Origin of the sequence: Photorhabdus sp. RM96S (assembly GCF_042879335.1) — a bacterium.
GTDB lineage: Bacteria > Pseudomonadota > Gammaproteobacteria > Enterobacterales > Enterobacteriaceae > Photorhabdus > Photorhabdus kayaii.
Window position 1 is genome coordinate 1 of the sequence record NZ_JBHFKT010000040.1, and the last position, 44,543, is coordinate 44,543.

General features: G+C 40.9%; 41 protein-coding genes, 5 pseudogenes and 1 riboswitch. Of the genes and pseudogenes, 19 read left to right on the forward strand and 27 right to left on the reverse strand.

Annotated elements, in window-relative coordinates; genetic code table 11:
- Positions 1-178: 178 nt before the first annotated feature.
- A pseudogene (locus ACGF49_RS19600) lies at positions 179-367 on the forward strand (hypothetical protein); the annotation flags it as partial.
- Positions 368-395: 28 nt separating this feature from the next.
- Positions 396-668 (forward strand): PAAR domain-containing protein, encoded by a 273-nt coding sequence (locus tag ACGF49_RS19605; RefSeq protein ID WP_113042152.1) that lies wholly within the window; start codon positions 396-398, stop codon positions 666-668.
- Positions 669-1,466: 798 nt separating this feature from the next.
- Here the strand turns inward: ACGF49_RS19605 and ACGF49_RS19610 are convergent.
- Both ACGF49_RS19610 and yvcK read right to left on the reverse strand, forming a co-directional pair.
- Positions 1,467-1,688: a hypothetical protein gene (locus ACGF49_RS19610; RefSeq protein ID WP_146748087.1), complete on the reverse strand. Its 222-nt coding sequence runs from the start codon at positions 1,686-1,688 to the stop codon at positions 1,467-1,469.
- A gap of 933 nt (positions 1,689-2,621) precedes the next feature.
- On the reverse strand, positions 2,622-3,530 hold the full coding sequence (yvcK, locus tag ACGF49_RS19615; protein ID WP_112876155.1) for a uridine diphosphate-N-acetylglucosamine-binding protein YvcK: 909 nt from the start codon (positions 3,528-3,530) through the stop codon (positions 2,622-2,624).
- 265 nt (positions 3,531-3,795) lie between these two features.
- A riboswitch (molybdenum cofactor riboswitch) is annotated at positions 3,796-3,940 on the forward strand.
- Here yvcK and moaA point away from each other — a divergent pair.
- From moaA to ACGF49_RS19640, 5 genes are all read left to right on the forward strand, one after another.
- Positions 3,930-4,910: a GTP 3',8-cyclase MoaA gene (moaA, locus tag ACGF49_RS19620; RefSeq protein ID WP_113042155.1), complete on the forward strand. Its 981-nt coding sequence runs from the start codon at positions 3,930-3,932 to the stop codon at positions 4,908-4,910. (Overlaps the previous riboswitch by 11 nt.)
- A 39-nt stretch (positions 4,911-4,949) precedes the next feature.
- The gene (gene moaC, locus ACGF49_RS19625) at positions 4,950-5,429 is read left to right on the forward strand and encodes a cyclic pyranopterin monophosphate synthase MoaC (RefSeq protein ID WP_113042156.1); all 480 of its coding nucleotides are present in this window, start codon (positions 4,950-4,952) and stop codon (positions 5,427-5,429) included.
- Complete coding sequence (gene moaD / locus ACGF49_RS19630) at positions 5,426-5,671, forward strand: molybdopterin synthase sulfur carrier subunit (RefSeq protein WP_112894872.1); 246 nt, start codon at positions 5,426-5,428, stop codon at positions 5,669-5,671. Before moaC ends, moaD begins: the two co-directional genes overlap by 4 nt.
- Before the next feature lie 3 nt (positions 5,672-5,674).
- Positions 5,675-6,127 (forward strand): molybdopterin synthase catalytic subunit MoaE, encoded by a 453-nt coding sequence (gene moaE / locus ACGF49_RS19635; RefSeq protein ID WP_113042157.1) that lies wholly within the window; start codon positions 5,675-5,677, stop codon positions 6,125-6,127.
- A 182-nt stretch (positions 6,128-6,309) separates the two neighbouring features.
- Positions 6,310-7,020 (forward strand): Bax inhibitor-1/YccA family protein, encoded by a 711-nt coding sequence (locus ACGF49_RS19640; protein WP_113042158.1) that lies wholly within the window; start codon positions 6,310-6,312, stop codon positions 7,018-7,020.
- Positions 7,021-7,088: 68 nt separating this feature from the next.
- On the opposite strand, the gene ACGF49_RS19645 is transcribed toward ACGF49_RS19640, so the two are convergent.
- The 5 genes from ACGF49_RS19645 to cecR are packed head-to-tail and all read right to left on the reverse strand — an operon-like array spanning position 7,089 to position 12,809.
- Positions 7,089-8,195: an ABC transporter permease gene (locus ACGF49_RS19645; RefSeq protein WP_262978487.1), complete on the reverse strand. Its 1,107-nt coding sequence runs from the start codon at positions 8,193-8,195 to the stop codon at positions 7,089-7,091.
- A gap of 12 nt (positions 8,196-8,207) precedes the next feature.
- The gene (locus ACGF49_RS19650) at positions 8,208-9,368 is read right to left on the reverse strand and encodes an ABC transporter permease (RefSeq protein ID WP_113042160.1); all 1,161 of its coding nucleotides are present in this window, start codon (positions 9,366-9,368) and stop codon (positions 8,208-8,210) included.
- Positions 9,368-11,104 carry an ATP-binding cassette domain-containing protein gene (locus tag ACGF49_RS19655; RefSeq protein WP_262978488.1) on the reverse strand — a complete coding sequence of 579 codons (1,737 nt, stop codon included), beginning with the start codon at positions 11,102-11,104 and terminating at the stop codon, positions 9,368-9,370. Before ACGF49_RS19655 ends, ACGF49_RS19650 begins: the two co-directional genes overlap by 1 nt.
- Positions 11,105-11,113: 9 nt before the next feature.
- Positions 11,114-12,106 (reverse strand): secretion protein HlyD, encoded by a 993-nt coding sequence (hlyD, locus tag ACGF49_RS19660; RefSeq protein ID WP_011145810.1) that lies wholly within the window; start codon positions 12,104-12,106, stop codon positions 11,114-11,116.
- 16 nt (positions 12,107-12,122) lie between these two features.
- Positions 12,123-12,809, reverse strand: a complete 687-nt coding sequence (gene cecR, locus ACGF49_RS19665; RefSeq protein ID WP_041380007.1) for a transcriptional regulator CecR — start codon at positions 12,807-12,809, stop codon at positions 12,123-12,125.
- 301 nt (positions 12,810-13,110) lie between these two features.
- On the opposite strand from cecR, the gene rhlE reads away from it, so the two are divergent.
- Positions 13,111-14,397: an ATP-dependent RNA helicase RhlE gene (gene rhlE / locus ACGF49_RS19670; protein ID WP_262978489.1), complete on the forward strand. Its 1,287-nt coding sequence runs from the start codon at positions 13,111-13,113 to the stop codon at positions 14,395-14,397.
- Positions 14,398-14,400: 3 nt separating this feature from the next.
- Positions 14,401-15,333 (forward strand): tRNA dihydrouridine(16) synthase DusC, encoded by a 933-nt coding sequence (gene dusC, locus ACGF49_RS19675; protein WP_262978490.1) that lies wholly within the window; start codon positions 14,401-14,403, stop codon positions 15,331-15,333.
- Between the two features lie 127 nt (positions 15,334-15,460).
- Here dusC and ACGF49_RS19680 read toward each other — a convergent pair.
- The 4 genes and pseudogenes from ACGF49_RS19680 to ACGF49_RS19695 all read right to left on the reverse strand — a co-directional run bounded on the left by ACGF49_RS19680 (position 15,461) and on the right by ACGF49_RS19695 (position 20,746).
- Positions 15,461-16,015: pseudogene (locus ACGF49_RS19680) on the reverse strand (GNAT family N-acetyltransferase).
- A gap of 235 nt (positions 16,016-16,250) precedes the next feature.
- Positions 16,251-17,357, reverse strand: a complete 1,107-nt coding sequence (locus ACGF49_RS19685; RefSeq protein WP_262978491.1) for a lipase family protein — start codon at positions 17,355-17,357, stop codon at positions 16,251-16,253.
- Between the two features lie 551 nt (positions 17,358-17,908).
- Positions 17,909-19,027, reverse strand: a complete 1,119-nt coding sequence (locus ACGF49_RS19690) for a lipase family protein (RefSeq protein WP_113042168.1) — start codon at positions 19,025-19,027, stop codon at positions 17,909-17,911.
- 594 nt (positions 19,028-19,621) lie between these two features.
- Positions 19,622-20,746, reverse strand: coding sequence for a lipase family protein (locus tag ACGF49_RS19695; protein ID WP_262978492.1), 1,125 nt, complete (start codon positions 20,744-20,746; stop codon positions 19,622-19,624).
- Positions 20,747-20,975: 229 nt separating this feature from the next.
- Between ACGF49_RS19695 and ACGF49_RS19700 the strand changes: the two genes are divergently transcribed.
- Positions 20,976-21,131: a hypothetical protein gene (locus ACGF49_RS19700; RefSeq protein WP_158536549.1), complete on the forward strand. Its 156-nt coding sequence runs from the start codon at positions 20,976-20,978 to the stop codon at positions 21,129-21,131.
- A 153-nt stretch (positions 21,132-21,284) separates the two neighbouring features.
- On the forward strand, positions 21,285-21,446 hold the full coding sequence (locus ACGF49_RS19705; RefSeq protein WP_158536550.1) for a hypothetical protein: 162 nt from the start codon (positions 21,285-21,287) through the stop codon (positions 21,444-21,446).
- 42 nt (positions 21,447-21,488) lie between these two features.
- Here the strand turns inward: ACGF49_RS19705 and sseA are convergent, their stop codons facing one another.
- The gene (gene sseA / locus ACGF49_RS19710; protein ID WP_113042171.1) at positions 21,489-22,325 is read right to left on the reverse strand and encodes a 3-mercaptopyruvate sulfurtransferase; all 837 of its coding nucleotides are present in this window, start codon (positions 22,323-22,325) and stop codon (positions 21,489-21,491) included.
- A 66-nt stretch (positions 22,326-22,391) separates the two neighbouring features.
- On the reverse strand, positions 22,392-22,553 hold the full coding sequence (locus tag ACGF49_RS19715) for a hypothetical protein (protein WP_191214833.1): 162 nt from the start codon (positions 22,551-22,553) through the stop codon (positions 22,392-22,394).
- Positions 22,554-22,717: 164 nt separating this feature from the next.
- Here ACGF49_RS19715 and dinG point away from each other — a divergent pair, with 164 nt between their 5' ends.
- Together dinG and ACGF49_RS19725 are read left to right on the forward strand one after the other, a co-directional pair.
- The gene (dinG, locus tag ACGF49_RS19720; RefSeq protein WP_113042172.1) at positions 22,718-24,865 is read left to right on the forward strand and encodes an ATP-dependent DNA helicase DinG; all 2,148 of its coding nucleotides are present in this window, start codon (positions 22,718-22,720) and stop codon (positions 24,863-24,865) included.
- A pseudogene (locus ACGF49_RS19725) lies at positions 24,865-25,155 on the forward strand (LysR family transcriptional regulator); the annotation flags it as partial. The gene dinG and the pseudogene ACGF49_RS19725, both read left to right, overlap by 1 nt.
- Here the strand turns inward: ACGF49_RS19725 and ACGF49_RS19730 are convergent.
- The 5 genes and pseudogenes from ACGF49_RS19730 to rhtA form a co-directional block, all read right to left on the reverse strand.
- Positions 25,137-25,385, reverse strand: a pseudogene (locus tag ACGF49_RS19730) (aldo/keto reductase); the annotation flags it as partial. The pseudogenes ACGF49_RS19725 and ACGF49_RS19730 overlap by 19 nt on opposite strands.
- On the reverse strand, positions 25,339-25,554 hold the full coding sequence (locus ACGF49_RS19735; protein ID WP_158536551.1) for a hypothetical protein: 216 nt from the start codon (positions 25,552-25,554) through the stop codon (positions 25,339-25,341). The gene ACGF49_RS19735 and the pseudogene ACGF49_RS19730, both read right to left, overlap by 47 nt.
- Before the next feature lie 276 nt (positions 25,555-25,830).
- Entirely contained in the window at positions 25,831-26,052 is a 222-nt protein-coding gene (locus ACGF49_RS19740; protein ID WP_112876135.1) for an alkylphosphonate utilization protein, read from the reverse strand.
- 136 nt (positions 26,053-26,188) lie between these two features.
- Positions 26,189-26,341 (reverse strand): annotated as a pseudogene (locus ACGF49_RS19745) (DNA starvation/stationary phase protection protein Dps); the annotation flags it as partial.
- Between the two features lie 404 nt (positions 26,342-26,745).
- The gene (gene rhtA, locus ACGF49_RS19750; RefSeq protein ID WP_113042173.1) at positions 26,746-27,639 is read right to left on the reverse strand and encodes a threonine/homoserine exporter RhtA; all 894 of its coding nucleotides are present in this window, start codon (positions 27,637-27,639) and stop codon (positions 26,746-26,748) included.
- Positions 27,640-28,071: 432 nt separating this feature from the next.
- Here rhtA and ACGF49_RS19755 point away from each other — a divergent pair, with 432 nt between their 5' ends.
- Entirely contained in the window at positions 28,072-28,635 is a 564-nt protein-coding gene (locus tag ACGF49_RS19755) for a TIGR00730 family Rossman fold protein (protein ID WP_112894853.1), read from the forward strand.
- Positions 28,636-28,869: 234 nt separating this feature from the next.
- On the opposite strand, the gene ACGF49_RS19760 is transcribed toward ACGF49_RS19755, so the two are convergent.
- Positions 28,870-29,280 (reverse strand): toxin, encoded by a 411-nt coding sequence (locus tag ACGF49_RS19760; RefSeq protein ID WP_113042174.1) that lies wholly within the window; start codon positions 29,278-29,280, stop codon positions 28,870-28,872.
- Positions 29,281-30,622: 1,342 nt separating this feature from the next.
- Between ACGF49_RS19760 and ACGF49_RS19765 the strand changes: the two genes are divergently transcribed.
- Complete coding sequence (locus ACGF49_RS19765; protein ID WP_113042175.1) at positions 30,623-32,218, forward strand: ABC-F family ATPase; 1,596 nt, start codon at positions 30,623-30,625, stop codon at positions 32,216-32,218.
- A 98-nt stretch (positions 32,219-32,316) separates the two neighbouring features.
- On the opposite strand, the gene moeB is transcribed toward ACGF49_RS19765, so the two are convergent.
- From moeB to ACGF49_RS19780, 3 genes are all read right to left on the reverse strand, one after another.
- A complete protein-coding gene (gene moeB, locus ACGF49_RS19770) occupies positions 32,317-33,069 on the reverse strand; it encodes a molybdopterin-synthase adenylyltransferase MoeB (protein ID WP_113042176.1) in 753 nt (250 codons plus the stop codon).
- Positions 33,069-34,310: a molybdopterin molybdotransferase MoeA gene (gene moeA, locus ACGF49_RS19775; RefSeq protein ID WP_228901354.1), complete on the reverse strand. Its 1,242-nt coding sequence runs from the start codon at positions 34,308-34,310 to the stop codon at positions 33,069-33,071. Before moeA ends, moeB begins: the two co-directional genes overlap by 1 nt.
- A 225-nt stretch (positions 34,311-34,535) precedes the next feature.
- Positions 34,536-35,282 carry an SDR family NAD(P)-dependent oxidoreductase gene (locus ACGF49_RS19780; protein ID WP_113042178.1) on the reverse strand — a complete coding sequence of 249 codons (747 nt, stop codon included), beginning with the start codon at positions 35,280-35,282 and terminating at the stop codon, positions 34,536-34,538.
- A gap of 366 nt (positions 35,283-35,648) precedes the next feature.
- Between ACGF49_RS19780 and ACGF49_RS19785 the strand changes: the two genes are divergently transcribed.
- From ACGF49_RS19785 to yeiB, 3 genes are all read left to right on the forward strand, one after another.
- A complete protein-coding gene (locus ACGF49_RS19785) occupies positions 35,649-36,836 on the forward strand; it encodes a YbfB/YjiJ family MFS transporter (RefSeq protein ID WP_387492409.1) in 1,188 nt (395 codons plus the stop codon).
- Positions 36,837-37,005: 169 nt separating this feature from the next.
- Positions 37,006-37,665 carry a GTP cyclohydrolase I FolE gene (gene folE / locus ACGF49_RS19790; RefSeq protein ID WP_387492398.1) on the forward strand — a complete coding sequence of 220 codons (660 nt, stop codon included), beginning with the start codon at positions 37,006-37,008 and terminating at the stop codon, positions 37,663-37,665.
- 21 nt (positions 37,666-37,686) lie between these two features.
- Positions 37,687-38,835, forward strand: coding sequence for a DUF418 domain-containing protein YeiB (gene yeiB / locus ACGF49_RS19795; protein ID WP_387492400.1), 1,149 nt, complete (start codon positions 37,687-37,689; stop codon positions 38,833-38,835).
- Here yeiB and sanA read toward each other — a convergent pair.
- The 5 genes from sanA to ACGF49_RS19820 form a co-directional block, all read right to left on the reverse strand.
- Positions 38,807-39,547, reverse strand: a complete 741-nt coding sequence (sanA, locus tag ACGF49_RS19800) for an outer membrane permeability protein SanA (protein ID WP_271867064.1) — start codon at positions 39,545-39,547, stop codon at positions 38,807-38,809. The genes yeiB and sanA overlap by 29 nt on opposite strands.
- Before the next feature lie 141 nt (positions 39,548-39,688).
- Positions 39,689-41,386: an NAD-dependent malic enzyme gene (locus ACGF49_RS19805; protein WP_228901341.1), complete on the reverse strand. Its 1,698-nt coding sequence runs from the start codon at positions 41,384-41,386 to the stop codon at positions 39,689-39,691.
- A gap of 212 nt (positions 41,387-41,598) precedes the next feature.
- Complete coding sequence (gene cdd / locus ACGF49_RS19810; RefSeq protein ID WP_113042184.1) at positions 41,599-42,483, reverse strand: cytidine deaminase; 885 nt, start codon at positions 42,481-42,483, stop codon at positions 41,599-41,601.
- 141 nt (positions 42,484-42,624) lie between these two features.
- Positions 42,625-43,320 carry a CidB/LrgB family autolysis modulator gene (locus ACGF49_RS19815; RefSeq protein ID WP_112894842.1) on the reverse strand — a complete coding sequence of 232 codons (696 nt, stop codon included), beginning with the start codon at positions 43,318-43,320 and terminating at the stop codon, positions 42,625-42,627.
- Between the two features lie 2 nt (positions 43,321-43,322).
- Positions 43,323-43,760, reverse strand: coding sequence for a CidA/LrgA family protein (locus ACGF49_RS19820; protein WP_228901339.1), 438 nt, complete (start codon positions 43,758-43,760; stop codon positions 43,323-43,325).
- Positions 43,761-44,055: 295 nt separating this feature from the next.
- Here ACGF49_RS19820 and ACGF49_RS19825 point away from each other — a divergent pair, with 295 nt between their 5' ends.
- Entirely contained in the window at positions 44,056-44,448 is a 393-nt protein-coding gene (locus ACGF49_RS19825) for a DUF2778 domain-containing protein (protein ID WP_387492406.1), read from the forward strand.
- The last annotated feature ends 95 nt before the right edge of the window (positions 44,449-44,543 follow it).

Genomic DNA, 44,543 nt, shown 5'->3' on the forward strand with positions numbered 1-44,543 from the left:
AGCGGGATCTGGCGAACCGATAGCCTGCCTGACAAACAGTACTTCTTTGCTCAGGGGGCGATGTCTTTTGATGTTCCAGGTACAAAACCGGGCACAACCCTCTGGCATCTGGTACGGGAAGCGGCAAGTATGTGGGAATAACAGATTATCCACCGACTCATAACTTACGGAGAAAATGATGGAAACTGTAGATTACTTTGCCCAACTGAGATCGCAACTGACCTCTTTTCTTTTTCTCAATGGCGATGGGCTGACCGTTTCTCGTCTTGGGATTTCTATCACCTTGTTTTTTAAACAAGGCTATACCCCGGAGAAAAAACAGCGCATTCTGGCCTGCTACCGGCGCTTTCGCGAAGAGTTTAATACGAGAAACGGAAAATATAGCGGAGTAAATAATGCGCAGTGTAGTGGAAAGTAAAAAAATTATCCTTAAAGGTGATACCACAACAACCGGAGGCGAGGTTTTAAAGGGTTCCGATTTGGTAAACCAACAACTATCGGTTGCCTGTCAAGGTGATCCGGTGTTTTGTCCCGCCTGTAAACAAACCGGCGCGATTGCGGAAGGTTCTAACTTGTTTAATATACAAGGAATACCTGTCGCGCTGGAGGGACACCTTGTTAATTGTGGTTGCCCGCCCGGCGCTTGTCGATTAAAGGTACGGTCATAAATATCAAATTCTAAAACTCTTAATTAAAATATCTATAAAACCAGAGTAGGTTTTAAACCGGGATTAAAAGTTATTTTTTTAACGTATGATTTTAATCGGTATCTGGTTTTAACCGTTTTTTATCTTTTGGCTATATGCTTTTTGCGAAATTTAAACATTATAATATATCGTGGTTTTACGTTTAAACGAACGTTAATCATATCCGATTTATTTTGACTGACATTGTTTTATAGATATTGTTTTGTCAATACTGTTTTACCAACATTGCTTTACTGGAAATTCTGCGAGTTTTTATAAATCAATCACCTTTTATCTTTCCTTTATAAATCACTAATCAATAGCTTGATAGTATAAAAACACCGTTAATGTTTTTTAGGATAACGCCTTTTTTAGCATTTAAATCCTGCTAAATTAATCGTTTTATCTCTTCTTTATCGCATTTTTTATTGATTTTTTCGTAAAACGATGGTGAGAAAACATTTGAGCGTTAATCTATTCTATTAATGTTATTTTACGTGATTATGTCTTTTCAACTCTCGGTTGATGGTTAGTGAATTTCGACTAAATGTCATTAATCATGCTCCTGAAAACTTTAATTTTCTTGATGAAATCAGTCTGTTGAATGAAGTATTTAACCTCTCCCTGTTTGTCTTTTTAAATAGTCATAGCTGGTTAGGCAAATGTAAAATAAGTGGAGTGTAGTATTACCGATTTACCGATAAGTGGATTAAACATAGCAGGGAATAGGTTGTTTTTAGTCACTCTATACCTTTTAAAAAGCTGACATTAATAGGCTACCTATTTTTTAATCCTTAGTTGATTAATAACCGGTAAAATGGAAATATACCCGTCATCTTTCAAGCTGCCTCTTTGTTGGCTGCACTCACTCACCCCGGTCACATAGTTATCTATGCTCCCGGGGATTCGTTCCCTTGCCGTCGCGATGCAACTTGAAATCCATAGGGTATATAAGTAAAAAATAATATTAAAAATATGATAAACTTGAGCTGTGGTTTTCACTCTTAGAGGCTGTTTTTTAATTGGAAATCTGCTTGATAAGTGATTTTTATTGATTAATTGTAGTAGGTTTAATGGTTTAATGGTTTAATGGTTTAATGGTTTAATGGTTTAATGGTTTAATGGTTTAATGGTTTAATGGTTTAATGGTTTAATGGTTTAATGGTTTTTACATTTACTGAACCGTATTTAACGTTCTTATTTTCATTAAACTGATATTTAGGCTTTCTGTTTTCTGTTTTCTGTTTTCTGTTTTCTGTTTTCTGTTTTCTGTTTTCTCCTTTTTCTGTATTTTATCTTTTAGGTTTAAAACCAATGAGGGTGGCAGAACTGCTAACGGTATTAAGATTAACGCCCATCTCTTTAATCATTTTTAATGTTGCTAAACATTCTTGCTTTTCTGGGGTTAATCTAAAAGCCGCTCGGTTTTCTACAATTATAGTCTCTGATTTTTCGTAAACTTGTTGCAGTCAGGCAAAATCTTTTATTTAAGAAGATTGGTTTAATGCGGTTAATACTGTTAAATGTTTTGATAAGATATATTCTTGTTATTGGGTTAACACTATCATTTTTTCCACCTTGTTTAATCAATTTAAAACCTGTTTTTTCTGATGTTTTCTCTTCCAATGTCAGCATGACATCGGACTTTTTACCCGCTTTTAAAAATCCTTAATCAATTCTTTTTACTTTTGATGATTAAAGTTTTTACCTGTTTTTTCGTGGTTAGCTTGGTCTCTTTTCCCACTTTTAAAACCACTACATTCTCCGCATGATAAATAAACCGCAATTTTGGGTAGATTTTTCTGACACCCGGTGTGAATGGAAGGCATCAGTTGTCGTAGAAATGTCGTCATGAAGGAACCGCGTTTGGAATGGGAACCTCAATCTTAGCTGATAAAGGAGAGCTTTTGCGGTACCTTCTTTACGGAGGGAACGTCACCCAAGGTTTTGCAGGGTATTCTCTAACGCCTGATGCAGTAATTCACGGTCGTGGCGATAGGGAACATCCTGTGCTTCGAGTATTTGCTGAGTAATAATCCGGTCGTTAAGCTCGCTGATATTTGTGCACGGGCCAACGATTACCGCATCAATTATCCGGCTGCCAATTTTGTTTTCCATTATTTCCAGCTTATCTTTCAGTGTCAGTTCGGCGGCCGCGGCACTGAGTTCTTTGCCAAGGTTACCGATATAAATCATATTGGCGTTGCTACGACGCAGGGCTTGGGTTAAATCTTCAAGCAGAAGCAATGGCATCAGACTGGTGAAGAAGCTGCCAGGGCCGATAATAATCAGATCTGCTTGAGTGATAGCATCCAATGCCTCTTTTGTTGCGGTCGCAGGCGGATAAAGCATCAACTCCTGAGGAATACAATTCAATTGATCAACATTAACTTCGCCATAAATGGTGTTGCCTTGATCATCTATCGCCATCAGGTCAACGGGCTGCTCAGACATTGGAATAAGATGAGCATTAACTTTCAACAAACTGCGGATTAAATTAATTGCCTCAAGGGGTCTGACACTTAAATGATCTAACGCCTTAAGCATCAGATTCCCCAAGTTATGCCCCGCCAGTTCGCCATTGCCACTGAAACGGTATTCGAACATTGCTGACGCGACGCTGGGTTCGGTAATAAGCTGATTTAAACAATTGCGGGTATCACCCCAGGCAATACCGCCTTCTGAACGCCGGATCCTGCCGGTTGAGCCGCCATTATCTGTCGTGGTGACAATGCCTGTTAGGCGAGAGCCTAGTGATGAAAGAGAGGACATAACGCGGCCAAGGCCATGACCTCCGCCTAAGGCAACTACCCGATCTAAATCGGCTAATGTGCGGTTTCGCATAGAATTCCTATTACTGACTGAGCATATATTCGCTGAATAATTTTAGCGTAATTTATTATAAAACACGATTAACTGAATAAACGTTATGATTGGGTGCAATGTCTTAACTGATCACAAATAGAAATTGTCTGTTATTTATTCTGAACAATGTGGTAATTCATTGTATATTCAATTATATAACGAAAGTGGGGATTCGCATTTTTCTTTGTTAAGCGCTAAAATCTATATCAATCAGAGAAGGTCGTTTTACATTAAATCATATACCCTATGGAATTAACCCCTAGCCTCTGTATCTAAGTCCCTTTTTACACAGCGATATGATGCTTTGGCCGTGACCACTGAGTTACCAGGATGTGAGGCAGAAATGCCCGCATCTCCCATGTTTGGAAAGGTGTTATAGTGGAACAACTCATAGATGCTTTTGCCCGCAAATTTTACTATTTGCGGCTATCAATCACCGATGTATGTAATTTTCGGTGCACTTATTGTTTGCCGGATGGTTATAAACCCCGTGGACATCACTCCTTTTTGACATTATCCGAAATTCGTCTTGTTGGCCGGGCGTTTGCCGATCTGGGTACAGAGAAAATCCGTTTGACGGGGGGCGAACCGACCATGCGCCGTGATTTCACCGATATTATTTCCGTCATACGTGAAAATAAGTTGATTAAAACCCTCGCAGTAACCACTAACGGTTATCGAATGGAACGAGATATTGCTAAGTGGAAAGAGGCGGGTTTAACCGCAGTGAATGTCAGTATGGATTCGCTTGATCCCCGCCAATTTCATGCGATTACCGGGCAGGACAAATTTTTTCAGGTGATGCGTGGTATTGATGCAGCATTCGCGGCGGGTTTTAGTAAAGTGAAAGTCAACGTGGTGCTGATGAAAAATGTTAACGATATCAGCCTGTCTGCTTTCCTGTACTGGATAAAAGATCGTCCGATTCAATTAAGATTCATCGAGTTGATGGAAACCGGTGACGGTGGTGACATGTTTCGTCAATACCATATTTCGGGGGAAATTATCCGGGAACGCCTGTTGCTCGATGGCTGGCATTTGCTTCAACGTTCACGCAGTGATGGCCCTGCACAGGTTTTTAACCATCCTGATTATCAGGGAGAAATTGGCCTAATTATGCCTTATGAGAAAGATTTTTGTCGGAGTTGTAATCGGTTACGTGTTTCTTCAATCGGTCATCTTCATTTATGCCTGTTTGGTGAACAAGGGATACCTTTGCGTGACTTATTGGCGAGTGAAAAACAACTCGATGATCTGAAATTGCGTATTCAGGATGGATTGCGGCATAAACGGGAAACCCATTTTCTTCATCAAGGTGACAGTGGTATCACCCCAAATCTTTCCGTTATCGGCGGTTAATTTACCGTCTGGATCTTGTTGTTTTTTCAGGAGCTGAGAATGTCTCAATTAACTCACATCAATTCTATCGGTGAAGCGCATATGGTTGATGTTTCTGCTAAAGCTGACACATCACGCGAGGCAAGGGCAGAAGCGTTTGTTGGAATGAGGCCGGAAACACTGGCAATGATTATTGAAGGTCGCCATCACAAAGGTGATGTATTTGCCACCGCGAGGATTGCGGGTATCCAAGCAGCCAAGCGCACATGGGAATTAATTCCGCTGTGTCATCCATTACTGCTAACTAAAGTAGAAGTCCAGTTGGAAGCTCAGACAAAATATAACCGGGTCAGAATTGAATCCTGTTGTCGTCTGACTGGGAAAACCGGTGTTGAAATGGAGGCCCTGACAGCGGCATCAGTTGCGGCTTTGACAATTTACGATATGTGTAAAGCGGTACAGAAAGATATGGTCATTGGGCCAGTTCGTTTACTGGAGAAGATAGGTGGTAAATTAGGTCATTTTAAGGTGGAGCAATGATTAAAGTACTGTTTTTTGCTCAGGTACGTGAGCTGGTAGGTACTGATTCACTGGATCTCGATAATCGTTACACAACCGTTGACGGTTTGAGGACGGCGCTAATATCAAAGGGAGAACGTTGGGCCTTGGCGTTGGAAGATGGAAAATTGTTGTCAGCGGTAAACCAATCTCTTGTTCATGGCGGGCACCGATTACAGGATGGCGATGAAGTGGCCTTTTTCCCGCCGGTGACTGGGGGATAATAAATGGAAAACACCCGCATTTTCGTTGGGCCGGAGAATTTCAAGGTAGGAGATGAATATCAATGGCTTGCTCAATGTGAGGAAGATGGTGCTATCGTCACTTTCACTGGCAAAGTCCGCAATCATAATTTGGGAGATAATGTTGGCGCGCTGAGATTGGAACATTATCCGGGAATGACGGAAAAAACGTTACAGCGTATTGTCACTGAAGCACGCAGTCGCTGGCCGTTGCAGCGAATCAGTGTTGTCCATCGGGTTGGTACACTGTATCCGGGTGATGAGATTGTGTTTGTGGGTGTGACCGGTGCTCATCGTCATATGGTTTTTGAAGCGGCTGAATTTATTATGGATTATTTGAAAACTCAAGCGCCTTTCTGGAAAAAAGAGTTTTTGCCTGATGGTGAACGTTGGGTTGAATCCCGTGAGAGCGATCAGGAAGCCGCGAAACGTTGGTGATGAAAATATTGGCTAAATTCTGTGAAACGCTTCGAAAAAGGATTGAATAAAAAGATTGCTATATGAGTAATTATTGAATAGTTAATTGTTTTGTTTATATTCTATGATAATGTATAAAACTTGAGTGGGTTGTTGGTACTGAACAACCTAGGTCTTTAATATCGTTATAAAAGGTAAGCTTCATGGATCGATATCCTCGCTCTAATGGCTCGATAATCCAGCAAGCTGGAACCGGCCTACAAACTTATATGGCCCAGGTTTATGGTTGGATGACTTGTGGTCTGTTATTAACTGCATTTGTGGCTTGGTATGTGTCACAAAATCAGGATCTTGTTGTATATATTTTCTCAAATTCAATACTATTCTATGGGTTGATTATTGCTCAGTTTGGGTTGGTTTTCGTCCTCTCTGGCATGATTAACCGCATAGGAGCTTCGTTAGCCACAGGGTTGTTTATGCTCTATTCAGCGCTGACTGGCTTAACGCTTTCCAGTATTTTTGTTGTATATACTACCGGCTCCATTGCTAGCACTTTTGTCGTGACGGCGGGGATGTTTGGTGCGTTGAGTTTTTACGGCTATACCACCAAACGTAGCCTGAGTGGCCTTGGTAGCTTCTTGTTTATGGGGTTGATCGGCATCATTTTGGCTTCTCTGATTAACCTCTGGTTAAAGAGTGAAGCGTTGATGTGGGCGGTAACCTACATTGGTGTCGTTATCTTTGCGGGCTTAACCGCTTACGACACTCAGAAGCTGAAAGAGATGGGTGCAGATCTGGATGTGAATGACAAAGAGAATTTGCGTAAATTCTCGATTGTCGGCGCACTGACGCTGTATCTAGACTTTATCAACATGTTCTTGATGTTATTGCGTATTTTTGGCGATCGTCGCTAAATTTACTGATTGGCTTCTGAGAAAAGCCCTGCATCGTTAAGCATAGCTAAAATGCAGGGTCATTCTTGTTAAGCAATTTTCCGTCGAAATAACCAATAGGCAAGATTACCGGTTGTGGCAGTAATGACCAAAAGAGGCCACAAACTTCTCCAGATAACCGTGAAATCGGCATCTTTGAGATAAATTTGCTTAGTGATGTCGTTAAAGTGCCAGATAGGATTAATCCAGGTGATGTCTTGTAACCATCCGAACATATTTTCAACCGGAGAAATATAACCGGAGATTAAGATAGCGGGCATGATAAAGACAAATACGCCAATAAACGCCTGTTGCTGAGTGTAGCAAAGGGCAGAGATTAACAGGCCAAATCCCACCAGCGATAAACTGTAGATCAGCATAGCGCAGTAAAACAGCGCTAGTGAACCAGAAAAGGGAATTTGATAGCAGAATATGCCAATGGCAAGCACTAAAGTGGCCTGAAAGGTAGCGACAATCACCGCCGGAACGGCTTTGCCAATGAAAATCTGCCAGGTGGTCATGGGTGAAACGAGTAATTGATCCAGTGTTCCTTGTTCCCTTTCGCGCACAATTGACAGTGCCGTGACCGTCAATATTCCAACCGTAGTAATCAGTGCCACTAAAGAGGGCACGACAAACCATTTATAATCCAAGTTAGGGTTATACCAGTTGCGGATCACCAACTCGCTATTATTGGCTTTCGGCAGATTACCCATCAGTTCCTGTTGATAGTTAAGGACAATTTCTTGGATATAGCCCGCTGCAATTTGAGCGCTGTTAGAATTGCGTCCATCCAGTAATACTTGGAGGGAAACCGGTTCATGACTGGCAATTTTAGCACTGAAATCTTGTGGGAAACGTACCAGTAATAGGGCCTTTTGGTGATCGATTACCGGTTGTATTTCTTGTGAATGATTCAGCAATAGCACATCAGGAAATGCTTTTGATTTTGCCAGCCGTTGGGTGAGCTCAATAGAGGCTTTGCCTTTGTCTTCATCAAAAATAGCAATAGTTGCATTAGTCACATCAAGGGTTGCTGATAAAGGAAATAAGATCATCTGGAAGATAACCGGCATAACTAAGATAGCCCGTGTTTGCGGATCTCTGAGTAGAGATTGCAATTCTTTAATAATCAGGGTGTAAAGACGATAAAACATGCTAATTCCTTCTTAATCCAGACGCCGCTGGGTTTTCCATGCTGTCAGGCCAATAAACACAATAGCGGAGGCGATCAGTAATAATAGATTTATCACCAGTACCGTACTGATATTTCCAGCCAGAAAGAGAGTATGCAAACTACTGACAAAATAACGAGCCGGGATGAAATAGGTCACTACCTGAATAAAGGCAGGCATGCTATTTATTTCAAAGATGAAGCCGGAAAGCATAATCGCAGGCAGAAAAGCGACATTCAGCGCTATCATTGCGGCATTAAATTGGTTGCGTGTCACCGTAGAGATCAAAAGCCCGATACCAAGGGTCGTAGCCAGGTAGAGGCTAGTGATTACAGACAATATCCATAACGAGCCTCTGTAGGGGACATCCAGCACAAATACTGCCACCAGCATACAGAGCATCATAGAGAATGATCCAAGCACTTGATAAGGCAAGAGTTTAGAAAGCAGTAATTCGGTGCGGGTAATTTGAGTAGAAAGCAGAGCTTCCATCGTACCGCGTTCCCATTCACGGGCAACCACCAATGATGTCAGAATGGCGCCAACCACGGTGATGATAATGGTTATTGCGCCGGGAATGATGAAATGCTGGCTAATTGTTGCCGGATTGAACCAATAACGAACCTGAATATCAATTAACGGATTGACAGCGTTCCCCTGATCTTGTCCTCTTTGTTGTAGCCAAATCTGCCACACTCCTTTAGCATAACTTTGTACAAAACTTGCTGTATTGGGTTCACTGCCGTCAGTAATGACTTGAATTTGTGCTTTACCATCAGGACGGGCAAGTTGCGCATCGAAATTAACAGGAATGACAATCAGTCCACGTATTTCTCCTGATTGCATCATATTAATTAATTGCTGACGATTATCGCTGATTTTGGGTTCAATATAGGGAGAACCGGCAAAAGCCTGTATTAATTCACGAGCATCTTCACTTTGTTGTTCTACCAGAATACCAACACGGACTGTACTGGCGTCGAGATTAATACCGTAACCAAAGATAAACAGCAGAATCAATGGAATGGCAATAGAAATTAATCCGCTGGTGGGATCACGTAAGATCTGTTTTGTCTCTTTTACACAAAGTGCTTTCAATCGCCACCAAGAGAAGCGGACAGCTTGCTGTGGAGCATGTTGCTTTGGGCTACTCATTATTGTAGCTCCTCATCATAATTAACGACCAGATCAATAAATGCCTGTTCCATTGATGGGTCAGGGTTTTCATCAGTAGCAACCCATTGTTTCAAGTCATCAGGCGTTCCGGCGGCAATCAATTTACCTCGGAATACCAACCCTATTCGGTCACAATATTCTGCTTCATCCATAAAGTGGGTGGTCACCATAACGGTAACGCCTTTATCTACCATGCCGTTGATATGTAGCCAGAATTCCCGTCGTATCTGTGGATCAACCCCCGAAGTTGGCTCGTCCAGGAACAAAATATCTGGCTCATGCATCAGTGCGCAGGAAAGGGCAAGACGCTGCTTATATCCCAGAGGCAATTGGTCGGTGGTTTGATGTAAAACAGATTTGAGATTGAAAGCGTCGATCATGCCATCAATTTTTTCTTTTTGCTTGCGCCCTTGCAGGCCGTAAATGCCGGAAAAGAATTTCAGGTTCTGTTCAACTGTCAGGTTGCCATACAGAGAAAATTTCTGCGCCATATAACCTAAATGTTGGCGGGCTTTCCCGGAGCTGGTTTTCAGATCCATTCCCAATACCAGCGCCTTACCGCCAGTCGGCACCGTGAGCCCGCACATCATTTTAAACGTGGTGGATTTACCGGCACCGTTCGGGCCAAGCAGACCAAAGATTTCTCCACGTTTCACCTGAAAATCAACATGGTCAGTGGCAGCAAAATCGCCAAATTTTTTGGTTAAATCCTGCGCTTCAATGACTGTTTCTGTCGGGTTAGCAGCAATCCGTGGCATGATCTTTGCTAGTTCAGAATGGCGGGTGGAACCGCCACCGAGTAAATCGATAAAAGCATCTTCAAAGCGGGGAGCGGCTTTAACGATTTCAGCATCAGGTTGCTTAAGCTGGCTAAGTAATTCTTGCGGTGAGGCATCAGGTTTGAGAATAAGACGAACAGATTTCCCCTGAATCACACCATCTGTGACTTGTGGCAAGGTAAGAGCATGTTGCAACATTTTTCTACGGGAATCTTGTTTGGCACCAAGCAGAAAAGAACGCCCGGACATCTTTTGGGTCAGTTTTTGTGGTTGTCCACTGTAGAGCAGTTTTCCTTGATTAAGTAGCAGGACATCACGACACCGCTCAGCTTCATCCAGATAAGAAGTACTCCAGAGGATTAACATCCCATCATCTGCCAGTTCGTGAACCATCCGCCAGAGTTCGCGGCGGGCTATCGGGTCAACTCCAACGCCGGGTTCGTCCAGCAGCAGAACTTTGGGTTTGCCAAGCAGAGTACAGGCAAGCCCCAGCTTTTGCTTCATGCCGCCTGAAAGTTTGCCCGCCAGTCGCCCGGTAAAACGGGTCAGATCAGTAAACGTAAGTAGTTGTTCATAGATTTTTTTACGCTCGTCACCCAGCAAGCCACGCAGATCTGCATACAGATTCAGGTTTTCTAATACGGTTAAATCTTCATACAGGCCAAATTTCTGTGGCATATAGCCCAGTTCAAAGCGCACTTGTACGCCATCTTTTATCGGATCAAGCCCCATTATTTCAATAGAACCGCTATCGGGTTTCAGTAAACCCGCTAGCATGCGTATCAGTGTCGTTTTTCCTGCTCCATCCGGGCCTACAAGCCCAGTAATGGAGCCACCGTAGATCTCTGCGGTCAGGCTGGATACCGCAGGATTATTCAGGCCGGGAAAAGTTTTTTCGACTTTTTCTAACCTTATCGTATATGCGGAGCTGCTCATGACAGCCCCTTATTTATCTGAATCGGAAAAATGCAGAGTAACTGGCATACCTTGGCGCAGGGCATCATCCGGGTCGGTGACAATAATGCGCAACCGATAGACTAGATCAGTACGTAGATCGGGGGTCTCTACATTCTTTGGTGTAAATTCGGCGGTGGGTGAAACAAAGCCAATTTTGCCGTGATAAGGTTTATCTTTGCGGCTGTCGGTATAAAGTAAAATTTCACGCCCTGGCGTTGCCTGTCCGAGATGGCTTTCAGCGATATAGGCTCTTACCCAAACCGGATCAGTCAGAGAAAGGGTAAACACCGTATTGCCGGCTGACAGCATAGTGCCTGGTTCAATGGCGCGGGTCAGGATAGTACCGGATGAGGGGGAAGTCAGTTGAGTATCTTGTAAGTCCAATTCAGCCTGAGCAACAGCCGCTTCGGCTTGAGCAAGCTGGCCTTTAGCTTCTGCAATTTCTTCTTTACGATAACCGGTTTCGAACTGGTTCAGTTTATCTTTAGCGGCTTGTAAAGCCGCTAATGCTTGATTGTGATTCGTTTTAGCATCATCTAATTCGTTAGCCGAAATAACTTTGCTTTGCCACAAACCTTGCTGGCGTTTGAAGAAACTATTAGCGAAATGCCAGGCAGCCTCGCGTTGTGCCACTTCCGAACGGACTTGGGCAATTTCTTCCGTGCGATAACCCTCTTCCATCATGGCTAAACGTGCTTTAGTGCTATCACGAGTGGCTTTTGCTTTATTGAGGGCGTTAGTAAATGGCCCATTATCCAGTTGGCCGATGACTTGATTGGCCGCAATGGTGTCGCCTTCATCAACTTGTAGACTAGCGAGTTTACCACCAACCCGGAAACTAAGATTAACAGTACGTATATCTACATTGCCATAGAGGGTCAAAGTTTTATCACTTTTACCTTGATAATAGTAACTGCCTAAAATGGCACTAAGAATAATTGCGGTCACCAATATTGCCAGAGTGAGTTTTTTGTTGTACATGATATTCCCTGTTATTTTATTTATTCAGATTATGTTTTTTCAGCCCATTCAGTAATAAATCGATATGCTGGATAAGGATCTGATCAATCAATTTATATTCTTCGGGCCCGATATTATTCCAGCCTGTCTGACGTAATAACGTTTCCCTCGCCATGCGGAAAGTGAGAACTTCTCCCATTAAAGCATGAGTGTGTAGCATGGTAGAAAGCTGATGTTCATCGGCATCGATATAGCTGGCAATCAGTTTATTTAATCTGCTGTGAAGAGGTACAAGTGCTTGCTTATGGATTAGGGTATAAGCATCCGTTGGTGCAAGTTGTTCTCTGGCCATTATCCGGCTGATATTAATACTCTCTTTTTCAATCATCAGGCGGTTAATGCCAAGGAATCCTTCATGAATCATCCTCAATATATTTTCTGCTGAGTACGGGGCTGATGATGAAAAAAAATCATCAATTTCCTTAAAAAGATGCGTGAACTCAGTCTTAATTGTGTCAGTAATATGCTGGGCAACTGCCTGATAAAGCCCCTCTTTAGAGCCAAAATAATAAGCTATGGCGGCAATGTTTTGTTGAGCATGTAATGCAATTTCCCTCGTCGTTGCACCGGTCAGTCCTGATTTACCGAAAATTTCAAGGGCTGCTTCGAGTAGCTGTTGTTTGGCTTGTTCGCCTCTGGCGGTTTGGGTGTTGTTGACTGACATCGACATGAATCCTGTTGCAAATAATCAAAAGACTTAAACAAAATATCAATCATTAGTTAACTCTATACTTATAGTAAATCAATGTAAATTGCATAAAAATGTTATGGATCATGAAAATTACCGGGTAAATAGCTATTGTTTTAGTTGCATCATCAGAAAGTATATCTGGTATAATAGCTAAAATATGGAGCATTGCAGTTGTGTTTTTTCCTTTGTGGTATTTACCACGTCTGATTTTCTTCCCATAAAACTGCCCCTGAATAGCGTTCAGGAATGGTGAAGTCTGGAGCATTTCTTATTTATGAATTTCAAATCACTTGGCTTAAGTGCTGATATTTTGCGTGCCGTTGAAGAACAGGGTTATTCAGCGCCGACACCAATCCAACAACAGGCAATTCCTGTTGTATTAGCAGGTAAAGATTTATTAGCGAGTGCTCAAACAGGCACAGGTAAAACCGCAGGTTTTACCTTACCCATGCTGCACCGGTTAAATGATTCCCCTATTCAGATGAAAGGGCGCCGGCCAGTCAGAGCATTAATCCTGACTCCAACTCGTGAATTGGCTGCTCAAGTGGGTGAAAATGTCCGCGACTACAGTAAATACCTCAGACTGCGCTCTCTGGTTGTTTTTGGCGGTGTCAGTATTAACCCTCAGATGATGAAATTGCGTGGGGGTGTGGATATTTTAGTCGCAACACCGGGGCGGTTACTGGATCTTGAACATCAAAATGCGGTTGATTTATCCCGGGTAGAAATTTTGGTATTGGATGAAGCTGACCGGATGCTGGATATGGGGTTTATTCATGATATTCGTCGAGTGCTGAATAAATTACCACCGAAACGGCAAAATTTACTGTTTTCCGCGACTTTCTCTGACGATATCAAAAGCTTAGCCAGTAAGTTATTGCGTGATCCCGTCAGTGTTGAAGTTGCACGTCGTAACTCTGCTTCTGAACAGATTGAACAGCTTGTTCACTTTGTCGATAAAAAGCGTAAAGGTGAGCTGCTCTCTTTCTTGATCGGCAGCCGTAACTGGCAGCAAGTTCTGGTATTTACCCGAACCAAACATGGCGCGAACCGTTTGGCAGAACAGTTAAATAAAGATGGTGTAACGGCTTCGGCTATTCATGGTAATAAAAGTCAGGGGGCGAGAACCCGTGCACTGGCTGATTTTAAAGATGGCCGGATCAGAGTGCTGGTAGCGACAGATATTGCGGCCCGTGGTCTGGACATTGATCAACTGCCTTATGTGGTGAATTTTGAATTGCCTAATGTCGCTGAAGATTATGTCCACCGTATTGGTCGTACTGGCCGAGCAGATGCAACAGGGCAGGCACTTTCTCTAGTCTGTGTTGATGAGCATAAGCTGTTGAAAGATATTGAGCGTTTGTTAAAACGGGAGATTCCCCGTATGGCAATTCCCGGTTATGAGCCAGATCCAACGATCAAGGCTGAACCTATCCAAAACGGTCGTCAGGCACGTGGCGATAATCGGCAGAAAAATAGCCATCGCCGTTCTGGGGCGCCTTCGCGTCAGCGTAGCAGCAGTCATGATGTATCCCATAAATCGCCTAACGTCAGAGGTTAATCGATGCGGGTTTTACTGGCTCCGATGGAAGGTGTGCTGGACTCTTTGGTTAGGGAACTTCTGAGTGAAATCAATGAGTACGATTTGTGCATTACGGAATTTTTACGGGTTGTCGATAGCCTGTTGCCGGTAAAATCTTTTTATCGACTTTGTCCTGAATTACGTAACCAAAGCCGGACACCATCCGGCACATTGGTACGGATTCAGCTTTTGGGTCAATATCCACAGTGGCTGGCGGAAAATGCGGCACGAGCGATTGAATTAGGATCCTATGGGGTTGATTTAAATTGCGGTTGCCCGTCAAAAACGGTCAATGGTAGCGGTGGCGGAGCAACGTTGCTAAAAGATCCTGAACTGATTTATCAGGGAGCGAAAGCGATACGTGAAGCGGTACCTGCTCATTTGCCTGTGACGGTTAAGGTTCGCTTGGGTTGGGATAGCGGTGATCGGCAATTTGAAATTGCCGATGCGGTACAACAGGCGGGTGCGACGGAAATGACAGTTCATGGGCGAACCAAAGAGGATGGTTACCGAGCGGAGCGTATTAACTGGCAAGCGATTGGTGAAATTCGTCAACGTCTCTCTATTCCGGTTATCGCTAACGGTGAAATTTGGGATTGGCAAAGTGCGCAGAATTGCCAGAGTGTGACAGGCTGCGATGCGGTCATGATTGGGCGGGGTGCGCTTCACGTTCCTAATTTGAGCCGAGTGGTAAAATATAACGAACCAAAAATGTGCTGGCAGGACGTTGTTCAACTATTGCAAAAATATATCCGGTTGGAAAAGCAGGGTGATACCGGGCAATATCATGTTGCTCGGATTAAACAGTGGCTTGGTTATTTGCGTAAAGAATATGAAGAAGCGACAATGCTGTTTGAGGCGATAAGAAAGTTAAAGACATCTGCTGATATAACGCATGTAATTTCTTTGGTGTGACAGATGATTAAGAGCAACTTAAAACCTATTTCCATTAGGGCTATTATTTTATTTTGCTCTTCTTTGTTATGAAGAATGAACTTGGGAAGTGCTTAGACAAAAGCATGCCCATGAACATGTAAGACCGTTACTCTTTTTGAGAATTATTTTTATTCCACTCGTCGCGAGTTATTTCCCATGTTTCCGAGGGCATTTTTCCGCTAACAAAGTCTCTATTTTCTAATCTTATTAATCGCATACCACTTTTAATTGATATTTTCTTTGAGGCAATATTGTCGCTGGATTTAGGTGCTCTGAGTACGTTTCGATTTAGGGTATTAAACCAAAAATCGGTAACTACTTGGACCTCTTCGGTCATAAATCCGTTTCCATGCCATTGTGGATCTAGCCAGAAACCTCTATTATTATTTTCTTAATCATATAGTGATATCATTCCTATTATTATTGATGGCTCATCCTTCTTTCTTATAGTCCAAAACCATGCATTTCCTTTTGCCATTGATGGTAGGGCGATATTATTTATATATTTCATAGCACCATCATCTGGGTAGGGCCACGGGGTATTTGCTGTCAGATAGCGAACAATTTCCCACTGAGGAAAGATATTTTGAATTTGTATATAATCCTTACTTTCTAAAGGATGTAATATTAATCTTCTGGTTTCTAGCTTCTTGGGTTCCATTTTGGTTTCCTTTTGTGATGCTTTATTTTACAAAAAATCAGATGATAATGAATTTTACTACCACGACGTGATATCTTTGTCAAAATAATTTTAATTGATGTGATAATGGTTATTATGAATGATTTTGGCAGAGGGATGATTCATTAGTAATGTTGAAGATTATGAAGTTATAAAATGGAACCTTTAATCAAGGTTCCATTTGGTTTAAATTAAAGCAAGAGGTAATACGATAAAACTATCGGATATTATCTTCATCTTGAATAATAGATGAGAAAAGTTCTCTAATATTGCGAGATTGACCATCGTTAATGACAACAATATCATAACCAGTTGGTGGATTAGCACGATCATTAACTACAATAAAACTCATGCCGTACTCTTTTGGATAAGCATCAATATGCTGAAGTACGATTTTTTCAATTAAACCTGTAGAAGGTTTTAAATCAGGTGCGGTAAAAGGTAAATCTGGCGTAATTTGAGTGTAATTCTTATCCTTCACGACTGAAATAAAACCGTTAACGATTAAAGTTGATATTGGATAAAGAGCTTTAATCTCTTCTAATCCTTTTACACTCCAGGCTAGGGTAACGATATCTTTACGATTATGGACCCGGAGAAAATGACTTTCATAGCTAGATAGTAATGTTCCATTAAAAACAGATTCACTATAGGATACAAAAACGTCGTTACCGGCAGTTGGGGCAGCAAAGGAGGAAACATGAATACGAATATTATTATTTCCTTTATCAATATAACGTCTCTTTAAATACAGGCCAAGCGTCGAGGCCATCACACCGCCTAAACTGTGCCCTGTAAGAGTAATATTATGTACGCCTTCTTCCAGAGCAATTTTATCAATTACCTCAATCAATGATTTTCCATAACCAGCAGGGTTATTGCTTTTAATTTGATTGATAATATAGTTTAAAGTTATATGAGTTCCCTTTGAAATTTTAGCATCTTTGGGGGCTTTTGGATCCCAAATTGACCAGTCTACAGTTGTGCCTACATTGAAATTCTCATCAAACCAGTTAACAGCGGACCATGAACCACGAATAACGATTCGATAATCGTTTGGATTGTTGAGATCTTTGACAATGAATAAAACGTGATCATCTTTTTTATCGGTAACGCTTGTTTTATTATTAACACTCCCGACACGAAAAACAGCAGGTCCCCAAATGATAGAGAATCTATTTGCTGTCGCTTTACTACTTGCTAATGATTTTTGAATATTTTCTGAAACGATAGCCGGTTCTGGTTGATAGGTTATTATACTCCCTGAGTTAATAATAAAGCCTAACGCGAGATTTATTTTTTGATCTTCAAGAGAAATTGTCATTTTTGTTTCCAATTTTTAATATAATGAATGCTGATCTGATGTGTTAGCGTAAACATCAATACTTTGGGTTTTTATTTAAACAACAGAATCAAAGTTAATAATAATCTTTAAATCTGTTAAATGAGAGTATATAATTTTTTGAAGTTATTTTATTTAACAAAATAAATTATCTATTATGAACTTTAAAATAAGCGATAAAAATTACACCATGCTTTTATAAGGTTAGATTAGCTATTTAGAGTGATAATTGTGATATCTATTATCTATGGAAAATAATTTATACCCTATGGATTTCAAGATGCATCGCGACGGCAAGGGAGTGAATCCCCGGGAGCATAGCAAACTATGCGACCGGGGTGAGCGAGTGCAGCCAACAAAGAGGCGACTTGAAAGATGACGGGTATATATTGGTATCTACAAAAATGAGTGATAGTAAATGGCTGTAATTAGTGATAGATAAGAAAAATAATTTATTTGCGCTATTTAATTATCATTTGTTGAAATGAATGGAACCTTTAATAAAGGCTCCACTTATATTATACATAATAAGATTATGTAATATTGATTTTATCTTTGGTTAGAAATTTGAAGAGATCGACAATACTTTCGGATAGGCTATCATTAACTACAACAATATCGTAATCAGTCGGTATATTTGAATTATCATCAATGGTGATAAAACTCATATCATACTCTTTGGCATAGGCATGAATATGTTGATTGCCAATATTAACCAGTAAATCATCAAACAACACTATTGGTGATATTGGAATCTGTGAATGAATAGGGAAATCTGGGAAAATTTGAGTATAATTCTTATTAAAGACAGAGAGGATAAGAGCATTAATTGTTACAGTTAACACTGGATAGATAGCTTTAACTTCCTCCAAACCTTTTATATGCCAGGCTAGGGGAACCACATCCATGCTATTATGAATTCTGAGAAAATTACTTTTATAACCGGCTACTGATATGTCATTGAAAATAGATTCAGAGTAGGATGCGAAAACATCGTTACCAGCAGTTGGTCCTGCAAAAGCACAAACATTAATCCGAATATTATTATTTCCTTTATCAAGATATCGTCTCTTTATATATAAGCCAATGGTAGAAGATAGTACACCTCCCAAACTGTGTCCTGTAATAGTAATGTTTTGTATTCCTTCTTTTAAGGCGATTTTATCAATCGCATCAGTGAGAGATTCTCCATAACCCGGAGAATTATTGCTTTTCATTTGATTAATAATATAGCCTAATGCCATGTCGGTTCCATAGGCTATCTTAGCATTTTCAGGTGATCTTGAATCCCATCGTGCCCAATCTTGAGTTTCACAGACAATAATATCTTCATTAAGCCAGTTAATATCGGACCATGATCCCCGAATAACAACGCGATAGTCATTTGGATCATGGCGATTTTGCACAATGAATAAAACATGATCGTCTTTTTTATCTATAACGCTTTTTTTCCTACCAACGTCACCAACACGAAACACCGCGGGTCCCCAAATGATAGTGAATTTATTTGCTGTTGCTTTACTGCTTTCCAATGATTTTTGGATATTTTCCGAAACAATGCCCGGTTCTGGTTTGCTAGTTTTTATACCTCCAGAGTTAATAATGAAGCTTAGAGCAAGATTTGTTTTTTGAACTTCACGAGAAATAGTCATTTTTACTCCCTATTTGTTCATGTAGTAAGTATTAATGCGAGCTATCTGTTTATACCCGTCATCTTTCAAGTTGCCTCTTTGTTGGCTGCACTCGCTCACCCCGGTCGCATAGTTTGCTATGCTCCCGGGGATTCACTCCCTTGCCGTCGCGATGCATCTTGAAATCAATAGGGTATAAATATCAAGATTTAATTCTTTTACTCTTCCTATATTGGATAAAACATAATTTAACTTAAAGTTAATAATAACTTTTAAATCTGTCAAATATATATGTGGATTTTTTATTTTATGCTAGAATATAAATTATTTATTTTTAAATTAAAAGTAAATGTTTTAAATTATATATTGAATAATTGCGGTTAAATATTATTGCTATCCTTTAGGATTATCTCCATTATTCAATGTTGGTAATAGGTAAATAACTTTTTAATTATCTCTGTGAATAGTATTATTTGGAATGATTGTAAATCATTGATATTTTAATCATATATGGCGGTTATTTTATTATTATATTTAAGTCAATTTTGTTTAATGGAGCTTTTATAATAAAAGCTCCATTGATTTTAGATAAAATAGAGAAAAAGTGTAATCGATTTATGCAATGTCAATGTTATCCTCAGGCAGAGGTATCGATAAGAAATAAGCGACAATATCTTGAGATAGATTACTATTAATAACCACAATATCATCAATAGGTGGTTGAGTGCCGTCATTAACTTCCACTAAATTCATGCCATATTGATTGGCATAGGATTTAATATGTTGGAAAACAACTTGTTTATTGAGGTCCAGTTCTGCAATAGGTGCTGTAAAAGGTAAATCTGGCGTGAGTTTAGTGTAACCCTTATCTTGTACGAGAAGAACAATCTTTTTAAATCTGTTAATTAATTTCTCATCTAATTTAATTAATGGTTCATAGATAGTTGGAATTTTTTCTAATCCATCCAGGTTCCAGATGAGGGAAATAACATCTTTACGATTATATATCCTTAAAAAGTGGCTTTTATAGTGGGTTGTTGAGGTGCCATTAAAAACAGATTTAATATAAGATGAAAAAATATCATTACCGGTATTTGGGTTGGCAAAAGAGCAAACATGAATACGAATATTATTATTCCCTTTATTAAGGTATAAGCGTTTTAAATACAATCCAAGGGTAGAGGCGAGAATACCACCCAAACTGTGCCCGGTGATGGTAATATTATGTATACCTTTTTCCGAAGCAATTTTATTAATTGCCTCAATGAGTGATTCTCCATAACCAGGAATATTGTTGCTTTTTACTTGATTAACAATATAGTTTAATGCTACATGGGTTCCATAAGAGATCTTAGCATCTTTAAATTCTTCAGGGATATTTTGATCCCAAAGTGACCAGTTTACTGTTTCATGTACAGCAAAATTTTCAACTTGCCAGTTAACATCAGACCATGATCCTCGGATAACGATGCGATAATCATGGGGAATATTGCGATTTTTTACAATGAATAAAACGTGGTCGTCCTTATTATCCTTGGTGTTTTTTCCGTTATCAACGCGAAAAATGGCAGGCCCCCAAATAATAGAAAATCTGTTGGCTGTCACTCTGCTCTTTTCCAATGATGTTTGAATATCTTCTGCAACCTTAGTCGGCTCTGGTTTTTCAGTTATTATACTTCCTGCACCACTGATAAAGCTGAGTGCGAGATTTATTCTTTGATCTTTAAGCGAAATAGTCATTTTTACTCTCCATTTTTATAATATAAATTTTGATATTATGCTCTGGTAAAAGTATCAATATTCAACTTTTTATAACCCATTGCATAGGGGTATTTTATTTTTATTTCTTTGTGGTAAAACGTGGAATAGGGTAATATTCCAGATAAAAATCAATGGGTTTTATACCCTATGGATTTCAAGATGCATCGCGACGGCAAGGGAGTGAATCCCCGGGAGCATAGCAAACTATGTGACCGGGGTGAGCGAGTGCAGCCAACAAAGAGGCAACTTGAAAGATGACGGGTATAAACCCATCTTAGTGCTGGTCTCCTTATGTATTTCCTCTAAAGATAATCCCTATTGGAATAATATCTTAATCTTATTTCTAAATAAAAAACAGAGTTGAATTTTAAGTTGATAATAATAATATTTAAATTTGAAAATATGTTGGTTTGATTATTTCATATAACTATGATTGATAAATAATAATCTTTATTGAGAAATGAATAGATAGGGTTATGAAATATAACGATATGGAACTTATTTGATTGGATGCTATTTGATTACTGAAAAATATATCTATACCCTATGGATTTCAAGATGGATCGCGACGGCAAGGGAGCGAATCCCTGGGAGCATAGATAACTATGTGACCGGGGTGAGTGAGTGCAGCCAACAAAGAGGCAATTTGAAAGATGACGGGTATATTTGTTTATATTAAATAATTAAAGGGCATAAAGTGAATATGCCCTATGGTATTTAATTATTTCTCAAGTGGCAGGGTATTGTCTGCTCCCCATTCAGCCCATGATCCATCATATAAATAAACATCTTTCTTGCCGATGATATCTAAACCCAATACTAAAACGGCAGCAGTCATACCCGATCCACAACTGGTGATAACCGGTTTGTTTAAATCGATGCCTTGCTGATGGAAAATATCGGTAATTTCAGTTCCTGATTTAAAGTGACCATTCTCTATCAACATCGTCCACGGAACGTTTTTACTGCCAGGAATATGGCCCATTCTTAATCCGGGGCGCGGTTCTGGCGCTTTAGCTTGAAAGCGGTCTGTTGCTCTGGCATCGACAATTTGGATTTGTTGATCATTTAGCGCATCCAGAATTTGTTCCAGTGATTTCACTTTGTCGGCATCAAAATCGGCACTAAAGATTTGAGGATTGCGTTTCACTTCACCTGATTCTGTTGGCAATCCTGCCTGTTGCCAGCCTTGTAAACCGCCATCAAGAATACGGACGTTGTGGCTACCGAATATTTTAAATGTCCACCATGCACGAGGGGCAGAGAACATATTGCCTTGGTCATAAATCACGACTAAATGATTTTTACTGATCCCCATTGCGCCAACAGCCTGACTAAAAGTTTGCGGATCGGGCAGCATGTGAGGTAATCCACTTTGATGATTGGCAATTTTGTCTAAATCAAAAAATTGGGCGCCGGGAATATGGGTATCCAGCCAAAGTTGATGGCAATCAATTTGTTGAGGTGGTGGTGGGGCGGTTGCATCAAGGATGACGAGATTCTTATCATCAAGATGATCTTTTAGCCATTGTGGAGTGACAAAGTATGCGTTATTCATGGGGTCCCTCACTTGATACGAAGATAAAATAGTCCTATTGGGATAGGCACTACGTGTTACAGCCCGTTATTGTTGTTGTACCGGCGCTGTGGTGGTTTCTGGTTGTTGACTGGTTAGTGATTCTACCGGTGTGGTTGAGCGGGTGTACATATTAAGGCCCGCCAAGAATACGCCGCCAATTGAACCAAATGCAAAGATAGCGATGAAAATGATAAGGAGCTTTTTCATTATTGTTCTCAGGTGTTGTAGAAAATAGGCAGTATATAGCGTTCTGAATAGCTGGCAAGGTGCTCACCAATTTAACAAACGAGTTGATTGTCGCCTCGACATAAAGCTGATTTCATTTTTGCTCTGTGGGACAATAGCGCTCCGGTTGTATGGCAGAGAATCCAATGGCACTTTCCAATTCAATAAAAAATCAGATAAGTCAGTGGTATAAGATATTACCTCAACATATTAATGGTTTTATTTCTCGTGTTCCGCAGCGGCAGATGATTGCCGAAGTTGCAAAAACGCTTGCGGATCAGGAAGGTCGTCATTTGGTTATTGAGGCGCCAACGGGAATCGGCAAAACCCTTTCTTATCTGCTACCTGGGATTGCTATCAGCAGAGCGGAAAGTAAGCCATTGGTCGTGAGTACGGCGAATGTCGCTTTGCAAGATCAGATTTACAGTAAAGACCTTCCTCTGTTGCGTAAAATTATTCCCGATCTGAAATTTACCGGGGCTTTTGGTCGTGGTCGTTATGTTTGCCCACGCAATCTTGACGCTATCTGTGCAACCGAGAGTGAGCAGATCGATCTTATGTTTTTGGTTGAGGACAAAACAGAGCTTGCCAGTAGTGAAGAGAGGGAATTGTGTGGTCGGTTGCGTAGTGATTACACAACTTTTGCCTGGGATGGGTTGCGTGATCACCATAAATTGGCTTTGTCCGATGCTTTGTGGGGGAAAGTGAGTACGGATAAAGTAAATTGTTTGGGACGTAACTGTCAGTATTATCATCGTTGCCCATTTTTTATTGCTCGCCGTGAGATAGAAAATGTCGATGTGGTGGTTGCTAACCATGCGTTAGTGATGGCGGCATTGGAGAGTGAATCGGTACTCCCTGATGCTAAAAATTTGTTATTGGTACTCGACGAAGGCCACCATATACCGGATGTTGCCAGGGATTCTCTGGAAGTGGAGGGGGAAATCACTCTGTTTCAACTTAATGGTCAATTAGATACTTTTGTTCGTCATGTTGAGCAATATCTGGTGCAATTCCATCCGGCAAAGCCACCACGCTTAGCTAATGCCAGTCGCCTTAATGAACACAGTGAAAAACTACGGGAATGCTTTAGAGAGCTCGCAATTATCACTCAGGCGTTTTTATCTGAAAAGAATGAACTAGATGAGTATCTGTTTGAGATGGGTAAATTACCGGATAACTTGCTACTTTGCTGCCAACAGCTATTTAAATTGACCGACGGTTTACGGGGTTTGGCAGAAGCGATACTGAATGATTTGACTGAGCGGACGGCTAAACAGGATATTGTCAGATTGCATCGGTCTATTTTGCATACTAGCCGTACGCTTGGATATTTTGAAAATATGACTAAGCTGTGGCGTTTAGCGGCGTTGGAAGAGTCATCCAGTGCGCCGGTATCAAAATGGCTTAGACGCCGTGATGAGAAAAATCAGTCACACCTCTATTTCCATTGTGCCGGTATCAGAGTCAGCGAACAGCTTAATCAACTGCTTTGGCGTAGCATTCCTCATGTGGTTGTGACATCGGCAACGCTTCGTTCTCTGAATAGTTTTTCCCGTATTCAGGAGTTGACTGGGTTGACTGAAAAAGCAGGCGACCGTTTTGTCGCATTGTCATCACCTTTTGATCATGTACGGCAGGGTAAACTGGTTATTCCCAAAATGTCATGGGAGCCGACACTGCACAATGAAACCGCTCATTTGCAAGAGATGGCGTGTTATTTCAGAGCTCAATTGCTGAGGCAGCAACATAAAGGCATGTTGGTTTTGTTCAGCAGTCAGAGGGCGATGGATATCTTTCTCTCTTATGTAACGGATTTACGTCTGATGTTACTTGTGCAAGGGGATCAGCCACGTTATCGGTTAGTGGAAACACATTGTCAGCGTATCAATGAAGGGCAGTGTAGTGTTTTGATTGGATTGCAATCTTTTGCGGAAGGGCTGGATTTAAAGGGGGATTATCTGTCCCAAGTTCACATTCAAAAAATCTCATTTCCGCCAGTGAATAATCCAGTCATTATTACTGAAGGCGAATGGTTGAAATCACTTAAACGTTATCCTTTTGAAGTGCAGAGTTTACCAAGTGCTTCTTTTAGCCTGATTCAGCAAGTAGGAAGACTTATTCGTAGCCATGAATGTTATGGTGATGTGGTGATTTATGACAGGCGCTTACTGAGCAAAAGGTATGGCCCAAGATTATTGCAAGCGCTGCCCATTTTCCCTATTGAGCAGCCGGAAGTTCTTTCAGAGACAGAAATTGGGGACATGAATACTCTTTTGCAAGGAAGGCAATAATGAAGGCAAATTCAGAAGAGTTAACAATTTTCGTGTCAGTAGTGGAAAGCGGGAGTTTCAGTCGTGCGGCGGAACATCTGCAATTAGCAAATTCCGCTGTGAGCCGTTCTATAAAAAAACTTGAAAAGAAACTGGGTGTGAGTCTGCTCAATCGCACAACACGTCAGCTTAGCTTAACCGAAGAAGGTAAGCGTTATTTCCGCCGAGTTTAGCATGTACTACAAGAAATAGCAGCCGCTGAAACTGAACTTATGGAATCTAAACATACGCCAAGTCTCTCTTTAAGACTTGGTATCAGTTTTTCTTTACTTAAATTTTCTGTCCAGATTTTTGTCGTGATATAGATATCTTCACGGGCTACACCGCTTTCTTCTATGGCTTGCCCTACCGCGGTTTCATTCTCATAAATCTGTGCTGTATCAAGCGCACGATATCTCAATTCAAGAGCATTTTTTACTGATGTAATAACAACATCATCTTTCAGACGAAAAGTACCTAATCCAAATGCAGGAACAGACATAATAAACCTCATGTAATATTTGATTGAGAAAGGTTTTATTATCATGAGATAAATTGCAATAAAAAAGAGCAATAAATGCAGAAGTCTTTTGCTGATATGGCAAAGATATAATATACCCGTCATCTTTCAAGTTGCCTCTTTGTTGGCTGCACTCGCTCACCCCGGTCACATAGTTATCTATGCTCCCGGGGATTCGCTCCCTTGCCGCCGCGATCCATCTTGAAATCCATAGGGTATATAAGTTAATTTAAATAAATTATTTAAGGGAATACGAACATGTTTACTTCCAGATTAACGATGTTGCACTTATTTATGTGAATCTACCACAGGCAATATCTCTGTGGGCTTATTTTCACTTAGCAAAAAATGCCGGCCTTTTGCGATACCCTCTTCATGGAGAGGGTTTTCGGCTAATTTAGTAAATAAAATCGATAGAAAAGGCGATTTATCCTACTTTTTTCAGAAAACAGGTTTTTAATACTAACCCTCTGATTTTATCTGCGTTACATTCGATTTCATCGTCACGATGGGTAAGACGGATATTTTTAATCAAAGTGCCGCGTTTTAACGTTGCTGATGTGCCTTTTACTTTTAGATCTTTGATGACCTGTACAGAATCGCCATCATTAAGTAAGGTGCCATTGCTGTCTTTTACTTCGGTGTCCATTTTGTTATTTCCTCAAGTTATTTCTGAAAATAAGTGTGGATTATAGACAATTTGTACTGATTTTTAAAGGATATGGCGAAATTTGTCTGTGTGGAGGACATCTTATGATGTATTTTACTGCTCAACGCTTGCTTCAATGTGCTTGTTTGGTAAGCAGCGAAAGATCAATAAATTGGATCACCATGTGGTTTAGAATTTCAATTGTTTCCTGCTTAATGTCATCATCGACATCATTACGAGTATACCCGTCATCTTTCAAGTTGCCTCTTTGTTGGCTGCACTCGCTCACCCCGGTCACATAGTTATCTATGCTCCCGAGGATTCTCTCCCTTGCCGTCGCGATGCATCTTGAAATCCATAGGGTATATAAAGTAGTGTGGATGTCTTTGTTTTGACTAATTTGGCAGTCTCCATAATAATTTTACCTTGATGTTAATAATGAGTTTTTCATTGATGAGATGAATGTAACTCGATATTAGTCTTAAATCATATAGTTTATTCCTATTAAATCAATAGTTAATTTTTATAGGAAAATATTGACCATAAAATTTTTAGATTAATATTAAAAAATATAATAATTTATCAGGTAAATCTGTTGAGTAATTTTGACATGAATGAGTTTTTTATTCATGAAAAAACCGGAGAATGACTTTATTCCTCCGGCTTCTATTTTATTTCGATTAAATAAAATGATTAATCGATTTCGGTGATTTTAGGCTTTCTTTTTATTGTTGATGTAGATCCGATGGAGGCAAAAATAATACAGAACAGCGCCAGCCATTGCGTTATAGTTAAATGTTCATTCAGAAACGCAATACCAGATAGCGCACCCAGCGCGGGTTCAAGGCTCATTAGAGTACCAAATGTTTGTGCAGGTAAACGGGTTAGAGCAATCATTTCCAGTGTATATGGGAATGCAGTAGACAGAATTGCAATTGCCAGTGCCAGAGGGAGAATTGACATATCAAATAATAATTCTGGCCCCGTTTGTATCAAACCGACAGGGAAAAATATCATAGCAGCGATAAATGAACCAATAGACACCGTTGCGGCTCCATGGCCTGCACCGGCGCGTTGGCCGAAAATAATATACAGTGCCCAGCAAACACCTGCGCTGAGCGCATAAATAATCCCTATAGGATCTAAACTATTAATATTATTATTGCCAATGGGTAGTAGGAAAGCTAAGCCGGCGATAACCAATGCCACCCAAAGAAAATCTATTGGTCGGCGTGATGAGAACATAGCTACAGCCAATGGGCCGGTGAATTCAAGAGCCACGGCAATACCTAAAGGAATAGTTGTCAGTGCCATATAGAATGTATAATTCATCGCGCCAAGAGCAATACCATAGGTAAGCAGTGGCATGATGGATTTTCGGCTAAAACGCAAGCGCCAGGGTTTAAAAATAATAAACAGAATGATAGTTCCAAGACCTAGGCGCAGTGCGGTAACACCCGGTGCACCGATGACCGGAAACAGCGTTTTGGCAAGAGAAGCACCACCCTGAATTGATGTCATGGCAAGCAGTAACAGTATTACAGGTATTAATGGAAAGGTACTCTTTTGGAGCTTGGAAGGAGACATCCGGGCAAAACCTCAAATTAAAATCAAGTGATTTGGCCGACAATCTTCGCAGTGAAATGCAGATAACTCAATAGGTTTAGAGAATATAATTTTAGCGAAATATTTTTCATTTATTAGACCATATTATATGGTTATAGTGAAATTAAATTTCATTATTGGTATATAATTCTGTATAAATTTACATTGTATTTTAATATGTTGATAATTTAGGGATTACAAGTGATGAAGGTATTTACTACAATCTGGTTAATTCTTGATTTCATATCATAATAATTAAGAATAAGTTATGATTAATGCTAATATATTGAATATGAAAGAAACCGTCTTTATTTGGTTTTTCTTGGTATCAGTTTTATAAGTGAGTTGTATGATTGTGATACTAACGTATAATCCTATTTTTCATGTGAAGGTAAAGTAACAGGAGCTGAGATAATGAAAAGTATTGCTGTTTATTGTGGTTCAAGTCTGGGAATATCTGAAATCTATAAAGAAAATGTCATTATCTTCGCAAAGGAATTGGTTAAACGTAATCTTACGCTCATTTATGGTGGCGCCAGTGTGGGCATTATGGGAACTGTTGCTAATACGGTTTTGGCAGAGGGTGGGAAAGTCATTGGTGTTATTCCAACATTATTGGAGTCACGGGAGATATCACATAAAAATCTGACAGAATTATACGTTGTTGAAACTATGCATCAGCGTAAAAACAAAATGATTGAGTTAGCTGATGGTTTTGTTGCTTTACCTGGGGGTTTTGGCACATTGGAAGAGTTCAGTGAGGTATTTACCTGGAGTCAGATTGGGTTACATACGAAACCTTGCGGTATTCTTAATATTAATAACTTTTATGATCCGCTAATTGCGATGATTAATAAAATGGCTGATGAACAATTCTTGCATGAAAAATATCGTTATATGGCAATAATTGAACAAGATCCTGCTATCTTACTCGATCGTTTTAATACTTATCGGGCACCCTCTGTAAAAACATATTAAAATCCATTTTATGGTGAAAAAGCGATATCATTGTAATGCTGTAAAAAAGGAACCAAAAAATAAAACTTGATAGGATCCACTTCCATGAAAAAGTGGATGATACAGAAACAGCATCTACCTTTGATTAAGGTAATAACTATATTAGTTATCAAAATAAATAAACCATTCCTGTTGTATAGATATTAATTAAAATATCTTCTCACAGGAATGGTTGTTAATACTAATGATTAAATATTAGCTTACAATCATATATTCTACTATTGGATTATTACCGCCATCTGCTGTATAGGATAAATGTAAATCATCACCTAAATAATCGGTTGAGATTGAGTAGCTGCTGCTGCCAATCAAAGGGTTACTCCATGTAACATAGATACTATAGATTTCGCCTTTACTATCTACAAATACATAGGTACAGCGCCCTGCAACACCACCTAACAGGCTGTTTGAATCACTTCTCCAAATCGCTTTTCCAGGCGTGTTATCATTGCTTCTATTAATGACTTGAGGAGGAAGAGTGGTCCACTCACCTTGATCCAGACGAATAGAATCCTGAATAAGTTTAAGTTTATATATTGATTTGTTAGTTACTTTTGCAATAACGCTGATTGGTGCTTTTAAGGAGATTGCTTCGATCTCTGACATAGTATTACCTCTTGTGATTGATGTTAAAAATATGATTAATAAATTCCAAGATTTTAATTTAGCCTATTATGGTTATATAAAATAACTTGGGGTGAAACCAACCTTCTTCGCTATATTTGATAGCTTATTTTACTTCCTATTAGAATTCCTTTTCTTTATGTTTCCTAAAAATCAATTTTTATATCTGAGTCTTTTTATTTATCGTTATCACCATTTTATTACTATTTTTGATAATTTTAATCTTTTAAAAGATTAAAATTAAAAGCAAACTATCTATTCATTGGTGTAGATAAAAAGATTTATTTTGTCTCGATGTTTTTTAAGATACCTTTTCTCTCAGATAAAAGTCAATTTTTTTGCTCTTTGTGTTTTATTATAAAATAACAACCGGTTAATTATATTTTCGTACTTAAAAACGTAGATATAGATGATAAAATATGTCTATGTTTTTTAATAACTAATATATAAAACGGCTATAATGGCAAATAAAAATAGAACGCCAATTTTATGACGGGAGAATAATAATTTATTATTTTTTGAACATTAATTCATCATTATATTGATGAGATGTTAATGCGTTGTAATATTGAATGAGTATAACTTAGCAATATACCCAATGGATTTCAAGATGGATCGCGACGGCAAGGGAGCGAATCCCCGGGAGCATAGATAACTATGTGACCGGGGTGAGTGAGTGCAGCCAACAAAGAGGCAACTTGAAAGATGACGGGTATAGATTGTATTTATTTTGAATAGCGATAAACGTATTAATTTGATAAGTCTTTATTTTTGCTAGGAAGTTTATTGATTTATTGATTAACAAATATTTGGATAATGAGATGAAATTATATTCACTATAGGGACTATTACATCCTTGATGAAAAAATTGTAAAAAAGGAAATTATTGTGAACGTAATGTCATTAATCCCTAATATGTTTATTTGCAATGTGCCAATATTGATTTCTCTTATTTTCTTCTTTGTGCCTGATTTGAAAGCACATTCCGCATCAAATTAAATCACAGTATCGTTTTGTCATTTAGAGTACCAATAGAAAGCTTGTTACTATTTTATTAAAAGTAAAAAATCAAAGCAGTCTATTTTTAGATATTAGCCGTCAGATCTTGCAAGCAAGCCTTTGAGTTGGAGGAGCGCCTTGGGATGCCGGGGCTGCTCCTAAAATTTTAACACTGTTTTAGTGAATGAATTTGCAGTACGATATAAGTTAATTAGCTCGAATAACGCTCAAAACTCTCCGCGATCTCTTAATACTATTGTGGCATAATGCGCCGCTATCGATTTTTCCGATTTTCCTTTTGTTTCTAAATGTAAGAGCGAATGCAGTGTTAAGTACAAACAACATCACCATGCAATTTGGCAGTAAGCCCCTGTTTGAAAACATTTCTGTCAAGTTTGGCAACGGTAACCGTTATGGTCTGATTGGCGCTAATGGTTCCGGTAAATCCACTTTTATGAAAATTCTGGGAGGTGATCTGACACCCTCTGTCGGCAATGTCAGCACCGATCCCAATGAGCGTATTGGTAAACTGCGTCAGGATCAGTTTGCTTTTGAAGAGTTCACGGTGTTGGATACCGTGATTATGGGGCACACGGAACTGTGGCAGGTAAAGCAGGAGCGTGACCGCATCTATGCAATGGCAGAAATGAGTGAAGAGGATGGCTATCGCGTTGCGGATCTGGAAGTCGCTTATGGCGAGATGGATGGTTATAGTGCCGAAGCGCGAGCCGGAGAGTTGTTGCTAGGCGTGGGTATTCCAGTAGAACAGCATTACGGTTTGATGAGCGAAGTGGCACCAGGCTGGAAATTGCGGGTATTGCTGGCTCAAGCGCTGTTTTCTAATCCTGATGTTCTGTTATTGGATGAACCGACGAATAACTTGGATATTGATACGATTCGTTGGTTAGAGCAGATACTGAATGAACGAAATAGCACTATGATCATTATTTCCCATGATCGCCACTTCCTGAATACGGTTTGTACTCATATGGCCGATCTCGATTACGGTGAATTACGTCTGTTCCCCGGTAATTATGATGAATATATGGTTGCCGCCACTCAGGCCCGTGAACGTCTGCTCGCGGATAATGCGAAGAAGAAAGCACAGATTGCGGAGTTACAGTCTTTTGTCAGCCGTTTCAGCGCTAATGCCTCCAAATCAAAACAGGCGACTTCCCGTGCTCGTCAGATTGATAAAATCCAGTTGGGAGAAGTTAAGGCATCCAGCCGTCAGAATCCTTATATCCGTTTTGAGCAGGATAAGAAATTATTCCGTAATGCTCTGGAAATAGAAGGTTTAACTAAAGGTTATGACAATGATCCTCTGTTTAAAAATCTTAATCTCTTGCTGGAAGTTGGTGAGAAACTCGCTGTTATTGGTGCTAACGGTATTGGTAAAACAACTTTCTTGAAAACGCTCGTTGGTGAAACAGAGCCAACCAGTGGCACAGTTAAATGGTCTGAAAATAGTAGCATTGGTTACTATGCTCAGGATCATGCCAGTGATTTTGACTGTGATCTGACGGTTTTTGACTGGATGAGTCAATGGAAGAGAGAAGGGGATGATGAACAAGCTGTTCGTAGCGTATTAGGCCGTTTGTTGTTCAGCCAAGATGACATTAAGAAAAAAGTCAAAGTATTATCGGGTGGCGAAAAAGGGCGGATGCTATTTGGTAAGTTGATGATGCAACAGCCAAATATTCTGATAATGGATGAACCAACAAACCACTTGGATATGGAATCCATTGAATCCCTGAACCTCGCGCTTGAATTGTATAAAGGTACTTTGATATTTGTTTCTCATGATCGGGAGTTTGTTAGCTCATTGGCAAGCCGAGTTATGGAAATTAAATCTGATAAAGTCATTGATTTCAAAGGTACTTATGATGAGTATTTGAGAAGCCAAGGAATTGTTGAGTAATAATCTTGTGGCATAAATCGCCCTAGTTGAGATAACCGGGGCGTGTTCTTTCTATTGCTTGTTATTTCTATTGCGTGTTATTTCTATCGGTAAATAGATTAACTGTTGCACACCTCGCAATTGGGATCTTTAAGTAATTTAATATCACGAAATTGCATCGTCATTGCATCAAACAGTAAAACCTTTCCGCTGCTGACTTTGCCGTATCCAGTAAGGAGTTTGATGGTTTCCATTGCTTGTAATGTACCGATGGTGCCGACCAATGGCGCCATAACTCCCGCTTCTACGCACGTCAAATTGTTTTCGCCAAACAGTCTGCTCAGGCAACGGTAGCAGGGGGCATTTGGCTGATAAGTAAATGTAGTGAGTTGTCCTTCCATGCGAATAGCGGCACCAGAAACCAGAGGCGTTTTCCTTGTCAGACACAAGCGGTTCAGTTGTTCGCGGATTGCCACATTATCAGTACAATCTAAGACAACATCATTCTGGCTGATAAGTTCATCTAGCGCCTGATCTTCCAGTAATCCATTAACGGTTTTAATCGTGACATGTGGGTTTATTGCCCGGAGCGTCAATTGGGCTGAATGCACTTTAGCCATGCCGATACGTTCATCTCGATGCAGGATCTGCCGTTGCAGGTTCGAGAGAGAAACAGTATCAAAATCCAGTAGTGTTATTGTTCCCACACCTGCCGCGGTTAAATATTGGGATGCTGCGCAACCTAAACCACCGGCACCGACTATCAGGATCGCCGAAGATTTCAATTTTTCCTGACCGTCAAAATCAAACCCGCGTAGAACAATCTGACGGTTATAGCGTAGGGTTTCTGTGTCTGTTAGTTCAATGGTCATTATTCATTTTTCAGTAAGTGATTGAACAATTCGATTTCAACATTTTCACCAATTTCTACCCGACCACGTTCACGTTCCAGAACAATGAAGCAGTTCCCCTGACTGAATGAACTAAATATATGAGAGCCTTGATGCCCTGTCGTACAGACTTCTAATTGACCGTGTTCATTCACCGAAGCAATACCTCGTTGGAAATCCATTCTCCCCGGCGTCTTTTTCAATGGCGTGGTGACCTTGGCGCGCATACGCATAGGGGGTTGCCATGCTGTAAAACCGGATAGACGAGCGATTAAAGGTTGAACTAATTGATAGAAAGTGAGAACGGCTGAAACTGGATTACCGGGCAAACCACAGAACCAGGCGTTTTTTAGTTTGCCAAAAGCGAAGGGTTTACCCGGTTTAATTGCCAGTTTCCAGAAACAGATTTCGCCTAATTCATCCAGTATCTGCTTGGTGTAGTCTGCTTCACCCACAGAAACACCACCACTGCTGATAACTAAATCAGCTTGTTGATCTGCTTCACCAAAAACATGGCGTAAAGCTTGGGGATTGTCTGCAATAACCCCTAAATCAATAACATCGCAATCCAGTTTTTCCAGCATTAGTCGAACGGCAAGACGGTTGGTATCATAAATTTGGCCTTCCTTCAGTGGGTGACCGATAGCTTGTAGCTCATCACCGGTCGAGAAAATGGCGACTTTTAATTTGCGAACGACTTCAACGTCGGTGATGCCTAAAGATGCAATTAGCGGTAACTGAGCGGTGGATAATTTGCTGCCTGCCGGTAGTACCACCGCACCTTCAGTAATATCTTCGCCGGCCAGACGGATATTCTGGCCTTGCTTGGCTGGCTGAGTGAAGACAATGCCATCATCAGTAATCTCTGCGTGTTCTTGCATAATGACCGTATCAGCGCCTGTGGGAATAGGTGCGCCAGTCATAATGCGGATACAAGTTGCAACCGGCCATTCTCCTTGAAAAGGTGCGCCTGCTAGTGCTTTTCCTGCCAGAGGTAGTGGTTTACAGCTATTTAAATCCGTATAGCGTACGGCATAACCATCCATTGCTGAGTTAGCAAAAGGCGGCACATTGATAGGAGAAATAATATTTGTTGCAGTAATGCGTCCTGATGTTTGCGGGAGGTTGACGGTTTCTGTGTCAGTCAGTGGTGTAACTTGCGTCACAAGTTTTTCCAACGCCTGCTGCAAAGAGATCAATCCAGAGGTGTGACAGTGATCCATAATGATGCTCCCAGATAAGGTTTTTCATTAGGCATTATGGCAGAGATCATCCTATGTGTGAGTGATATTTGGCTTTGATGAGTATCCTATGTTTCATAAATGCGGCGATATTGGTCTCGGTGGTCCAAAGCGCCGCAACATGTGATAAATATGCAGAACATCACGATTAACCTGGCGTCAGGGAATCTGCTGTTGTCATAGCCAGGTCACAAAGCGGACAAGAGATTATAAGGTTTGACCACTGTCAACGGTTATGACTTGTCCTGTCATCGATTCTGCTTTTAACAACATTAAGGTTATTTCTGCAACATCTTCTGGCGTTGAAATTCTTTCTAAGGGCAAATAAGTGCAAAGCGTATGCATTTTCTCTTCTTTCCCTTTCCACCATCTGGTTTCAACGGCGCCTGGCGCTACGCAGTTAACCCTGACCGATGGAGCCAGTGCCCGAGCTAAGGATCTTGTTAGTCCGTGAACTGCTGATTTGGAAGTGGCATAGGGGATACAAGAACCTAGGCCTGTTTCGCCGGCGATACTACCGACATTCACGATAGCACTCCCTGTTCTTGCTTTAAGATAAGGCGCGGCATACCGGCAACAATGAAATGTGCCTTTCACATTAACATCAATAATGGTATCCCAAATATCGCTAGATATGGCATCAAGATCTTCAAATTGAAGTTGTCTGGTTGTCGCCGCGTTATTTACCAGATAGTCGATCCCGCTAAACTTTTCCACGACAGTGTTTATCATCGCCTGCACAGCCGATTCGTCGGCAACATCCGCTTTTATCGCGATAGCTTGCCCCCCATCCTTGATAATGGCTTCTGTTGTTTCCCGCGCTTCAAGTTCACTTTGTGAATAGATCACTGCGACCGCAGCACCTTGTTTCGCCAGCATAATACTGATAGCCCGTCCTATACCGGTTCCACCACCGGTTACAATGGCTGTCTTACCTTGAAATACTTTATACATAACAATGCTCCTTATTAATATTTGTACATAACATGATGAATCATATCTCTTATAGACAGGTTTGTTAGTACCGTTTTGGCATTATTGTGTGGAAGCCAGACTAATTAAGCTAATGTTGTGTTGTAAAACTCGATTTAGCCTTAGTGGAGGTAACTTATTAGAGGTAAAAATAAATAAGCGGTGCAGAGTAAGAAAATTCATATACGCTGACATTCCAGATACTGTAATTAATTGCTTACTGATTTTTTATTTATGGGTAGAAATAATTTACGTTTTTCTGGGAATTTTGTTAATTAAAAGTGTGTATTATATTTGATTTCTGTTTTGGATTGTGAGAAATAAATTAAAAAATAATATCTTATGGCTATGAACAATTCAATGTCTCCTCAACAAAGTCACCGCTACCTAGCTTTTCATATCGCAATGAGTGGATTTTTGGCGCTAGTCGTCGCTATGGGAATTGGGCGTACTGCTTTCACTCCTCAAGTACCTTTAATGATCGCTGAATTCCAGTTTAGTCTGACTGGGGCCGGTATTGTTGCGGCTTTTAACTATTTGGGATATCTGGCCGGCTCCTATGATGCAATGCGGGCGCGCCGTTTGATTGAATATCGGCTTTGGGCCGGATTATGGGGAGCAGTGATTATCACATTGCTCTCTGCGCTATTGTATGGGGCGATATTGCACAGTATCGCCCGTTTTTTTATTGGTTGGGCGAGTGGTTGGACATTGGTGCTAGTAACATCATGGGCCAATGAACAGTTGGCTAAATTGAATCGTCCTGCGTTGAGTGCTGCCATATTTGCGGGGCCGGGAGTCGGGATATTCGTTACTGGTATCCTTGCCATCGGTATTCAAGCATGGCAAGTGAGTGCTTCCGAAGCATGGATGTTGTATGGCATTTTGGCGCTGATTTGCAGTATCTATATTAGTCGGCATTTGCCCCGTAGTGGTGAGTTACACCGTTCACAGGCTGAGGTGAAGAAACTGACTTTGACACCTGCAATTAAGCGGCTGGTATGGGGCTACAGCTTAGCCGGCTTTGGTTATATTTTACCTGCGACTTTTCTTTCACAAATGGCAAGTGATCGTTTCCCTGGCAGCTTGTTTGCACAGTTTGTCTGGCCAATATTTGGTGGTGCCGCAGTCATCGGCATCGGTTTTGCTATTCTGACCTGTCATATGCTGACAACGCAAATCCGGCTTGCGATCACTTTATGGATTCAGGCCGTGGGCATTCTTATCGCTGAGATCATTCCGGGAATAGGTGGTCTGGCATTAAGCTCTTTGTTGGTTGGTGGTGGTTTTATGTGTGTGGTGCAAATGGGGTTTCAGTATGGGCGTGAATTAGCGCCAGAACATAGCCGTTATATGGCCGGATTATTAACCACCGGATATGCTGTCGGGCAGCTTATTGGGCCGATGTTGTCAGCGGTTTCTACCGCAATAACCGGGAGATTGGAGCCAGCATTATATGTTGCATTGATTACCTTGGTCATTGCCGGGTTATTGGTTTGTAACAGGAATAAACCGACCAGTGAAGTGCGTGTGTAAAAAATTCATATAATTATGAAAAGCAATCACTGGATAATCACCACGTGCTCATTTACAGTGTGTGCAATAGTTACCTGTTAGTCGTGATTGTTTCAGTGATGGTACTTATGACTCGAACATCAATTGACTACCCGCCAGATGATGGAAAGTAATGTCTTTGGAGAAAATAATGTCATCCTTAAGTAAAGAAGCTGAGCTTGTGCATTCGGCGCTGGAAGCTCGTGGTCTTGAAACGCCTTTGCGTGGTCAGGCATTGGTGCCGGAAGTGCGCAAAGCGCGGATTGAGGAGCATATGACGGAAGTTATGAAACTGTTGAATCTTGATTTGCGTGATGACAGTTTGGCAGAAACCCCAGGTCGTATTGCGAAAATGTATGTCGATGAGATTTTTTCAGGATTGGACTACCGCAATTTCCCGAAAATCACATTGATAGAGAATAAAATGAAAGTGGACGAAATGGTGACGGTTCGTGATATCACACTCACCAGCACCTGCGAACACCATTTTGTGACCATTGATGGCAAGGCGACGGTTGCCTATATTCCAAAAGATAAAGTGATTGGGTTGTCTAAAATTAACCGTATTGTGCAATTTTTTTCTCAACGTCCACAGGTTCAGGAACGCCTGACCCAGCAGATCTTGATTGCATTACAGACACTCCTTGGCACCAATAATGTTGCCGTATCGATTGATGCGGTTCATTACTGTGTGAAAGCGCGGGGCATCCGTGATGTAACCAGTACCACGACAACAACCTCCTTGGGGGGATTGTTTAAATCTAGCCAAAATACTCGTCAAGAGTTTTTACGCACAATTCGCCATGTGTGATTTTTACACTGGAATATAAGAATGGCTTGCCAGAGAATTAATTCACTGGATAGCATTCGTGGCTTGGCAATACTGGGGATATTGCTACTCAATATCTCCGGTTTTGCTTTGCCATCCGCTGCTTATTTGAATCCGACATATAATGGTTCAGCTTCTTTAACTGATTTGATTGTCTGGTCTGTACTTAGTGTCTTTGTTCAGGGAAAGTTCCTGTGTATTTTGGCCTTCTTATTTGGTGCGGCATTGGAGCTACTATTACCAAGGGGCAAAATCTGGAATTATCCACGATTAACCATACTTGCTCTAATTGGAATGGGACATGGCATCCTACTCTGGGATGGCGATATTTTGCTCTCTTATAGTTTGGCAGGTTTTTTCAGCTTTCAATTGATTAGCCAAAATAGCGCCAGTAACCGGTTATTTATGAAAGGCGCTATTTTTTATCTGATCGGATTAGTACTATTGTTTATTCTCGGCTTTTTTTCCAGCGGCGAATCTAATAATGTTTCTTGGCAATCGACGGAATTCCAGATGTTATACGAAACATATTGGAAAACGTCTGGTGGATGGCTGGCAGCAAAAGAGCGTTTCAATCAGATCATGTTGATGATGGTCATGCTGTTTGTTCAGTATGGTTGGCAGCTTATCGGTATTATGTCATGTGGTGCTGGATTAATGCGTAATGGTTGGCTAAAAGGGGAATTTTCAGTGAGCCATTATCGAAATGTGGCGCTGGTGCTGATACCGCTCAGTATTGCTGTTCAGATATTCTCTGTGGTGTTCCAATATACCCATAATTGGGATTACTTTTGGTCTGGTATTGTCGGTTATATCCTTGCTGAGTTGGTAACGCCATTTCAGGCACTGGGGTATATGGCTTTAATATATGGTTTCTGGCCGGTCATTTCATGCTGGCGAATTAATTACTGGCTCAATCAGGTTGGGCGAATGGCGATGAGTAATTACTTGCTACAAACCTTAATCTGCACCCTGCTGTTTTATAACCTTGGGTTTTTTGGTCAATTTAGCCGTTTGGAATTGCTTGCATTTATTCTTCCCATTTGGGCAGTGAATATTCTTTTTTCATGCTGGTGGTTACGTCGTCACCCGCAAGGTCCAGTAGAACAGCGGTGGCGTGATATCACGGCGGTGTTGGCCCGGTCGGCTTAAACTGGGTTTTATCCATTGACCGTAATTCTTCAGGGGTTACGGCGGGGTAATCAGTCATACCTTTTGGTACCTTATACGGAGCAGGAATAGGGATCAACGGGCCCAAGAAACGAGGTTCACGTTTCAGAATATAAAGATCGGTCAGGGCACCAAGGCGGGCAATGATTTCGCGTAATCGAACGGTAATCATATTTTTGGGTGTGGAAACCGCATAACACTGAGCATCAATTCCCATATGCATAGCGATAAACAGGGCTCGTTCGCAATGAAATCGTTGGGTGATAATTGTGAAATCATTAGTGTTAAAAACTTTCCGGGTTCTGACTATTGAGTCAAGGGTTCTGAAACCAGCAAAATCCAGTACGATATTTGCAGTAGGAATACCCGCTTTTACCAAATCTCTGCGCATAGTGACGGGTTCGTTATAACTTTGCTGAGCATTGTCACCACTCAGTAACAAATATTTGATTTTGTCGCTGTTATAAGCATTAATGGCTCCCTGAATACGGTACATATAGTACTGATTTGGCGCACCAGAGAGGTAATATTTAGCAGTACCAAGTACTATACCCACTTCACGTTCAGGAAGTTGTTTGAGATCATCAAAGACATAGGGGGCTGTTTTCCAACTAATCCAGCGGTCAAGTGCAATAGCTGTCAGTATCAGCATCCCTATGACGAATAACAGACTAGTTATCAGGCGCTTCCACATGCTTTTGCCTTATACACATTAATGACTGAATTTGTTAAAGGCTACTTTACCTGAAATTTCGAAGCAAGTTTTCTCTGTAAGAAAAAAGCTTGATAGTAAAAGAGAACTAACAAGCTTTTTACGTATTTTTAATGATAAAAATCAGAATGAAGTACGTTTGTACACGCGGTATTCAGGTTTCCAGAAGTTGCGTTCAATCGCTTCATCCAGTGCTCCATCTGAGGTCACAGTGGCAACGCCCTGTATTTGTGCTTCTTTGGCGACTTGTTTAGCAATTTTGCGTGACACTTCCTGAATATCATCGATAAGTGGCAGTAACGGACCTTGACCCTCTTGGGCTAAGGGTGAGCAATCCGCCAATGTTCGGCTTGCTGCCATCAACATACCGTCAGTAACCAGTTTGGCCCCCGATGCAATGACACCCAAGCCAATGCCGGGGAAGATATAGGCATTGTTACATTGCGCTATTGGATACTCCTGATCTTTATATTTGACCGGATTAAATGGACTACCTGTCGCAACCAGGGCGGCACCATCCGTCCAGTTGATGATATCTTCGGGACGGGCTTCAACACGGGAAGTTGGATTCGATAATGGCATGACGATTGGACGTTCACAATGTTTATGCATCTCACGGATGATCTCTTCTGTAAACAAACCTGCCTGACCTGAAACACCAATCAATACTGTCGGTTTAGCATTACGGACAACATCGAGCAGCGAGATTGAATCGCTGTTTACATCCCATTTAGCTAATGAGTCGCTTTTCTGCACCAGCTTGTTCTGGAAATCCAATAGATTTGGCAGTTTGTCTGTTAATAAACCGAAACGGTCAACCATGAAAATACGGGCACGAGCCTGTTCTTCACTTAAACCTTCTGATTTCATCTGGGCGACGATCTGTTCTGCAATGCCGCAACCAGCGGAACCTGCGCCGAGGAAGGTGACTGTTTGATCTTTCAATTGACGGCCCGCCGCGCGACTGGCGGCAATTAAGCTACCTAACGTAACGGCGGCAGTTCCCTGAATATCATCATTAAAGCAACAAATCTCGTGGCGATAGCGATTAAGAAGAGGCATAGCATTTTTTTGTGCGAAATCTTCAAATTGCAGCAGCACATTTGGCCAGCGTCGTTTAACAGCCTGAATAAATTTGTCTACGAATTCATCATATTCTTCACCGGTGATACGCGGGTGACGCCAGCCCATATATAACGGGTCATTTAGGCGTTGCGGGTTGTTGGTGCCTACATCCAGGACGACTGGCAGTGTATAAGCCGGGCTGATGCCACCGCAGGAGGTATACAAGGAGAGCTTACCGATAGGAATACCCATTCCGCCAATGCCTTGGTCACCCAAACCGAGGATACGTTCACCATCGGTAACAACGATGACTTTTACATTTTGTTTGGTCGCATTTTGCAGCATGTCATCAATATGTGCTTTGTTTGGATATGAGATGAACAGGCCACGGGCACGGCGGTAAATATCGGAAAAGTGCTCACAAGCTTCACCGACGGTTGGGGTATAGATGATCGGCATCATTTCGTTCAAATGCGCATCCAGCAGGCGGTAGAACAGGGTTTCGTTAGTGTCCTGAATATTTCGCAGGTAAATGTGCTTATCTGCATCATTTTTGAAATCAAGATACTGCCGATAGGCACGTTCAGCTTGTTCTTCGATGGTTTCGACCGCTTCCGGTAATAAACCGTAAAGATTAAAGTTGCTGCGTTCTTCCTTAGTAAAAGCGCTGCCTTTATTCAGCAGGGGGAATTCCAACAGAATTGGGCCAGCATAGGGAATGTATAGTGGACGTTTACTTTCGTGTTCCAGTTCCATGAATCTTACTCTTTGAACTAAATGGATAAAAGGTCGCTACAGATCCTAAGAGATAGGAAAAATATGTACAGTAAATGTTACTTAATTAGAGGTATTATGAGTAAAAATGAGAGATAACATCCAGAGTTAGATAATAAAATGTTACGGTAATTATTTTTTACAGCGGAAAACCCTCTATCTGCATAGAGGGAAAAATGAATTTTCCACTGAACTTAGAAAGTGTAGTAATCAAATTTGCTGCAACCGAGCGCAGCAAGTATAGATTGAGTCGCACTCCGTTGGGATAAATCACTGTGTTTTCCCTCAACTAACACCGCTCTTTCGATAGCCAGGCAATCACCACCAGAAATGTTCATCAGAATCAGCGCTGCTTGTAATGGGGGCAAGCTTGGGTTAAATGCGGCATTTTCTGCATAACGCCCAGGATAAATTCTTCCATCTTTTCCCAGAAGTGCGGTACCGCTGTAGGAATTACTGTATGGGGCATAGCTCTGGTTTGCTGCATCTAATGCCGTTAGTACTAATTTATCCGTCGTTTCTAGTTTATAGCCATGATTGACCGGGTCCATCAACAAAGTTGTGATGCCCAGATCATTTGGACCAAAAGAATCTGGCAGATAGTGATCTAATGTTGAAGGTGCCTGTTTTGGCAGATGAATCTCTAATTGTGTGCCACTATTAAGTTCATTCATAAATTGGCGGCAATGGCCGCACGGAGAGTAATTCACAGTAACAGATGCCAGTCTTTTCTCGCCTAATAACCAAGCGTGGGTAATCGCACATTGTTCAGCATGAATCGTTTGCTGTAGTGGTACGCCCGCAAATTCCATATTAGCGCCAAAATAGAGGTTTCCGCTTTCACCGCGGGCAATCGCACCAACATTAAAATGTGATATTGGTGTCAGGGAACATGCCGTTGCGAGGGGCAACAGGGCGACAGCCAAGGTGTTATCGTCAAAACCGCAGGCTTTCTTAATAGATTTAGCCTGTTCAGCAGTGAGCATGGCAGGAAAGTCATCGTTTCCTGCGTAAGGTAAAAGTGCATCCTGTAGTTTAGATGGCAGCTGTACCCATATAGGGTGAAAACGAGCTTGCATAGCGTGATCTCCGAATTAACTTGAGATCATTCTAAGTTGTCTGATGAGATTTGTAATGTGATAAATATCATATAGATGATGAGAATTATGTAATTGAAGTTGATAATCGAGCGATTATTATCAAATTTCCTAACAGATATACTAGCTAAATAGGTATAGCAGCACCGGGAATACAAAAGGGGCTGTTAGTGAAGTAATGATACCGCAGGTCATCAATGCCAATGAGCTGTATGCGCCTTCAACGAAATTGACCTCTGCACAGCGGGCGGTACCCAAAGCATGTGATGCCGTTCCCATTGCTAAGCCGCGGGATGCTTTGGTTTTTACCTGTAAAAGATCAAACAGGTTATGACCAAATATTGCGCCGAGAATGCCGACAAAAATGACACAAGCAGCACTGATTGCAGGAATACCGCCAATGGCGTCTGCTACTGCCATTGCTATTGGTGTTGTGACAGATTTAGGCAATATCGAAGCGGCCATTTCAGGCGTGGCGCCCATCCACAAGGCAATAGCAGTGCCTGTCACCATAGCGACAATACTACCGATAAAACAGATGCTAATAATGGACTTCCATTGGGCTCGGATCTGGTGTATCTGCTCATATAGAGGAAATGCCAACGCAACTACGGCGGGCTGGAGTAGATCATTTAGAATTTGGCTGCCGGCAAAATAGTGTTCATAAGGCGTGTGGGTTATTAATAATATTGGAATAAGGACGGCGATAGAAACCAATAAGGGGTTCAGAATGGGAATTTTGCATCGTAGTGAAAGTTTTCTTGCGGTGTAAAATACAATCAATGTTAATGGTAGTGACCACCAAATATGACTTAACATTTTTATTTCTCTTGTTTCTCTTGTTTCTGTTGTTTACTCTTAATTTCTGATGTGGAGCCTATAATTGGACGTTCATGATGAACATAGTGGGAACTGTAAGCAACGATAATCATAACAATTGCAGTACTGATCAGGCATGAAAAAACAATCGGAATTATCTGTTGGCTGAGTTGATCGTAATAATTCATTACGCCTACGCCAATAGGCAGAAACAGCAAGGTCATATTTTTTAGTAACAGGCTACAGCCTGGTTTTGCCCAATGAGCAGGAATTAGCTGGAAAGCTAATAAAACGAACAAGATCAACATACCGATAATACTGCCGGGAATAATGATGGGTAGTAGGGAAGAAATGGCATTACCTGTCAGCAAACATAAATAAATCAGAACAAATGCTCTCAGGTACTGCCAACCAACAATCAGTACTTCACGAAACGACATAACAAAATTCCTAATTCTGGTGAGGTACTTATCATACAAGTGACCTTGGGAATGTGCCATCTTTTCCTTCGAAAGGATGACGGAAATTTCGGCGGTTCTGGATTACAGCCCCGATAAAATGATTAGCAAGATTGGTAATGTGTGGTTTGATTTAATATGAGGTTTTCTAGAAAAAAGTGAACTTTATGATAGCGTTGAAGTCCAACCATACGAAAACATACGCTATGGAAAAAATAGTAATTTAATCAATTGCGGGTTGGAATACAACTCGCAGATATATTATATGGGAATAACCATGCAAATTTGTAGGATGAATTATAACGACCTGTCCGATAATGGACGAAAGGCTAAATTTCATTGTTATGGCGTTGGTATATTTGACGTTTTCTCTGGTCAAGATCCATACGTCAACAAGTCTGAATGTTCTTACATTGAGAAATCAGCAATTCCTCCAGGTCAGTATTGGATTGTTGATCGTCCGGTTGGTAGCATAGCGAACCAAGTCAGAGGCACAGCTCTTGATATGATTCATGGTACTAATCATTCTCAATGGTTTGGGTTATATAGTTTTCAGACAATGAATGATTATATATTCGTGAACGGTGTTCGACGCGGAGCATTTCGTCTTCATCCATTGCGTCCGAATGGTAGCGGCGAGTCTTGGGGATGTATCAGGGCTAACGCATGATCATTTTTTATCCATAAGATGACGAATTAACCGTACAAAATAAGCCACGCTTTATTCTTGTTGCAATCTTATCTGTTTACCGTTATTTATCCACA

Coding starts and splice junctions, on each gene's coding strand:
- ACGF49_RS19605 (WP_113042152.1), top strand. CDS start 396: ATGCGCAGTGTAGTGGAAAGTAAAAAAATTATCCTTAAAGGTGATACC.
- yvcK (WP_112876155.1), bottom strand. CDS start 3,530: ATGCGAAACCGCACATTAGCCGATTTAGATCGGGTAGTTGCCTTAGGC.
- moaC (WP_113042156.1), top strand. CDS start 4,950: ATGTCTCAATTAACTCACATCAATTCTATCGGTGAAGCGCATATGGTT.
- moaD (WP_112894872.1), top strand. CDS start 5,426: ATGATTAAAGTACTGTTTTTTGCTCAGGTACGTGAGCTGGTAGGTACT.
- moaE (WP_113042157.1), top strand. CDS start 5,675: ATGGAAAACACCCGCATTTTCGTTGGGCCGGAGAATTTCAAGGTAGGA.
- ACGF49_RS19640 (WP_113042158.1), top strand. CDS start 6,310: ATGGATCGATATCCTCGCTCTAATGGCTCGATAATCCAGCAAGCTGGA.
- ACGF49_RS19645 (WP_262978487.1), bottom strand. CDS start 8,195: ATGTTTTATCGTCTTTACACCCTGATTATTAAAGAATTGCAATCTCTA.
- ACGF49_RS19650 (WP_113042160.1), bottom strand. CDS start 9,368: ATGAGTAGCCCAAAGCAACATGCTCCACAGCAAGCTGTCCGCTTCTCT.
- ACGF49_RS19655 (WP_262978488.1), bottom strand. CDS start 11,104: ATGAGCAGCTCCGCATATACGATAAGGTTAGAAAAAGTCGAAAAAACT.
- hlyD (WP_011145810.1), bottom strand. CDS start 12,106: ATGTACAACAAAAAACTCACTCTGGCAATATTGGTGACCGCAATTATT.
- cecR (WP_041380007.1), bottom strand. CDS start 12,809: ATGTCAGTCAACAACACCCAAACCGCCAGAGGCGAACAAGCCAAACAA.
- rhlE (WP_262978489.1), top strand. CDS start 13,111: ATGAATTTCAAATCACTTGGCTTAAGTGCTGATATTTTGCGTGCCGTT.
- dusC (WP_262978490.1), top strand. CDS start 14,401: ATGCGGGTTTTACTGGCTCCGATGGAAGGTGTGCTGGACTCTTTGGTT.
- ACGF49_RS19685 (WP_262978491.1), bottom strand. CDS start 17,357: ATGACAATTTCTCTTGAAGATCAAAAAATAAATCTCGCGTTAGGCTTT.
- ACGF49_RS19690 (WP_113042168.1), bottom strand. CDS start 19,027: ATGACTATTTCTCGTGAAGTTCAAAAAACAAATCTTGCTCTAAGCTTC.
- ACGF49_RS19695 (WP_262978492.1), bottom strand. CDS start 20,746: ATGACTATTTCGCTTAAAGATCAAAGAATAAATCTCGCACTCAGCTTT.
- sseA (WP_113042171.1), bottom strand. CDS start 22,325: ATGAATAACGCATACTTTGTCACTCCACAATGGCTAAAAGATCATCTT.
- ACGF49_RS19715 (WP_191214833.1), bottom strand. CDS start 22,553: ATGAAAAAGCTCCTTATCATTTTCATCGCTATCTTTGCATTTGGTTCA.
- dinG (WP_113042172.1), top strand. CDS start 22,718: ATGGCACTTTCCAATTCAATAAAAAATCAGATAAGTCAGTGGTATAAG.
- ACGF49_RS19740 (WP_112876135.1), bottom strand. CDS start 26,052: ATGGACACCGAAGTAAAAGACAGCAATGGCACCTTACTTAATGATGGC.
- rhtA (WP_113042173.1), bottom strand. CDS start 27,639: ATGTCTCCTTCCAAGCTCCAAAAGAGTACCTTTCCATTAATACCTGTA.
- ACGF49_RS19755 (WP_112894853.1), top strand. CDS start 28,072: ATGAAAAGTATTGCTGTTTATTGTGGTTCAAGTCTGGGAATATCTGAA.
- ACGF49_RS19760 (WP_113042174.1), bottom strand. CDS start 29,280: ATGTCAGAGATCGAAGCAATCTCCTTAAAAGCACCAATCAGCGTTATT.
- moeB (WP_113042176.1), bottom strand. CDS start 33,069: ATGACCATTGAACTAACAGACACAGAAACCCTACGCTATAACCGTCAG.
- moeA (WP_228901354.1), bottom strand. CDS start 34,310: ATGGATCACTGTCACACCTCTGGATTGATCTCTTTGCAGCAGGCGTTG.
- ACGF49_RS19780 (WP_113042178.1), bottom strand. CDS start 35,282: ATGTATAAAGTATTTCAAGGTAAGACAGCCATTGTAACCGGTGGTGGA.
- ACGF49_RS19785 (WP_387492409.1), top strand. CDS start 35,649: ATGAACAATTCAATGTCTCCTCAACAAAGTCACCGCTACCTAGCTTTT.
- folE (WP_387492398.1), top strand. CDS start 37,006: ATGTCATCCTTAAGTAAAGAAGCTGAGCTTGTGCATTCGGCGCTGGAA.
- yeiB (WP_387492400.1), top strand. CDS start 37,687: ATGGCTTGCCAGAGAATTAATTCACTGGATAGCATTCGTGGCTTGGCA.
- sanA (WP_271867064.1), bottom strand. CDS start 39,547: ATGTGGAAGCGCCTGATAACTAGTCTGTTATTCGTCATAGGGATGCTG.
- ACGF49_RS19805 (WP_228901341.1), bottom strand. CDS start 41,386: ATGGAACTGGAACACGAAAGTAAACGTCCACTATACATTCCCTATGCT.
- cdd (WP_113042184.1), bottom strand. CDS start 42,483: ATGCAAGCTCGTTTTCACCCTATATGGGTACAGCTGCCATCTAAACTA.
- ACGF49_RS19815 (WP_112894842.1), bottom strand. CDS start 43,320: ATGTTAAGTCATATTTGGTGGTCACTACCATTAACATTGATTGTATTT.
- ACGF49_RS19820 (WP_228901339.1), bottom strand. CDS start 43,760: ATGTCGTTTCGTGAAGTACTGATTGTTGGTTGGCAGTACCTGAGAGCA.
- ACGF49_RS19825 (WP_387492406.1), top strand. CDS start 44,056: ATGCAAATTTGTAGGATGAATTATAACGACCTGTCCGATAATGGACGA.